Source organism: Glutamicibacter sp. 2E12 (assembly GCF_050030965.1).
GTDB lineage: Bacteria > Actinomycetota > Actinomycetes > Actinomycetales > Micrococcaceae > Glutamicibacter.
The window spans coordinates 171,304-227,273 of sequence record NZ_CP188297.1 but is presented as its reverse complement, the minus strand read 5'-3'; the positions used below and the strand labels follow the sequence as shown (position 1 = coordinate 227,273).

Below are 55,970 nucleotides of genomic sequence, written 5' to 3'. Positions count from 1 at the left end.
CGCAGCGAAAAACGGGCAAATTAGCTCAAGCTCACCCCTGAGTGCATATTGCGAATGACTCGCAACTGATACGATTGACTGCGGCACCCATTACGGGTGCCGCAGTTTTTCGTTGCCGGCCCATCCTCAGCCAGCGCAATCCAGAAAGCAGTCAATGACAGAGACCCCCATCGTCAGGTTTGAAGACGCGCGCCTTGCCTATGGCTCCCGCGTGCTCTGGGATGAACTCAACCTATCCATAGCGGCGGGGGAGTTCCTTGCAGTTCTAGGGCCCAACGGCTCGGGCAAGACCAGCTTCATCAACACGATGCTCGGCACCACCGCGCTCAATCGAGGCAGGGTCTCGATCGCCGGGGAGGCCGTGCGCCGGGGGTCGGCTGCCGTGGGGTTGATCCCGCAGCAGCGCCCCTTCGGGGACAACGTTCCCCTGCGCGCTCGCGACCTGGTCGCACTGGGACTGGATGGAACCCGGCCCGGGATTCGCGTGGCCCGCAGGGCCGTGCGCAACAAGGTCGACGAACTGCTGGAACTGGTCGGCGCTACCGCCTACGCCAACCGTGCGGTGTCCGACCTTTCCGGAGGCGAGCAGCAGCGCCTGCGCGCAGCGCAGGCTTTGGCCAGCGATCCCCGGGTCCTGCTATGCGACGAGCCGCTGCTCTCCCTGGACCTCAATCACCAGCAGGCGATCAGCGAAGTGATTCACCGCCAGGCCGCAGAGCGCGGCAGCGCGGTAGTCTTCGTGACGCACGAGATCAACCCGATCCTGCCCTATGTCGACCGCGTCTTGTACCTGGCCGAAGGTCGCTTCCATCTGGGCAGCGTGGATGAAGTCATGCAGTCTGCGGTGCTCACCGAACTTTACGGTGCTCCGGTCGAGGTGCTGCGGGTCAATGGCCGCATCGTGGTGGTCTCGGGCGATGGCAATCGGGCATTGCCGGCCGATGGGCACGACCACGTTGAAGAAATCGATCTAGAGACCGGAAAGTAGGAGCAGGACATGGACTTTTCGGATCTCATCGAGAAGGCGTTCAACTTCCAGGATTACGGACTGCTGCTTCCGCTGGTGACCAATTCCCTGATTGCCGGTGCAGTCCTGGGCGTGGTTGGCGGTCTGATCGGCATCTTCATCATGATGCGGGACATGGCTTTCGCCGTGCACGGCATCGCTGAGCTGTCCTTTGCGGGGGCGGCCTTCGCCTTGCTCATCGGCGCCGACGTGGTGACTGGCTCGGTGTTCGGGTCCATGATCGCGGCGCTGATCCTTGGCATTCTCGGAACCCGGGCGCGGGATCGAAATTCCATCACCGGCGTGCTGATGCCTTTCGGCCTTGGCCTGGGCATCTTGTTCCTGTCGCTGTATGAAGGGCGAAGCGCCAATAAGTTTGGCCTGCTGACCGGCCAGATCGTGGCCGTGGATGACGTGCAATTGACAGGAATGCTGGTCCTTTCGGCGGTGGTAGTGATCGCGCTGCTGGTTATTTGGCGTCCGCTGACCTTCGCTTCGGTGGACCCGGTGGTTGCCAATGCCCGGGGCGTGCGCACTGCTGGCCTGTCCATCGTCTTCATGATGATCCTGGCGCTGGCTGTAGCGGTGACGATTCAAGTGGTCGGTGCCTTGCTGGTGCTGGCGCTGCTGATCACGCCCGCCGCAGCCGCCATGCGCGTGAGCTCCAATCCGGTCATCACCGTCGTGCTCTCCATCGTGTTCGCGGAACTGGCTGTCGTGGGCGGCATCCTTCTTGCCCTGGCTGGTTCCTTGCCGATCAGTCCATATGTGACCACGATTTCGTTCGTGATCTATGTGGTCTGCCGCGGAATCGAAGCGGTGCGTTCCCCTCGCCGCCACCAAGTCTAGGAGCTGCATTCGGCCAGCGCGCCCCCGCTGGTTCCGGGCCCGGTTGACTAGCAAGCAGCCGAACCTCCAAGCTGGAGCATGAGCAAAATTCCAGCCAGTGAGATCTGGCCATTGGTGCATGCCGAACGCCTGGCCCTGATCGACGATCTGGGAACTTTGGATCCGGATCAGTGGGAAGTTCCCTCCCTGTGCGATGGGTGGAGCGTCCATGACGTGGCTGCTCATTTGGCAGATAACGCGCGTGCGACTTTCTTCCGCCTGCTTGCCGGGATGGCCAAGGCCGGATTCAGCTTGGACCGCCAGAACGACAATGGCGTGGCCGCCGAGAAGGCCGCGACTCCCGATGGGACATTGCGCAGGCTCGTCGAGGTCGCGGCTTTGCGGGCCACTCCACCGATTCCGCTTGCCAGCAGGTTGGTGGAGGAAATCGCCCATGGGGAAGACATCCGTCGTGCCGTGGGCCTGAAACGGGCCTATCCTGCAGAATCCCTGGAGCCAGCAATCAAATACCAGGCAGCGACCCCGCAGGGTGTCGGGGGTGCCAAGGAATTAGCGAGCAGGGTCCAGCTGTGCAGCGAAGACGAAGACTTCCGGCTGGGCATCGGCCCGCAGATCGCAGGACCGCGCCTTGAACTGCTGATGCTGGTTTCAGGCCGAGGCAAGCACGCTGTGGGCCTGACGGGTCCGGGGCTGGCCCTCGTGCGGTAAATTGCAGAATAGGGAGGGGCCGCGCGGCAGAACGCGCGCCGTTGCCTAGGTTTCAGTAGTTCCTGGTCCGTCGGGCCTGGTGAGCCGTTCCTTGAAATCAGCGAACCATTTCGAGTCGCGCATTAGTTGCGGGAATGGCTTGTGCATGAATCCAGTTGCCGGTGGCGCAGTGGATCGATAGGACATCGCCGAGCCCGGACAGATCATCATCGAGTGCCGATCGCGGAAAGCGGTGTACTCGTACCAGCCGTCGGCCTGCTTTGCCTTGTTGCAGGTCGCGCAACGGCCCGAGGCATTGGCCACGGTCGTCTTGCCGCCACGTGCATACTGGAGCACGTGGTCTGTTTCTTCGACCAGCCCGTCGCAGAAGGGCGTTCGGCAATGCCGATCGCGAATCCCGATGAACCTCTTGAGCTTATCCGGGAAGATCCGGGCTTTGGAATCCATCGCGATTAGTTCCTGGTCCCCGGGAGCGGTGTAGAGACGAGTTATCTCCGTCATCACTTCGATCCGCTCAATATTCTCGGGGGCGAGTTCGGCTTCCATTTCCGCGAAGGTCAGCTCGTTGGGAATCTGGTGGCCGCCAATGAGTTCCCGCGCAGTCTGCGCGGGGATGAAGCCGTAGCCTTCCAAGTAGGCCGGTTCGCGATCACCCATGAACAGCGCTCTATCGGTCATGACCAGTCCGAGCTGGACGTTGATCTTCTGCTCATTGTTTTCATCGAAGAACATGTAGCGGGCCAGCAGATCGGCCTGGATCTGGGTGCGGGTGCGGGCATCGCCCTTGCGCTTGATCCTGCATGACTGGTTTCGCAGCGTCATCTGCAATCCGGTTCCGCCAACGATAGGCAGACGGGCCTGGAGGAAGACGCACCCTGCTTCCCGATCGGTGCGGAAGCGAACGTAGCGTTGCTGGTTGGCTTCCTTCAGCTTCTTGTCTTCCCGGTCCGATGCGTACTTGATCGTGAAGCTGGTGACCGTTTCCTTGATGCGCTTGGGGCCCATGGATTCGAACATGTCTGGATTCTGCCCGTAGATCGCATCGAACTCGGTGCGGCGCAATGGCCGGACTTCCTGCAGCGGGGTGAGCATTGCGTTGATCTGCGCTTCGGTGAATTCACCACGGGAGAATGCGGCAGCGATATTCGGGGTGTCCTCGAAGAGGATGCGGCAATTGGCCAGGTAGTTCCTGGAACCGCGTTGAGTCTGCTTGCGGGCGATGGCAACGCGGCTGGCCGCTCCGCGGACCTGGTCATCGATGTTGGTGCCGCGCTCTTCATTCTCGCGCAGGACTTCCTTCTCCAACTGGTGAGCCAGGCCGGCTTGCTGATAGCGCAAGGATGAGACCAGTCCTTCGACGGACTCGATAACCCGGGCGCACGCGGCCTTGCCGCCGTGGTCATGGAACCATGACAGGTCGTTCTGCAGCTGGATCAGGTGGGATTCGAAATCCGGCTGATCTGCTGGGCGGGCTAGGCTGTTTCCTTGCGCCTTTGCTTCGAACATAGTACTAGTATACGCCCATTGCTCGAATATGTCTTCGAATGATTCAGCTGTGGATTACCGAATTCTTGGGGCGCCGAACAGTCCGCTGGACCCAGGTCCAGGCAGCGGAAAGGGCTACGAGGCAGCGGGGGCGCCAGCCTTGGCTTTGGCACGGCAGTCGGCGCAGAGGCCGTAGATTTCCACGGTGTGCTCGGGATCGGAGAAGTCGTGCTCCGCGGCAACCCGAGCGGCCCAGCGCTCGACGGAAGGGGCAAGTACCTCGACGGTTTTGGAGCAAACGCGGCAGACCAGATGATGGTGGTGGACCTCGGTGACGCACTGGCGGAAGCGGGCTTCTCCATCTCCGCTGCGCAGCACATCGACCAGGCCATCGTCGGCCATGGACTGCAGCAGGCGGTACACGGTGGCCAGCGAAACCTTTTTCTCCGAATCCTGCAGCCAACGATGCAGCTGCTGGGCGGTGGCGAAATCATCGACCTCGCCCAGTGCCTCGGTGACGGCCAGGCGCTGCTTGGTGACCCGGGTTTCTGGCTGGGACATCGACGTGCACCATTCCTTGAGTTTGTTGCGGACCGGCGATGAGCCAGCGAACTGGGCCAATCACCTGCGGTTTCCCTCAATTTTAGCCAACTTTGCGTTGCAATGCGTGTCTGGCTCTGGCATGGGCGGGGCGCTGAGCCTACGCTAAGGATATGCGCATCAAACTTAGGGGCCATTCCTGCTTGGAAGCGAGCACGATCGACGGCAAGGTCTTGCTGGATCCGGGCGGATTTTCGCAGCTTGACGACGCGTTCGACGGCATCAATGCCGTGCTGGTCACCCATGAGCATGCTGACCATGCCGACCAGCCGGCCATTGCCGCCGCGCTGGAGGCGAATTCCATCCTGGAGCTCTACGCGCCGGCCGCGCTGGCGCAGGCGATGCGCGACCAGCTGCCACCAGCGGCCCAATCCCAGGTGGTGACGGTGCGAGCCGGGGCCGACTTCATTGTCGGCGGCATTCGCGTACGGACTTTCGGAGGCACCCACGCCACCATCCACCATTCCATTGCAGTGGTTGCCAACGTGGGCTACCTCCTGGGGGACCGCGCGGTAGGCCAGCTGGAGGTCTTCCACCCGGGCGACAGCTACCAGGTGCCGGTGGGGGCGCAGCCGGATGTGCTGCTGCTGCCGGTGATGGCCCCGTGGGGCAAGATGGCCGAGGCTGCCGACTTCGCGGTGGCCGTGGATGCGAAGTGCTGGATGCCGATCCACGACGGGCTGCTCAACGCCGACGGACTGGGGCTTTTCGATCGCCAGCTCGGCGCGATCGCCCAGCGGGCAGGATGCAGCTATGTGCGCTTGGAACCTGGAATCGAACATCATCTCGACGAGTTGCTGGGAGGCACCAACGAATGAACCCCTTGATAAGCGCCGCGCAGCTTCGCGAAATCCTGGACGCCGGGGGCCAGCCGGTGCTGCTCGATGTGCGGTGGGTCCTGGGCCGCGACGACGGGGCGCAGAGCTACGCTGCCGGGCATATCCCCGGCGCGGTGTTCGCTGACCTGGAAAAAGAGCTTTCCGGTGCGCCGGGCGAGCATACCGGCCGCCACCCGCTGCCTTTGCCGGCGGACTTCGAGCAGGCCGCGCGCGGCTGGGGCATCAACGCCCAGAGCCACGTGGTGGCGTACGACAACTCCGGAGCCCTCGCCGCGGCCCGGGCCTGGTGGCTGCTGCGCCATGCCGGATTCGACCGCGTGCAGGTGCTCGACGGCGGGCTCGGGGCCTGGACGGACGCCGGCGGAGAGCTGGCGCTGGGCTACGAGCAGGCCGCCAAGGGCAGCGTTTCGCTGTCGTGGGGCCGGATGCCGGTGGTGGAGTACGAGGAGCTGGACACCTTGCCCGGCACCCTGATCGACTCGCGGGCCACCGCGCGCTACCTGGGCATCGAGGAACCCATCGACCCGGTGGCCGGGCATATTCCCGGTGCGCTGAACCGTCCCACCACCGACAACCTCGACGCGCAGATGCGTTTCCGGGCGCCGGAGGTGCTGCATTCCAGCTTCGTGACGCTGGGTGCCCACAGGCCGGGGTCGGCCGCCTACTGCGGTTCGGGGATCACCGCGGCGCACCAGGTATTGGCCGCGGCAAGTGCCGGGATCCCGCTGGGGCTCTTCCCCGGCAGCTGGTCCGAATACTGCTCCTACCCGGATGCGCCGGTCGCTACGAGCGACGAGAAGCACCGCCACTAGAATTCAGCCATCGAGCAAGAAAGGCAGCAATGAGTACGCTGTTCACCAAGATCATCAACGGGCAGATCCCGGGCCGCTTCGTGTGGGAGGACGAAACCTGCGTGGCGTTCTTGTCCATCGGGCCGCTCTCCGACGGGCACGCACTGGTGGTTCCGCGCGAGGAAGTCGACGAGTTCACCGATGCCTCCGACGAGCTGGTTGCGCACCTGACCCTGGTCGCGGCCAAGATCGGGCGCACCCAGAAGCGCGTGTTTTCCGCGCAGCGCGCGGGCCTGATGATCGCCGGATTCGAGGTGCCGCACCTGCATGTGCATGTCTGGCCGACCAACTCGCTGGCGGACTTCGACCTGTCCAATGCGGCCGATAACCCGGATCCGGTGGCCATGGACAAGAACGCGCAAGCGCTTCGCGCGGGCCTGCGCGAAGATGGCCACGGGGAATTCGTGCCCGAGGCCTGATATGTGCCCGTAATTGTCAAGTAGGCATGGGTTAGCACCCGCTCGGCTGGATTGCCGAGCGGGTGCTTTTCACCTCCCTGATCGACCCGGTGGTGCGGCGTGTCTTGGTGACGCGTGGTCAGTCTGACATACGCGGGTTGGTTACCGCATGACCCTGTTTCGGCGAGAGCAACCAGCTTGTCTAGGATCGAGCGTGGCACCTCTTGGGATGCTGCTCATAGGCCTTCCGCTGATGCGCTCTTCACGCTGCATGCTCCACTTGGCATGATATGAGAGGCGAGTCTTGCAGAATTATTCGTCCATCACGGCCAATGACCAGCACCAACCGGCAAGTTCACGGGCAATCGCGGTGCACGCGACGGTGTGCTTCTTCTTGTGGCTGGCCAGGGTATTCCACCGCTGGTTCAGGCGCCGATTCCCGGCATCGCCCCGTGCCGCTGCCTGGGCCGATGCCTTGGCCCACCGGTCGGTCATGGTTTTCCCCGGCTGGTACCGCGGTTTGTGATGCCATGCAGCCTCGACGAGCAGCCGGCGGGCATGGGTGTTCCCGGTCTTCGTGATCCCGCCCAAGGACCTGCTGGTCCCCGAGGAATATTCGCTGGGCACCAGGCCAAGATAGGACGCAATGGTGCGGCCGGTGAATCGATCCCAGTCACCGAGCTCGACTGCGAGAGCGAACCCGGTCAGGGTGTTGATGCCACGCAGGCAGCACAGCCTGTTGGTCACGGCAGTGAACTGGGATTCGGCAGCCATCTTGCTGATCTGCTCATCGAGCCGGTCACGCCGGGCAAGACCGAAAGTGGCCGCATCGAAGGCAGCGTCGAAGGCCGCTAACGTTCCGGTGCCAAGGCTCGCGAGCTCGTTCTTCCTGATACGCCGCAGCCATGCCTCATGCCTGGAGCCCCAGCACGTACTGCCGTCATAGATGAAGCTATGGCGCAGCAGGAGCTTCGAGAGCCGATGCCTGCACATCATCAGCTCAACTCTGGCGTCCTCGCGTGCTCGGACGAGGTCTCTGGCGGATTCCTCGGCGAGCGTCGGCACGCGCACTGCCACGAGTTCATCGACTTTGATCAGTCGTGCCAGCAGCAGGGCATCGCGGGCATCGGTTTTGACCTTGTCCCCGGAAGGGCGCAGGAGCTTCGACGGGGCCGCGACGGTCACCGGGTAGTGCATGCCCGCGAGGGTGCGTGCGAGGCTGAATCCGGTAGGACCGGCTTCGTAGGCGACCGCGACGGGTCCGTGGTCGGCAGCGATCCCGTTGATCCATGTCGTGACGGCTTCGTTCCCGCCGGGGAGTTTCGCTTCGAGGACTTCACCCGTGCGGGTGTCGAGGGCTGTTGCGCGGATGGATCGTGCGTGCACATCCAGTCCGATCGCAGTACGCTGGGTAAACATCAGGGCCTCCGCTGCATGTCGGCATCCCCGAGCCGTTCTCGGGGATGATCCACGAATCTGCACCGTGAGGCCCTGATCCGCAAGAGGCCTGGCGAAAAAACCTCTTACTCATAGGGTCTAGCCGGTGCAATTCATCCGCTACCAGGGCACCGAGCCCAATCACCGCGGCGTGCACCTGGGGATTTTCGCGCTGGCCAATTCCCTGGGCCACGGCGGGAAGCTGAGCGCCGCCGAACACGCCATCTGGCGTGCGGGCAACGACTGGTACGACGCTGCCTATCCGAACCCGAGCCGCACCCATCGGGCAATCTACGATCATGCGATCAACCCCGGGGCCGTGGCGTGGTTCAAGGGCAGCGCGCAGCACCTGCTGGAGCGCGTCGAGCCGTATTTGCGGTTGCTCGACGCGCACCGGATCGGCTGGGAGAAGCTGGAAAGCAGTGCTCCGGGCACCATCATCTACGAAGATGACGTGCAGGTGATCGCCACGCCCGCAGTGCCCTAGCCCTTCACCCGGCGCATGGTCATGTGGGAGGTGACGCGGCGGACCGCCGGCAGCGCGGTCAGCTTGGGAATCAGGTCCCGGTCGTAGGCCTCGGCATCGGCCACCTGGATGCGCAGGAAGTAGTCGGGCTGGCCGTAGAGGCGGCGTATTTCGGTAACGCCGGCAACGGTGTCCACCGCCTTCTCGAATTCGTCGAGGCTGTGCTCGTTGTTCATTTCGACGTCAATGGCCACGGTAACCTCGAAGCCCCTGCCATAGGCCTTGGGATTGACGATCGCCTTGTAGCCATGGATGATTCCCTCGGCCTCCAGGCGCTGGACGCGGCGCAGGCAGGGAGCGGGGGTCAGGCCCACCCTGCGCGAGAGCTCGAGGTTGCTGATGCGGCCGTCATTTTCCAGTTCGGCAATAATTGCGCGGTCAAGATCATCCATGCATCTATTATTGCCGATCCAACCCGTCGGTTGGCTAGAATTGGCAACCATATTTGGCTTGGAATTTCCTAATATTGCTTCATGAGCGAAAAACTGGCAATGAAAGGTTCCCGGCCTTTGTCCGACGAGGGCCGATGGCAGCAGATCAGGCTGGGCGCGAAAAATGTGCTTCCCGCCAGTCTGGCGGTCATGCCATTGGGCCTGGCCCTGGGCGTGCTGCTGGTGCGCTCGGGATTGCCCTGGTGGTCAGCTCCCTTGCTTGCCGGGCTGGTGTTCGCCGGTTCCCTGGAATTCCTCTTGATCGGGCTGCTTGCCGCCGTGGCGCCGCTGTCCCATATCGCCCTGACCACGCTGGTAGTCAATTTCCGCCACGTATTCTATGCGATCTCTTTCCCGCTGCACCGGGTCAAGGGCCAGGGGGCGAAGTTCTACAGCATGTTTGCGCTGACCGATGAGGCCTATGCGCTGACCCTGCAGGCCGAGCGGAAGGACTATTCCTCGACGCGGATCCTGGCCATCCAGAGCCTGTTCCATGCAAGCTGGACCACCAGCGTGCTGGGCGGATCGCTGCTGGGCGCAATGATCCCCGAATCCATCAGGGGTCTGGAATTTGCGGTGACCGCATTGTTTGCCGTGCTGGCGATCGAAGCGTTCAAGGCCTACCGCAGTGTGCCGCTGTCCATGCTGGCGCTGATCAGCGCCGTGGCGGCCAGCTGGATCGCACCGCAGAGCATGATGGTGGTAGCCATGGCGATTTTCCTGGCCGGACTTGCGGCGGCCTACCTGCTGCGACGGCGCACCGGCACCGCTCAGCAGGCCGGCGGGCAGCAGGCGGGAGAAGCAGCCGATGCCCGATAGCCTCTACCTCTCCTCGGCCATCGCGTTGAGCACCGCAGTGACCTTCGGGCTGCGTGCCTTGCCCTTCGCCTTCATCGCCAAATTGCGCAGCAACGCGTTCATCAACTACCTGGCGCTGCGCATGCCCTTGGGAATCATGGTGGTGCTGGTTGCTTCCACGGTGCCTGCCGGCATTGCGGATCCGGCCGTGGCGTGGCCGGTGGCCACCGCCCTGGCGGCCACCGTGGTGCTGCACCTGCTCAAGTCCAATGCGGTGCTCAGCGTGCTGGGCGGTACCGCCGTCTACGTTGGGATCCTCAGCTGGCCGCTATAGCTGCGCCAGCGAATCCTTGATCGCCTTGCGGATGCGCTTTTCGCTGACCGAATAGGCGGTGCCCAGCTCTTGGGCGAACAGCGAAATGCGCATTTCCTCCAGCATCCACTTCACCTGGGCCAAGTCCGCCGGCACCCGGGCTCCGGGCGGAACCCGATCCAGGGCGGTATCGTATTCGTCTTCCAGCTTCTGGATCACGACCAGGGCCTGGGAATCACGGGTGACCGCACCTGCGCGCAGCTTCTCCAAGCGCATCTCGATGCCCTGCACATAGCGCGGCAGGCGCATCAGGTTCGCTGCCCCGGTGGCCGCGATGAAGCCCGGATAGATCAGCTGCTCGAGCTGGGAGCGGATATCGGTGACTGCCGCGAACATCGCCAGGGAGTTGGTGCTCTTCAGATCCTTGTTGATCCGGGTCGAGGAGCCGAAGACCTTCGCCACGATCGCGGTAATCGTGAAGACCGTGTCGATCTGCTCGGCGCGCACCGTCTCGAACAGCGCCTCGAATTCGGCGCGGTTCATCGGCAGCTTCTCGGGCACCAGCTGGTCTACCGCGGCCATGGTGCAATCGGCAATCAGCTTCTCGATGGACCCGTGCGGGTTCTGCGTGAACACCAGCTTCTCAGCGTTCTTCAGGTGCGAAATCACGAACTTCCCGGCAGGCGGCAAGCGCAGCATCAGCAACCGGATGACACCGGTGCGGTGCGCCGCATCGCGCTCGGCCTGGGTGCGGAAAACACTCAGGTCGACCTTTTCGCCGGTGTCCATCAGCCCCGGATAGGCGGTGATCTGCTGGCCCATCACCGTGGTGGTGACCTTGGCAGGCAGCGTATCGCCCAGGGTTTCGCCTGATGATTCCAGCTGCGGCCAATGATCCAGCGACTTCTGGTCCCAGGCGCCGGTGGCCGCCGCTGCGGTGGCCGCGGCGCCCTTCTTCTTGGACTGCGCCTTCGACGCGGCCGCAGGCCTGCCAGGCACCCCCGGCATGCCGGTGGCGACACCGGGGGAGTTGACCCCGCTGGCCAGCGCGGCGCGGTTGGCCGCGGCGAACTTGTACTGCAAGGCGGCCAGGTCATCGCCGCTGCCCAGCGCCTTCCCCGAAGCATCGGTGACGGTGAAGCCGAAGCGCAGGTGCGCGGGCAGCGTGGAGAAATCGAACACCGAAGGCTCGACGACCATGCCGCGCAGCCGGCGCAGCACCAGCGCCAGGGAATCGGCCAGGTCATCGGCCGCCGGATCGAAGTCCGCCTCCAGCATGGCCAGCGCCTTGGCCGCCACATCCGGGGCGGGCACGAAGTTCTTGCGGATGGCCTTGGGCATCGAACGGATCAGCGCGGTGAGCAGCTCGTGGCGCAACCCCGGAATCAGCCAGGCGAAGCGCGCGGGATCCAGCTGGTTCAAGAACACCACCGGGACCGTGAGCGACACGCCATCGCCTTCTCCTGGGGCGGCCGCCGGGTTGTACTCGTAGGACAGCGGCAAGTGGATGCTGCCCAGCTGCCAGGTGGTGGGGAACGCGGCCTCGTCAACCGCATCGGACTCGGCCAGCAGCGCCTCGGGGTCGAAGTCCAGCAGCGAGGGATCGGTGGCGCGGGCCTTCTTCCACCAGCGGTCGAAGTGGCGCTCCGAGTAGACCTCGGCGCCCACCCGGGCATCGTAGAAGGCGAACAGGTCTTCATCGGAAATGCGGAGGTCATGGCGGCGCATGCGGGTTTCGAGCTCTTCGACTTCTTCGAGCAGCGCCCGGTTCTTGGCGAAGAACTTATGGTGGGTGCGCCAATCGCCCTCCACCAGCGCGTGGCGGATGAACAGCTCGCGAGCCAGGTCCTTATCCACCCGCCAGTAGTGGAACTGGCGGCGCGGGATGATCGGCAGGCCGAAAAGCGTGACCTTCTCGTAGCCCATGACCGAACCGGTGCGCTTGGACCAGTGCGGCTCGGAGTGGGTGCGCTTGAGCAGGTGCGGAGCCAGCTCTTCCACCCATTCGGGGGAGATGGCCGCGTTGGTGCGGGCCCACAGCCGCGAGGTTTCCACCAGCTCGGCGGACATCACCCAGGTCGGGGACTTCTTGAACAGGCCCGAGCCGGGGAAGATCGCAAAACGGGTGCCGCGCGCGCCCAGGTAGTCGCGCTTGCGCTCATCGTAGAGCCCGATGTGCCCCAGCAGGCCCGACAGCAGCGACTTGTGCACCTGGTCCTCATTGGCCGCCGGGTCGATCGGGGCGGCCGCCATGGTGATGCCCAGCGGCTTGGCCAGCTGGCGCAGCTGGGTGAACAGGTCCTGCCACTCGCGCACGCGCAGGTAGTTGATGAACTCGTTCTTGCACAGCCGGCGGAAAGCGGAGGAGGACAGGTCCTTCTGCTGCTCCTGCAGGTAGGCCCACAAATTCAGCAATGCAATGAAGTCGGACTTGTCATCGGCGAAGCGCTTATGCAGCTCCACCGCACGATCACGCTGCCCGGTCTCCTCGCTGGGACGCTCGCGCGGGTCCTGGATGCTCAGCCCGGCAGCCAGCACCATCACTTCCTTGGCGACCCCGCGCTGTGCGGACTCGACGATCATCCGGCCCAGGCGCACATCCAGCGGCAGCACCGCCAGCGCCCTGCCGGTTTCGGTCAGCTTCGCGGCCTTGTCCTGCTCCAGCGCACCGAGCTCGCGCAGCAGGTTCACGCCATCGGTGATGGCCTTGGCTTCGGGCGGCTGGACGAACGGGAAGCTGGCAACCTCGGCGGCCGAAGCGACCACGCCCATGGAGATCATCTGCAGGATCACGCTGGCCAGGTTGGTGCGCAGGATTTCCGGGTCGGTGAATTCGGGACGCGCCTCGTAGTCGGGCTCCGAGTACAAGCGGATGGCGATGCCCTCCGACACGCGGCCGCAACGTCCCGAACGCTGGTTGGCGCTGGCCTGGGAGACGCGCTCGATGGGCAGGCGCTGCACCTTGGTGCGGTGCGAGTAGCGCGAAATGCGGGCGGTGCCGGTATCGATCACGTACTTGATGCCCGGCACCGTCAGCGAGGTCTCGGCGACGTTGGTGGCCAGGATGATGCGCGGGGCGCCACCGGGGTGGAAGACCCGGTGCTGCTCGGCCAGCGACAGCCGGGCGAACAGCGGGAGCACCTCATAGCGCGGCAGGCGCTTATTGGCGGTGACCATGGCGCGCAAGGCTTCGGCCGCGTCGCGGATTTCGCGCTCGCCGGAGAAGAAGATCAGGATGTCCCCGGGCGCTTCGCCGCTCAGTTCCTTGACCGCGTCGGTGACCGCATCCAGTGGGTCGCGTTCTTCCTCCAGCGTGTTCTCCGCGGCCTCGTCCGCGTCGACATCGAGCTCGGCCTGCAGCGGGCGGTAGCGCAATTCGACGGGGAAGGTGCGCCCGGAAACCTCCAGGATCGGGGCAGGCTCGACGCCGCCGCCGGGCAGCGGCTTGCCGAAGTGCTCGGCGAAGCGCTGCGGGTCGATGGTGGCGGAGGTGATGATGATCTTCAGCTCGGGGCGCTTGGGCATGATCTGCTTGAGGTAGCCCAGCAGGAAATCGATGTTCAGGCTGCGCTCGTGGGCCTCGTCGATGATGATCGCCGAGTATTTCTTGAGCAGCTTGTCGCGCTTGATCTCGGCTAGCAGGATGCCGTCGGTCATCACCTTCAGCTTGGTCTTGCGCGAAACCTCGCCGGTGAAGCGCACGTGGAAGCCGACTTCCTCGCCGATTTCGGTGCCCATTTCCTCGGCGATGCGCTCGGCCACGGTGCGCGCGGCCAGGCGGCGCGGCTGGGTGTGCCCGATCATGCCCTTCTCGGCCAGGCCGAGCTCGATGAGCATCTTGGGAAGCTGGGTGGTCTTGCCCGAACCGGTTTCGCCGGCGATTACCACGACCTGGTTTTCGCGGACCGCGGCGAGGATGTCCTCGCGGCGGGCTGAAACGGGAAGGGCTTCGGGATACGTAATGCTGAGCGCCATGATGTTCCCATTCTATTCGCGCCACGCATTTTCGTGGTGGCCGCCGGGCCGAAGCCCGATTCGGGGCAGGAAATGTGCTCCCGGACGCATTGCTCCATGAGTCAAATTTTCAGATTGTCCAAGCAATTGTCGACAAGTTCGGGCCGGTAAATACAAAACTTCCAGATTCTGCTTCCCGGCGGAGCATTTGTGTCCACAAGAATCCGTATCAAGATGCAAACGTCTAGGAATCGACCTTGATTGTAGGCAAGGTGAGGTCGTTCACATGTAAGATCGGGGGTAATCATCGATGTGATGCCTGGACGGTTCCCGCATGCTGCGCACCAGTTGCGCTTCATAACCAGGCTTCCGCGCTATCGGTGGGAATCACTCGCAAGGGAACTTTGAAAGGAACTTCAATGAAGAGCTTCACCGCCATGAAATTCGCTGCCATCGCAGCAGCTGGCGCACTGGCCCTGACCGCCTGCGGCGGCAGTGGCGAGCAGGGCACCGCGGAGGGCGGCGACGAGGCCGTCAAGATCGGCATCTCCCAGTTCGTCTCGCACCCTTCGCTGGACGCAGTGGTCACCGGCTTCAAGGCAGGCATGGAAGAAGCCGGCTACACCGGCGAGAAGATCAGCTACGACGAGAACAACGCCGAAACCGATCAGGCTACCAACACCTCGATTGCCGGCAAGCTCGCCGCTGATTCGGATATCGACCTGGTGCTGGCAATTGCCACCCCATCGGCCCAGGCTGCGGCGCAGGCGATTACCAAGGTCCCGGTGCTCTTCTCCGCTGTGACCGACCCGGTTGATGCCAAGCTGGTCGCCTCCAATGAAGCTCCGGGCGCGAATGTCACCGGCACGTCGGACATGAACCCGGTCGACGAGCAGCTGCAGTTGCTCAAGGACCTGGTGCCCGATGCCAAGAAGGTCGGCATTGTCTACTCCTCGGGTGAAGCCAACTCCGCAGTCCAGGTGAAGATGGCCAAGGAAGCAGCCAAGGGCCTGGGCTTGACCATTGAAGAAGCCGCTGTCTCGGCGTCCAGCGAAGTCCAGCAGGCCGCCAGCTCGCTGGATGTCGACGCGTACTACGTTCCGACTGACAACGCTGTCGTTTCTGCCCTGGAAGGCCTGCTGCAGGTTGCCGAGAAGAACGGCGTGCCGGTCATTTCGGCTGACGGCGAGTCCGTCAAGCGCGGTGCTACCGCAACCTACGGCATCAACTACGAGAAGCTGGGCGCGCAGACCGCTGCCATGGCCGTGAAGCTGCTCAAGGGCGAGGCCGAGCCGGCAACCCTGCCGGTGGAGACCATCTCCGAGGTCGATCTCTACCTGAATGAAGATGCCGCCAAGAAGGCAGGCATCGAATTCACCGACGAGATGAAGTCCGAAGCCGTAGAGGTCTACTAAGCCCCGGCAACAACTTACCGACGCAAGGCGAGGCGCATAACCTGGTGCCTCGCCTTTCGTCGTGATTACCTGCAAAACTTACAACTCAAGGATCCACACATGATCACAGCGGTTGAACTCGGCCTGATTTACGCCATCATGGCGCTCGGGGTGTACCTGACCTTCCGTATCCTGGACTTTCCCGACCTGACTGTCGACGGCAGCTTCACCACCGGTGCCGCCGTCGCCTCGGTGGGCATCGTGAACGGGATGAATCCCTGGCTGGCCACCGTGCTGGCCTTCTTCGCCGGCATGGTTGCCGGTGTCATTACCGGCCTGCTGCATACCAAGGGCAAGATCGACGGCCTGCTCGCCGGCATCCTGACCATGATCGCGCTGTACTCGATCAACCTGCGCATCATGGGCAAGGCCAACACCCCCTTGCTGGGGGAGGAGACCCTGATCAGCCCGATGCGCGTCTCGGGCCTGCTCGGCTCCTGGGCGTCGGTGGCCATCCTCTTTGCCGTCTGCCTGGTCTTCGTGGCAGCGATCGTCTGGTTCCTGCACACCGAGCTGGGCATGGCCATGCGGGCCACCGGCGACAACCAGGAAATGATCCGTTCCTTCGGCGTGAGCACCGACAACCAGAAGATCCTGGGCCTGGCGCTGTCCAACGGCCTGGTGGCGCTGTCCGGAGCGGTCATCGCCCAGTACCAGGGCTTCGCCGATATCGGCATGGGCATCGGCCTGATCCTGATCGGCCTGGCCTCGGTCATCGTCGGCCAGGCGATCTTCACCCAGCGCTACATCTGGCTGGCCGCCATCGCGGTGGTCTTCGGTGCAGTGATCTACCGCCTGGTGATCCAGATGGCCCTGTCGGCAGGCCTGGAGGTCAACGACATGAAGCTGATCTCCGCGGTCCTCGTCGTCGTCGCCCTGCTGCTGCCGAAGTGGAAGGGCTTCCAGAAGATCATCAAGAACTTCAAGCGCACCCCAGCAGCAGTTGAAACCAAGGAAGAGGTTCGCACCAATGCTTGAAATCAAGAACCTGTCGCGCACGTTCTTCCCGGGAACTGTCAACGAGCGCAAGGCGCTGCGCAACATCAACCTGAACCTGTCGGACGGTGAATTCGTCACCGTCATCGGCTCCAACGGCGCCGGCAAGTCCACCGTGCTGAACATGGTTGCAGGCAAGCTGCAGCCCGATGCCGGTTCGGTGTCCATCGCGGGGAAGAACGTCACCAGGATGGCCGACTACACCCGCGCCAAGTACATCGGCCGGGTATTCCAGGACCCGATGGCCGGCACCGCGCCGACCATGTCCATCGAGGAGAACATGGCTCTGGCCTACGCCCGCGGCCGTTTCCGCGGCCTGGGCCTGGGCGTAGGCTCCAAGCGGCGCGAGCTGTTCGTCGAGGAGCTCAAGAGCCTGGAACTCGGTTTGGAAGGCCGCTTGAAGACCAAGGTGGGCCTGCTCTCAGGCGGCCAGCGCCAGGCGCTGAGCTTGCTGATGGCCACCTTCTCCAAGCCCAAGATCCTGCTGCTCGATGAGCACACCGCGGCCCTGGATCCGCAGCGTGCCGCGCTGGTCTCGCGCCTGACCAAGGAAATTGTCGAACGCCACCAGCTGACCACCTTGATGGTGACGCACAATATGGAACAGGCGTTGCAGCTGGGCACCCGGCTGATCATGATGCACGATGGGCAGATCATCCTGGACCTGGACCAGGAAGAGAAGTCCAAGATGACCGTCAAGGGCCTGCTGGAGGAATTCAGCAAGATCAAGGGCGCACAGCTCGATGACAAGACTATGCTGCAGTAGCCGCTGGACAGCATCCGCGCAGGCTCCGCACCCGATGGGTGCGGGGCCTGTCGGGTTTAAGGCAGCGGTTTGCGCAGGCGGTGCTCGACGCGTCCTGAGCTCCCGTCGATGACTTGCTGCCCTGTCCATTGGTACCCGCAACGGCGATAGAGCCCCTCGGCACGTGCATTGCCGGCGATCAGCAGACTGGACATGGCTGGGGCAGTGACCAGCAGGATGGATCAGTTCTACACCTGTCGGCCTGCCTGCGCTGTCAAGATCCTAGTTCACGAGGTACGGCGTGGTGGAAGACTCGATTTCTGCCGTTTCAACTGCTGGCTCATGAGAGAGCGCGACATGCGCGGCCGCAGCTCTGGCATCGTAGATGGCATTAATGGGTTTACTCACACAGCTGATCTCCGATACTCAATATGAATTTGAGAAATATTCATGCAGTTAAAGATGCATTGCTATAAACCTGCCTAGGATTAACACCTTCTGCGAAACGAATGGTGGACTATTGAGAACCCAAGCCGCGCCCATAGCTGCAGCGACAGGAATCGTCGGTTTGGCTCTCATCACTGGATTGCTGTCGGGTTGCTCTTTGACTGGGAAATACTCCGATGAAACCTGCGATGGCCGCAAACCCGTCAGCTCGTTAGAGCAGGCGGGCAAGGAATTGGTAGTTGCTGCGTATGCTGGCGATCGCACTGGAGTTTGCCGGGTTACTTCGCCATTTCCAGGAGGAAACCTGGATGACCAGATGGTCAGCCAGACTCGGCAGATTCTAGAGAACCACGGCATTACACCTGAAAATGTGTCGGTCGTGGTTGGAGAGCAGTTTGGAAGCGCAGTATCCGTTCATCTGACTGATGGTAGCCAGTATGCTCGGCACTCACTGTGGGTCGGTGGCCATAGTATCCGTGAGGAAGGATTCACTATAGGGTTACCGGAGGAACTGTATCCTGCTGCGCCCGAGCATCCGGCGTCCCAGTCATCCACGGTTGATCCCTAAGCTTTGCAACTCTAGTGATTCAGGATTCTTGGTATCCGGGTATCTCGTAAACGCGATACAAAGCGAAATTTCCCCGGCTATTGCTCTAAGTGGAGCTTTGGTTCCCCTCGGCATTGCCGGTTAGGCTTTCGCCGAATCATTAGCGCGGACAGTCAGCTGCCGCGCGATGTCTTTAGGCTTTCCGGCTACTGTCCAAAAGAAACATCGGAAACGCCCGTTTATTCTTCATTCGTGGCATAAACAGTGACCCAGACTCCCACCGGCTCTTTGAGTTCGAGCTGTACCTCATTGGTGTTGATTTGATGTGCCGGGGTAGAAAGACTCGTATATATTTCTGAATTCGAATCGCAACCACTAGCACCGGTTTTTGATCCACCTAGCAGGATAATCTCCCAAGGGGACGTTGCATCACATGAAATTATGAAGCCAACTGAATCAAACCCTCCGGGAAGATCCCCGAGGCGCAGAGTGGTCGAGCCCACGGAATGAGTTTCATTGAGAATCTGGAAGGAGTCTTCGCTCTGGGCGAGGATTTCGGCATGCTTCTTTAGGGGATCTGGCGATTCCGAGGTGCTGGCCGACGTATCTGACGAAGGAATCTCTCCAAGCGCGGTCTCAGGGGAAGCCGAAGGGCTGCATGAAGACAGTGCCAAAGCAATCACAGAAGCAAGTGAAATGATTCCAAAGAGGCGTTTCGTCATGTGTCAAGATTATCTTTTAGCAGGATAAAATCAAGGGTTCATGAGAGTACTTCGATTTCCCACGTTTTCGCTCGGGTAGTTTGCCGAGGAACTCTTGAATGGCAGCGATGCGAATTCAGTGTCGAGTGGATGGAGTATCGCTCTTTCCATCAAGCGGTGGGCAGTTAGCGGCCGCGGGCAATTTGATGCGGGTATCGCCATCTCGGATTGGTGACGAGCCCGGTCCATGCCGGCAGTAGTTCCCGAATAGGCCGGTCGGGTCGACTCCGAGATCCCCTATGTGCAGTTCTGGATTTGAAGCAAGGTCGCCGAGCGGTCCCAGAGTTGCTTCGCTAGTACCTCATCATGGATCAGCGGGTTGACCTTCGATGCGATCTTTCCCGACTCGTAGTAGGCGCCCGGTTCGAATTGCACGCCAGGCTTCGCCTCCGCAAGCCAGACGAGCTGGTCGGCACCCTTGGTCGAGTCGACCGTGAAGAAGCGCCTAAGCGGACCGTGGTAAAGGAACTTCAATAACCCCTTGGAGTCCGAGGCGAAACTGGTGCCAACGATCCCGGGGTGGAACGCCACGGCGTTAATCCCGGAACCGCCAAAGCGCCGCTGTAATTCCGAGGTGAACAGAATGTTCGCCAACTTTGCATTGCCGTAGGCGGCCCTCGGTGAGTAGCTGTTTTCGCCCTGTAGGTCCGCAATGTCGAATTTGGCCATGAGACGCGCAGCCATGCTGGCGGTCTGAATGACCGTGGCACCCGAATCGATTAGTCGTTGCAACAACAGATTCGTGAGCAGGAAGGGCGCTAGATGATTGACTTGGAAAGTCTTTTCGAATCCATCCACGGTCAGTTCGCGCTCTGCCTTGATCCCGCCGGCATTATTAGCCAGCACATCAATTCGGGGATACTTCTGGAGCAACTGCGTGGCCAGGCCGCGTACCTGTGCGAGCTGGCTGAAGTCTGCCACGAAATAGCTGGCGCCTAGCTCATGGGCGATGGCCTGGGTTTTGGTTTGCGACCGACCGACAACGACAATCTGGTGCCCCTGTCGTGACAGTTCTCGGGCCGATGCGGCCCCGATCCCGTCGCTGGCTCCGGTAATGAGAATGGTTTTTTTCATGGTGCCCTTAAGCGCTTGTTGGTTTATCCGAGTTTAGGGCCTAGCCGAAGCTAAAGGTTGTGGCGACGGGGAAGCTGCCAGAAAATGCTGACAGGAGATTGTTCGCGGCCTCGCGCGAGCTGCGGCGTGAGAAGAAGAGCGAAAAAAAGCAGGCCCTGGTAACCAGGACCTGCAATTTAGGTGGTGCCCCTGAAAGGAATCGAACCTTCGGCCTTCTGCTCCGGAGGCAGACGCTCTATCCACTGAGCTACAGAGGCGTGTTGCTGGGCAACAGGAAAAATACTATCAGGTCGTCACTTGATCTGCGCAATTCCAGCACCTTGGCACGCATGTGTTGCAAAAGTCACCGGGTTGGGCCAGTCTCACAGGCGATGCAAGTCATGAATGCTGAAGAAGCACGGCAATTGCCGGTATTCTTGAACGGTGACTCCTGAAGAACTCTCCGCAGCAATATCCGCATGCCTCACCGAAGCCGTAGCCGCCGGCGAAATCTCCGTCGAGGTGCCAGAGACCGTACGCGTGGACCGCCCGAAAAGCCGTGAACACGGCGACTGGGCGACCAACATCGCGCTGCAGCTGGGCAAGAAGGCCGGCATGGCCCCGCGCGACTTTGCCCAGATCCTGGCCACCCGACTTGCTTCGGTCCCAGGAGTCGGCGCCGTGGACATCGCAGGTCCCGGCTTCCTGAACATCACCCTCGAAGCCGGCGCTGCCGGCGAGCTGGCCCGCACCATCGTCGAGGCTGGTTCCGCCTACGGCAGCAACGAGGCCCTGGCCGGCCACGTGGTCAACATGGAATTCGTTTCCGCGAACCCCACCGGCCCGCTGCACATCGGCCACACACGCTGGGCCGCGCTGGGAGATGCCATCTCCCGCGTGCTGCGCGCTTCGGGCGCTTCGGTGACCAGCGAGTACTACATTAACGATGCCGGCAACCAGATGAACGTCTTCGCCCGTTCGGTGTACAACCGCATCCACGGCCTGCCAGTGCCAGAGGGCGGCTACCCGGGCGAATACATCAAGGAACTGGGCGACGCCGTCCTGGCCGAAGCCCCGCAGCTGCGCGAGCTGGACGAAGCAGAAGCCATTCCTGCCCTGCGCGACGCCGCCTACAAGGCGCAGCTCGAAGACATCAAGTCCACCCTGGCCGACTTCGGCGTCAGCTTCGACGTGTTCTTCTCCGAAACCACCTTGCATGAGGGCGGCGCGGTGGCTGACGCCGTGGCACGCCTGCGCGAGCAGGGCCACATCTTCGATCTGGAGGGCGCGGTTTGGCTGCGCACCACCGACTTCGGCGATGACAAGGACCGCGTGCTGATCCGCGCCAACGGCGAGCCGACCTACTTCGCCGCGGATGCGGCCTACTACCTGTCCAAGAAGGACCGCGGGTTCGAAGAGAAGATCTACCTGCTGGGCGCCGACCACCACGGCTACGTCAACCGCCTGAAGGCGATCGCCGCCTGCGCGGGAGATGACAAGGACAAGAACATCGAGGTGCTGATCGGCCAGCTGATCTCCGTCAACGGAGCCAAGCTGTCCAAGCGCGCGGGCAACATCATCGAGCTGCGCGATTTGATCAACTGGATCGGCGCCGACGCGCTGCGCTACTCGCTGGCCCGTTTCCCGGCTGATTCGCCGATCGCGCTGGACCCCGAGCAGCTGAAGAAGAACACCAATGACAACCCGGTGTTCTACGTCCAGTACGCCCACGCCCGTTCGTGCGCCGCGGCCCGCAATGCCGCAGCCAAGGGCGTGACCCGTGATGGCTTCGATGCCGCGCTGCTGACCGACCCGACCGAAAACGAGCTGCTGGCCGTGCTCGGCCAGTTCCCGTCGGTGGTTGCCGGTGCCGCAGAATTCCGCGAACCGCACCGCATTGCCCGTTACCTGGAGCAGGTCGCCGGCGCGTACCACTCGTGGTACGCCGCAACCCGCATCACCCCGGTGGGCGAAGGCGAAGCGGTCGCGCCGGTGCACGGCACCCGGCTGTGGCTGAACGACGCCGCCACCACCGTTTTGGCAAATGGATTGGAACTGCTGGGCGTTTCCGCCCCAGAGAGGATGTAAGACCTTATGGCCGTATCGCCGCTAGCCCCGCAATGGCTGCAATTCCCGGAAAACATCAACGCACTTCGACAGATCGAGTGGGCTTCGGGGGTTTCCCGCGAGGCTGGCGGCGAACTGTCCATCCAGGGCCTTCCCGTCTCCCAGCTGGCCGTCGAGTTCGGCACCCCGCTGTTCGTGCTCGATGAGAACGACTTCCGCGCCCGCGCCCGGGGTTTCAAGACCGCCTTCGACGACGCGTTCAGGCAGCTGTGCGGGGGAGTCGACGTCTACTACGCCGGCAAGGCGTTCTTGTGCACCGAGGTGGCCCGCTGGGTGACCGACGAGGGCCTGCGCCTGGATACCTGCTCGGGGGGCGAACTGGCCGTGGCCAACGCCGCCAAGGTGCCCGCTGCCAACCTCTCGCTGCACGGGAACAACAAGTCGGCAGCCGAGATCGCCCGCGCCATCGAAATGGGCGTCGGGCGCCTGGTCATCGACTCGCTGGACGAGCTGGACCGGGTGATTTCGATCGCCGACGCCATGGGCCAGAGCGCGCAGGTCATGCTGCGCATTACCCCCGGCGTGCACGCCTCCACCCATGAGGCCATCGCCACCGCGCACGAGGACCAGAAGTTCGGGCTGTCCATCCTGGACGATGCCTCCGGCACTTCGCCTGCGCTGCGTGCGGTCGCCCAGGCGATCGAGGCGCAGAACATCAACCTGCTGGGCCTGCATGCCCACATCGGTTCGCAGATCTTCGAGGCCGAAGGCTTCGCAATGGTCGCCCGCACCATGCTCGGCCTGCTGGCCAAGATCCGCTCGATCCATGGTGTGTCCCTGCCCGAGCTGGATCTGGGCGGCGGCTACGGCATTGCCTACACCTCCGAGGACCACCCCTCCACCCCGGCCAAGCTGGCCGGCCAGATGGCCGAAGTGGTCTCGGCGACCTGCGCAGAACTCGAGCTGGAATGCCCGCGCATTTCCATCGAGCCGGGCCGCGCCATCGCCGGCCCGAGCACCTTCACCCTCTACGAGGCCGGTGTGCGCAAGGACGTCCAGGTGGAAGACGAGGCCGGAGCCCTGCACCCGCGCCGCTACATTTCAGTGGACGGCGGGATGAGCGACAACCCGCGCCCGGTGCTCTACGACGCGCAATATACCGCCGTGCTGGCTAGCCGTATGACGCAAAACGACGCAATTATTTCTCGTGTAGTTGGGAAACATTGCGAGTCAGGTGACATAGTCGTGAAGGACGTTTACCTGCCCGATGACGTGGCGGCCGGCGATTTGATCGCCGTTCCGGCCACCGGCGCCTACTGCTGGGCGCTGTCGAGCAACTACAACTACCTCACCCGCCCCGCGGTGGTAGCGGTACGCGATGGCCAAGCCCGTCTGATCGTGCGCAGGGAAACGGAAACAGACTTGTTGGCCCGTGACATGGGAGTTTAATTGAGCGGCGAAAAGAACCTGAAGGTAGCCCTGCTGGGTTGCGGCACGGTCGGAGCCCAGGTGGCCCGGATCCTGCTGGAAGATGCAAATGAACTGGCTGCCCGCTCGGGCGCCGGCCTGCAGCTGATCGGCATTGCCGTGCGCAACCCGGATGCCAAGCGCGATGCACAGCTGCCCCAGGAGCTTTTCACCACCGACGCCCACGGGCTGATCGCCCAGGCCGATGTGGTCATCGAACTGCTCGGCGGCATGGAGCCGGCCGGCGAATACATCGCCGCCGCCCTTGCCAAAGGTGCCAGCGTCATCACCGGCAACAAGGCGCTGATTGCGCTCAAGGGCGCCGAACTGAACGCGATCGCTGCCGGCAACGGCGCCCAGCTGCGCTACGAGGCCGCGGTGGCCGGGGCCATCCCGATCCTGCGCCCGATTGCGGACTCGCTGGCCGGGGACCACATCACCAAGGTGATGGGCATCGTCAACGGCACCACCAACTTCATCCTCGACGCCATGGACACCACCGGTGCCGCGTTCGACGACGTGCTGGCCGAAGCCCAGGCGCTGGGCTATGCGGAAGCCGATCCAACCGCCGACGTGGGCGGGCACGATGCCGCCGCGAAGGCCGCGATCCTGGCTTCGCTGGCCTTCCACACCACCGTGTCCTCGGACCAGGTCTGGACCCAGGGCATCACCGAAGTCAGCGCCGCCGATGTCGCGGCCGCGGCCGCCGCCGGCTACGTGATCAAGCTGCTGGCCATCGCCGAGCAGGCCGAAGCCGGGATTTCGGTGCGCGTCTACCCGGCGCTGGTGCGCCGCAGCCACCCGCTGGCTACCGTGCATGGCGCGTTCAACGCCGTGTTCGTCGAAGCGCAGAACGCCGGCGACCTGATGTTCTACGGGGCTGGAGCCGGTGGCAACCCGACCGCGTCGGCGGTCATGGGCGACGTCGTTGCCGTGGCCCGCCAGATTGCTGCCGGAGCCCCGCTGCCCAACGGCTCGGTCAACCAGGCGCCACGGATGCTGGACTTCGAGGCCATCGACACCCGCTACTGGATTGGCCTGTCGGTCAAGGACCAGTCCGGCGTGCTGGCCGCCATCGCCACCGTCTTCGGCGAGCACGGGGTTTCCATCGAGTCGATGAGCCAGCAGGTGGACGCCGAAGCCGGCGCGCAGCTGCGCATCCTGACCCACCAGGGCACCGAAGCGGCCCTGGCCAGCACCGTCGAGGCGCTGACCGCGCTGGACGCGGTGCACTCTGTTCTATCCGTTATGCGAGTTGAAGGAAACTAACGTGGCTCACCAGTGGCGCGGAGTGATCCGCGAATATGCCGATCGCCTGCCAGTAGACGAAAACACCAAGGTCATCACCCTGGGCGAGGGCGGCACCCCGCTGGTCTACGCCCCGGCGCTGTCGGCGCTGACCGGCAACGAGGTGTACCTGAAGGTCGAGGGCATGAACCCGACCGGTTCCTTCAAGGACCGCGGCATGACCATGGCGATGACCGCCGCGGTGGCTGCCGGCGCCAAGGCCGTGGTGTGCGCCTCCACCGGCAACACCTCCGCTTCGGCCGCTGCCTACGCTACCCAGGCCGGGCTGAAGTGCGCGGTGCTGGTGCCGGATGGCAAGATCTCCATGGGCAAGATGTCCCAGGCGATCGCCCACGGTGCGGACATCATCCAGATCGACGGCAACTTCGACAACTGCCTGGAAGTGGCGCGCAAGCTCAGCGAGAACTACCCGGTGTTCCTGGTGAATTCGGTGAACCCGGCCCGCATCCAGGGCCAGAAGACTGGCGCCTTCGAGGTCGTCGACTTCTTGGGCGACGCCCCGGATTACCACCTGCTGCCGGTAGGCAACGCGGGCAACATCACCGCGTACTGGAAGGGCTACAAGGAGTATTCCTCCAAGTGGACCAATGAGGCGGGCAAGGAACTGCAGCCGGTCTCCACCAAGACCCCGGTCATGTGGGGCTTCCAGGCCGCCGGGGCCGCCCCGATCGTGGCCGGCCACCCGATCACCGAACCGGATACCATCGCCACCGCCATCCGCATCGGCAATCCGGCATCCTGGGAACAGGCCGAAGCCGCCCGCGACGAGTCCGGCGGGCAGATCGACTCGGTCACCGACGAGCAGATCCTCGAAGCCCACCGCTGGCTCTCCAGCCGCGAAGGCGTCTTCGTGGAGCCAGCTTCGGCAGCCGGCGTGGCCGGCCTGCTCAAGCACCACGCCGCCGGCACTGCGCCGACCGGCAAGAAGATCGTGATCACCGTGACCGGCCACGGCCTGAAGGACCCGGACTGGGCCCTGAAGCAGGCCGACGGCTCGGAAGTTGCGCCGAAGAAGGTGGCCTTCGACGTGGTCGAGGTCGCCGGCGCGCTGGGCCTGGCCTAGCAGCTTTTCGCCGGCCAGCCGCCGGCAGCACGACGGCCCGCCGCGTCATTGGCTCTCCCGGACCGGGGGAGCCAATCGCGGCGGGCCGTTGCGCACCTGATACCTATCGCACCGAATTCTTGAAGGAACCATGACGCAGCAGATCGCCCTGGGCCAGAAGTTGATCGTTTCCCCGCCGGCCACCTCAGCCAACCTCGGTCCTGGCTTCGACTCGCTGGGCCTGGCCCTGGAATACCGCGACCGCCTCGAAGTGCGCACCGCGCAGTCCAGCAGTGTCGAGATTTTCGGCGATGGGGCGCAGGAGCTGCCACGCGATGAGTCGCATCTGATCATCAAGGAAATGCACCGCTACTGGAAAGACGCCGGTTTTGAACCGGTAGGCGTCCAGCTGGTGGCGCATAACAACATCCCGCACGCGCGCGGCATGGGATCCTCGGCCGCGGCGATTGTCGCGGCCTACGCCGCCGCCGATGCGCTGCTTCCAGCCCCAGCTCGTGGCGGGACCGAGCGGATCTTCCAGTCGGCTGCAGCGTGGGAAGGGCACCCGGACAATGTGGCTCCGGCGGTCTTTGGCGGGCTGAGCATCTCTGCCACCGATGCCGCCGGCAGCTTCAGCTCGGTGCAGGTGCCCCTGCACCCGGACCTGCGCGCAGTGCTGGCGATCCCGTCCAACGGCTTGTCCACCGAGGTCGCGCGCGGCGCGCTGCCTGCACAGGTCGACCACGCGGTAGCCGCGGCGAATAGCGCGAGCGCCGCGCTGCTGATCCATGCGCTGAGCAACGATCCGCGCCAGCTGCTGGGCGGCACCAAGGACTACCTGCACCAGGACTATCGCGCCGCGGCCATGCCCGAAAGCGCGGCGCTGATTGCCAAGCTGCGCGGTGCAGGCCTGGCCGCAGTGGTTTCCGGTGCCGGACCGACTGTGTTGACTCTGGTGGCCAGCGATGAACAGGTCGCTGCCGTGCAAGCGGCCATCGATGAATTCTCTGCAGGATCTCCAGTGTCATGGCGTGCTGAAGTTCCCAAGCTGGCCGCCAACGGTGTTACAGTAGAAGTGCTGTAACACCATGGCAGGCCGGATAGCTGGGCAGTAGCCCGGTCCGAATCCTTTGTGGCCAGTGTTGATGCGGATAAATTCGGTTCTCGAACCCCATTTCATCCGTCCAGCCGTCCCGGATCTTCCTGCAGTTCGCAGCAACTTTGATATCCCGCATTCAGGTACGTCTTCGTGCCTAGGAGATGTCAGTCTCTCTAATCCACTGCAGTTTTGCCCCGAATTCTGGGCCATCTTGCGGGGAGAAAGTGAAGTAGCCACGAAATCTTCGGCTGCTGAACATCATTTACGGCATAGTGGGCCTGCCTTGAAGCGGCCCATCCTACGAGTCAGAAGGAACTTTCGTGACCGAAACCACGAGCCTCAACGAAGGCGTGGACACCAAGACTTCCGAAAACAAGAGCGCCGGACTGGCCTCTTTGAAAATGACCCAGCTCCAGCAGTTGGCTTCGCAGCTGGGTATCACCGGCGGTTCGCGGATGCGCAAGGCTGATCTGGTCAAGGCCATCGGCGACCACCAGCGCGGTGGCTCCGTTGCCGCCAAGGACGCCAAGGCCGCACAGGAAGCGAAGTCTGCCAAGACCGAAGCTCCCGCTGCGAAGGCTGAAGCTCCAGCCGAGCAGGCCAAGGAAACCAAGACCCGTGCACGTCGTGCGCCAAAGGCCGCGGCCCAGGTCGAGACCGAGAACGCACCAGAGGCCGGCGCGGCTGCTGAAGCTCCGGCTGAAAAGCCAGCTCGCGCACGCCGCACCTCGCGCCGCGTGACCGACTCGGGCAAGGTTGCGGCTCCTGCCGAAGCCAACGAAGCCGCTACCGAGGCACCAGCCGAGAACCAGGCACCAGCCGAGGAGTCCAAGGCTCCACGCCAGCGCCGCAACTCGCGGAACAACAAGCCGGTTGACCAGCCAGCAGAGCAGGTAGCCGAGCAGGCCGAGGCACCGGCGGAGAACGCCGAGAACAACGGCGAAGCACGCGAAGAGCGCCGCGAGCGCGGCAACCGCCGTGAGCGTGGCAACCGCCGCGATCGCAACACCGAGCGCACCGAGCGCACTGAGCGCACCGAAGTTGCCGAGTCGGAGAACGCTGAAGAGCGCACCGACCGCCGCGAAGAGCGCCGCGAGCGCAACAACCGCCGCAACGAGCGCAACAACGACCGCAACGAGCGCAATAACGATCGTGCTGAGCGCAACAACGATCGCAATGATCGCAACGAGCGCAACAACGACTCGAACGACTCGGAGAACATCGAGGACCGTTCCGAGCGTGGCGACCGCAATGACCGCCGCGAACGCCGCGAGCGCAACAACGACCGCAACGATCGCAATGACCGCAGCAACCGCCGCGAGCGCAACAATGATCGCAACGATCGCAACAACGACCGTAACGATCGCAACAACCGCAACCGCCGCAACCGCCGTGATGACGACGAGCCGCAGCTGAGCGAGGACGACGTCGTATTGCCGATCGCCGGCATCCTGGACGTGCTGGAGAACTACGCCTTCGTGCGCACCTCCGGCTACCTGCCCGGCCCGAACGACGTCTACGTCACCCTGGGCCAGGTCAAGAAGTACAACCTGCGCAAGGGCGACGCCATCGTTGGCGCCATCCGCCAGCCACGCGAGGGCGAGACCCCGAACCCGCGCCAGAAGTTCAACGCCCTGGTGCAGCTGACTTCGGTCAACGGCAAGAAGCCAGAGGACAACCGCGAACGCGTCGAGTTCAACAAGCTCGTCCCGCTGTACCCGACCGAGCGCCTGCGCCTGGAAACCGATCCGAAGCTGGTCGGCCCGCGCGTCATCGACCTGGTCGCGCCAATCGGCAAGGGCCAGCGCGGCCTGATCGTTTCGCCTCCGAAGGCCGGCAAGACCCTGATCCTGCAGGCCATTGCCAACGCGATCACCATCAACAACCCGGAAGTGCACCTGATGATGGTGCTCGTTGATGAGCGTCCCGAAGAAGTCACCGACATGCAGCGCACCGTGAAGGGCGAGGTCATCGCCTCGACCTTCGACCGCCCGGCCGATGACCACACCACCGTGGCCGAGCTGGCCATCGAGCGCGCCAAGCGCCTGGTGGAAATGGGCATGGATGTCGTGGTCCTGCTGGACTCGATGACCCGCCTGGGCCGTGCCTACAACCTGGCCGCTCCGGCCTCGGGCCGCATCCTCTCCGGCGGCGTCGACTCGGCAGCGCTGTACCCGCCGAAGCGCTTCTTCGGTGCAGCCCGCAACATCGAGAATGGCGGCTCGCTGACCATCCTGGCTACCGCCCTGGTGGAGACCGGTTCCAAGATGGACGAGGTCATCTTCGAGGAATTCAAGGGCACCGGCAACATGGAGCTGCGCCTTTCGCGCCAGCTGGCCGAGAAGCGCATCTTCCCGGCAGTGGATGTCAACGCTTCCTCGACCCGCCGCGAAGAGCAGCTGATGAGTGCCGAAGAGGTGCGCATCATGTGGCGCCTGCGCCGCATGCTCTCGGGCATCGATCCGCAGCAGGCACTGGAAGTGCTCACCGGGAAGATCCGCGAAACCGGATCGAACGCGGAATTCTTGATGCTGGTCAACAAGACCACTCCAAACAAGGATTAGCACCACCCACCGCCATGGCGTCCAGCCAGCTTGCCGCACCGGCAGCTGGCTGGACGCCATCGGCGCGTAGTGACACCTCGCACGCCGGCCCCGGCCGGCGCAGCGTTTAGAATTGAATTCCAGCAGTGCCCCAGCCGCAATAGCCGGCGGCACTGCGCGGAAAACGCCAACAAGGAAGCACACCCACCATGTTCGAGTCCGTCAAGTCGCTACTAGAAGAGCATGCCGCAATCCAGGCGCAGCTCTCGGATCCAGCGGTGTACGCCGACCAGGCGCTGGCCCGCAAGCTCGGCCGCCGCTCGGCACAGCTGAACGGCATCGTCGAGGCCTACAACAAGTGGCACGCCGCCACCGAGGACCTGGAAGCAGCCAAGGAAATGGCTGACGAGGATCCGGACTTCGCAGAAGAGGTGGAAACCCTCACCGCCGCCCTGCCAGAGCTCGAGGAGAAGCTGCGCCGCCTGCTGATCCCGCGCGACGAGAACGACGGCCGCGACGTGATCCTCGAAGTCAAGGGCGGCGAGGGCGGCGACGAAGCAGCGCTGTTCGCAGCCGACCTGCTGCGCATGTACACCCGTTTCGCCGAGCACAAGGGCTGGAAGGTGGAGATGATCTCCTTCAACGAGTCCGACCTCGGCGGCTACAAGGACGCCCAGGTTGCCATCAAGGGCAAATCGAACGACCCGGCCGAAGGCGTCTACGCCCAGCTGAAGTTCGAAGGCGGCGTGCACCGCGTGCAGCGCGTGCCGGTCACCGAATCCCAAGGCCGCATCCACACCTCGGCTGCCGGCGTGCTGGTCCTGCCCGAGGTGGACGAGCCCGAAGAAGTCGACATCCACCAGAACGACCTGAAGATCGACGTCTACCGTTCCTCGGGCCCCGGCGGCCAGTCGGTGAACACCACCGACTCCGCGGTGCGCATTACCCACCTGCCCACCGGCATCGTGGTGGCCATGCAGAACGAGAAGTCGCAGATCCAGAACCGCGAAGCCGCGATGCGCGTGCTGCGTTCGCGCCTGCTGGCCCACCAGCAGGAGATCATCGACAAGGAGAACTCGGCCCAGCGTGCAAGCCAGATCCGCACCATGGACCGCTCCGAGCGCATCCGCACCTACAACTACCCGGAAAACCGCATTGCCGACCACCGCACCGGCTACAAGGCCTACAACCTTGACGCCGTGATGGACGGGGACCTGCAGCCGGTGGTTGAATCCTGCATCCAGATGGACGAGGAAGAGCGCTTGGCAGCGCTGGGCGAGTAACGACGCCTTGGAAGAACTCACTGCCGTACGCCGCCAGGCGATTGCGGCGCTGGCCGACGCCGGGGTGCCAAGCCCCGGCGTCGACGTCGACCTGCTGCTGTGCCACGTGCTGGGCATTGACCGCTCGGAACTGAAGCTGCGCGAACTGCGTGGCGAGGGCCTCGACCCTGGATCCCGGGAGCAATTCACCGCCCTGGTGGCCGCCCGGCGCACCCGCATCCCGCTGCAGCACCTGACTGGCGTGGCGTACTTCCGCTACCTGGAGCTGAAGGTGGGACCGGGAGTATTCACCCCGCGCCCGGAAACCGAAACCGTGGTGCAGCTCGGCCTTGATTTCCTGGCCGGCCAAGGCATCGGCACCCCGCGGTGCATTGATTTGTGCTCAGGCTCCGGCGCCATTGCAGCGTCCGTGGCCAGCGAAGTGCCAGCAGCCAGCGTCTGGGCCGTGGAGCTCTCGGAGGATGCCATCGGCTACACCCGGGCCAACTGCGAGCCGCACCGGGTCACCGTGCTGCACCAGGATGCCACGGCGGTCCCCGGGGAACTGGAAGGCACCATGGACCTGGTGATCTCCAATCCGCCGTATATTCCGCCCAACGCGGTGCCGCGCGAAGTGGAAGTGCGCGAGCACGACCCGGAAATGGCGTTATACGGGCTCGGGGAGGACGGACTGGACATTCCGCGAGCCATTACCGCCCAAGCCATGAAGCTCTTGCGTCCCGGCGGCTACTACGTGATGGAACACGCCGAAGTGCAGCACGAAACCGCGGCAGCCATGCTGCGCGCGGCCGGATTCACGCAGGTAGCTGGCCATGAAGATTTGACCGGGCGCGCCCGCGCCACATCCGGCTACGCGCCGCAATAACCAAACCACACCCAGTGCATGAAAGAATGATCCCGTGAGCACAACATTTTCGGTAAGCAACGAGCAGGAACACGCTGAAGGCATCGCCGCAGCCAAGGCCGCGCTGGCGGACAAGCGCTGCATCGTCTTGCCTACAGATACCGTCTACGGGATCGGCGCCGATGCATTCAGCGCCCAGGGCGTGGCGATGCTGCTGGCCGCCAAAGGCCGCAACCGCACCATGCCCCCGCCAGTGCTGATCGCCCAGAGTTCCACCATGGACGGATTGGCCAGGGACATCCCCGAGGCCGCGCGCAAGCTGGCCGAAGCGTTCTGGCCAGGCGGACTGACCCTGATCCTGCAGGCCCAGCCTTCGCTGACCTGGGATCTGGGGGAGACCCGCGGCACCGTGGCGCTGCGCGTGCCCAACGACGACACCGCCCTGGAACTCCTGGGCCAGACCGGCCCGTTGGCCGTGTCCTCGGCCAACCGCACCGGCAACGCGGCGGCGCTGGATGTCGAGCAGGCTTTCGCTCAGCTCGGGGAGTCGGTGGATGTCTACCTCGACGGCGGCCCGCGCGGCGAGGCCGGGGAAGAGGTCCTGCCATCGACCATCATCGATTGCACCGGCCAGAACCTGCGGGTGGTTCGCTCGGGCGCGATTTCCATTGAGGAATTGCGCGTGGTCGTCCCTGGCATTCTCGATTTGGGACAGGACGCACCGGAAACCGGCGCATGAGAACATACGTACTGCTCATAGCATTCAGCTTTACGGTTTCGTTCCTGCTCACCCCGATCATCCGCACCCTTGGCCACCGTTTCACCGGCAACCAGTTGGTGCGCGAACGCGACCAGCACGAAAAACCGATCGTGAAGTTCGGCGGCCTGGCGATTATCGCCGCTTTCGCCGCAGGGCTATGGCTGGCCAGCAACTTCCACTTCTTCCGCGGGGTTTTCGGCAATGACGACGCCATCCGCGGAATCGCCTACGCCCTGGGCGTCATCGTGCTCATGGGCCTGGCCGATGACATGTTCGACCTGAAGTGGTGGCTGAAGCTCGCCGGCCAGATCCTGATCGGCTGGCTGGTCGCCACCAACGGAATCGTCATCCAGTCCCTGCCCGTGGGTTCGTGGCAGATCGATGAGCAATGGATGCAGATTTCGGTGACCATTTTCCTGATCGTGCTGACCATGAACGCGATCAACTTCTCCGATGGATTGGATGGCCTGGCCGCGGGCCTGGCCGCCATTGGCGCGGCGACCTTCTTCGTGTACTCCTATGTGCTGGCCACGCACGTGAGCGCCGATGACTACGCGAACATCGGGGCCTTGCTCTGCGCCTTGCTGCTCGGTGCCTGCCTGGGCTTCTTGCCGCACAACTTCAACCCGGCGAATATCTTCATGGGGGAGACCGGCGTTCTCGCCATCGGCATGATCCTCTCGGTGGCCGCGGTGGCGGTGACCGGTGATGTGCAGGGCCTGGAGGCCCGGCGCTTCCGCAACATCCCGGCCTACATGCCGATGCTGCTGCCGATGGTGATCGTCTTCCTACCAGTACTGGACCTTGTACTCTCGGTCTTCCGCCGGCTAGCCAACAAACGCTCACCCTTTTCCCCGGACGCCAAGCACATCCACCACCGGATGCTGGCCCAGGGCCACTCGGTGCGCCAATCGGTAGTTCTGCTCTACCTGTGGGCCGCCGTGATTGCCGTCTCAGTGGTTTCCATCGCCTTCATCCCGGTCATTCTGGTGGTCCCGATGGCCTTGCTGTTGTTCCTAGTGGCAGCGGTAGCAACGTGGCGTCCCCTGGTGATCAAGCGGGTCGAGGCCTTACGCAAGCGCATGGGCAAAGCCTAGCCCGATCAAATAGCAGGGTAACGCACAAGCAATCTGTTTCTATCTCGTGTAGAATTCAATCTGGATCTTCTTTCATCTGCTCTTTAGGGAATAGGTGGAAGTTTCAAGTTTCATCAGCATCGATGGGTGCACGATGGTTCCTCGGTGTTGACGAAGAAAGGTTGCGGACGTGAATTCTGGTTCTGCCCGCGTCAGTGCTTCGTCAGCCCCGAAATCCATCTGGTTGCCGATTCTTGGCTTGTCACTGGTGTATTCGCTGATCGCTACCGCCATATTTTTCCTGATTTCATGGTTGGTTGCCGATCTTCGCTACGCGCTTTCTGGCGCGCTGGCTGCCGGGATTGTGATTGGCTTTTTCGCGATTGGCATTCTCATTGCCGAAGCTGCAGGGCGAATTCGCCACTCGTGGGCCATGCCCGCGTTCTTGGGTGTCTTTGTCATCAAGGTTTTTGGCATCGCCTTCGTGTTGTTGAACCTGGGGTTGCCCGATTGGGTTAATCGCCAGGGATTCGTTCTTGCAGCAGCTATCTCCCTTGTTGCCTGGCAGGTTGGCGAGGTGCGCGCTTTCATGAAGGCGCGCCTGGCTATCTACAACGAGGAATAGAGTATTCCGCGCGACTTTGTGTCGGTGGGGTGCTGTGAGTTTGATAAGCTTACTTCGGGTCATTTTTGGCCGTCCGCTCAACTGCGGGCGGAATACGCAATATGCATCCGCGGGGTAACCCGCAGATGGACCTTCATCAGGGTTGATGCTTCTGGCATGGGCCATGATGGGATCCCCGTTTGATCTTTTCTTCACACGGTGAGAGGCAGTTACCGCCAGTCACCGCCTTTTGCCCGTGACCGTTACTGCAGAGAGGACAGCGCGTTGTTCGCGTTTGCGCTCCCAATGGCCTCAGAAGAAGGCGGCTTCGTACCGCCATCCGTTTCCGATACCCACCTCCCGGATCTTTTCCCGTGGATGGCTGAGTACGGCACGGGTTTCGGCAAGCAGATGCTCATGATCGTTTTGTCGATCGTGCTTATCTCTTGGTTCTTCACCGTGGCCATCAAGAACCCGAAGCTGGTTCCAGGCAAGATGCAGTACATCGCTGAGTCCGGTTACGCGTTTGTACGTAACGGAATTGGCCGCGACATCATCGGCGAGAAGAACTTCCGTCCTTGGATTCCTCTGCTGTTCGCGACCTTCTTCTTCGTACTGCTGAACAACCTCTTCGGCGCGATTCCGTTCCTGCAGCTTCCATCGTTCTCACACGCTGGTTCTGCATACGCGATGGCTATCATCATCTACGGCACCTGGATTGCTGTAGGCCTGAAGAACCACGGTATCCGCTACTTCAAGTTGGCCGTCGTCCCGTCCGGTGTTCCGGGCTGGATCATGCCACTGATGATTCCGTTGGAAATCATTTCTAACTTCATCGTTCGCCCGCTGACGCACTCGCTGCGTTTGATGGCAACGATGCTGGCCGGTCACATGATCGTGATGCTGGCAGCTGCCGGCGCTCGTCACCTGATCGTTGTCCAGGACTCCCTGGCCATGAACGGCCTTGGCATCCTGGTCATCGTTGGCTCGGTCGCCATGTACTTCCTGGAACTGCTGATCATGGTCCTGCAGGCGTTTGTTTTCGCCCTGCTGACCGCGATCTACCTCCAGGGTGCAATCGAAGCCGACGCCCACTAGGCCAACACTTCTTTTCTTCCAACCCATAAAGATCTTCCTTGAGTCGCTCAAGGAATACCTCACAACCTACCGGCAAAAGCTCGGTATCTTGAAAGGAACATAATCACATGTTGCACGGCTCCCTGAATATGATCGGCTACGGCCTGGCTGCTATCGGTTCGGCTATCGGCGTTGGCTTGATCTTCGCTGCCTACATCAACGGTGTTGCACGTCAGCCTGAGGCTCAGCGCATCCTGCAGCCAATCGCCATGCTTGGCTTCGCACTTGCTGAAGCACTGGCCATCCTGGGCCTGGTCTTCGCTTTCGTCATCGGCGCCTAGTCTTTTCGCAACTGTAGTGGCCTCGCCACTATCGCGAGGCGTACACACAAGCGGAAACTAGTAGATAAGGAATAGTGAGAATGAACAGCACTGATTTCATCCTCGCTGCGAGCGAATCGGTCAACCCGCTGTTGCCGAACCCGTGGGAAATTCTCGTCACGGGTGTTGGTTTCGCGGTCCTTCTGTTCATCGTCATCAAGGTAATTGCTCCAAAGTTCGAGCAGTCCTATGAAGATCGCGTCACCGCGATCGAAGGTGGCCTTGAGAAGGCTGAAGCAGCGCAGAAGGAAGCAGAGGAGACCTTGGCACAGTACAAGGCCCAGCTTCTGGAAGCACGCACCGAAGCAAACCGCATCCGTGAGGAAGCTCGTAGCGAAGGTGCTCAGATCCTTGCGGATCTGAAGACCAAGGCAACCGATGAGGCAGCTCGTATCACCGAGCAGTCGCACCGCCAGATCGAAGCTGAGCGCGTATCCGCTCTGGCTTCGCTCCGCACCGACGTGGGCGCATTGGCTACCGAGCTTGCAAGCAAGGTTGTTGACGAAGCTCTGCAGGACGATGCCCGTGCCCAGCGCGTGGTTGACAAGTTCCTGACCGATTTGGAAGCTCAGCAGAACGCAGGTGCATCGAACTAATGGCAAGTGTATCGAGCGAGTCACTGGCAAAGGCTTTGGCGTTCCTGGAACCCAAGCTGGCACTGGCATCTATTGAGCTGCCTAAGGAACTGTTCGCGGTCCTGGAAGTACTGGATGCAAATGCCGGTCTCCGCCGCGCAATGACTGACCCAGCCCGTGGAAATGCCGACAAGGCAGGCCTTTTGGCTCAGCTGCTGCACGGAAAGGTCTCGGCTGACGCCGAGGACGTCGTCGCACAGCTGGCTTCTACCCGCTGGAGCTCGGAACGCGACATTAGCGATGCGCTCGAATCGCTGGCTGTCACTGCGGTCACCGCAGTGGCAGAGCAGCAGGACGGCGCTTCGGGGCTGAACAAGCTGGAGCAGGATCTGTTCTCCTTCATCGAGGTAGTGCGTGGCAATCACGAACTGCAGCGTGCGTTGGATGATGCACAGGCCCCAGTCGAGGCTAAGCGCACTCTCGCGCTGAAGCTCGTGCCTAACGCGTCGCAGACCTCGCAGGTTTTGATCTCCCAGGCAGTTTCGAACCCCCGCGGTTTGAAGCCAGCAGCCTTGGTTGGACGTTTCGTAGAGCTCGTGGCCAAGCGCCAGCAGCGCTGGATTGCCTCGGTAACCAGCTCTGTAGAACTTTCCGAAGCCCAGCTTTCGCGCCTGGAGACCAGCCTGAACAAGCTATACGGTCGTCAGCTCAAGCTCAACGCCACTACCGACCCATCGCTGGTCGGTGGACTGGTAGTCAAGGTTGGCGACGAAGTTGTCGACGCTTCCGTGGCATCACGCGTGGCCGAGTTGCGCCGCGCCTTGGCCAGCTAGGACTCATTGGGCTAGGGAGTGATCCTTCGCCTGGTGTTCCTGGCTGCCAGGACCACAACAGACTTCATTCACATTCGATTCGGTCCAATGGACCGGATCACAATTTAGGAGAGCAGGGACTGCAGATGGCCGATTTGACCATCAATGCCAACGACGTCCGCGATGCCCTAAACGAGTTCGCATCTTCCTACGAACCGGGTAAGGCAGAGCGCACCGAGGTGGGACGCGTCGTCGCCGCGAGCGACGGCATCGCCAGAGTGGAAGGCCTTCCTTCCGTCATGGCCAACGAGTTGCTGAAGTTCGAAGATGGCACCCTGGGCCTGGCCCAGAACCTCGATACCCGCGAAATCGGTGTCGTTGTGCTTGGTGACTTCACCGGCATCGAAGCTGGCCAGAAGGTAGAGCGCACCGGCGAGATCCTTTCGGTTCCAGTCGGCGACGGCTACCTGGGCCGCGTGGTCGACCCGTTGGGCGAGCCACTGGACAACTTGGGCCCAATCGCAGCCGAGGGCCGTCGCGCCCTGGAGCTGCAGGCACCAGGCGTGACCCAGCGCAAGAGCGTGCACGAGCCAATGCAGACCGGTCTGAAGGCTATCGACGCCATGATCCCGATCGGCCGTGGCCAGCGTCAGCTGATCATTGGCGACCGCCAGACCGGCAAGACCGCTATCGCGGTTGACACCATCCTGAACCAGCGTGCTAACTGGGAATCCGGCGATCAGACCAAGCAGGTTCGCTGCGTCTACGTGGCAATTGGCCAGAAGGCATCGACCATCGCTGCCGTTCGCCAGACCCTCGAAGAGCAGGGCGCACTGGAGTACACCACCATCGTGGCGTCCCCGGCATCCGACCCAGCCGGCTTCAAGTACTTGGCTCCATACGCAGGCTCGGCCATCGGCCAGCACTGGATGTACGGCGGCAAGCACGTTCTGATCGTCTTCGATGATCTGTCGAAGCAGGCTGAAGCCTACCGTGCCGTGTCCCTGCTGCTGCGCCGTCCGCCAGGACGCGAAGCCTACCCAGGTGACGTCTTCTACCTGCACTCCCGCCTGCTTGAGCGTTGCGCCAAGCTGTCGGACGAGCTGGGTGCAGGTTCGATGACTGGCTTGCCAATCATCGAAACCAAGGCAAACGACGTGGGCGCGTTCATCCCGACCAACGTCATCTCGATCACCGACGGCCAGATCTTCTTGCAGTCGGATCTCTTCAACGCCAACCAGCGTCCAGCTGTCGACGTGGGTATCTCGGTATCCCGCGTTGGCGGTTCGGCACAGGTCAAGGCCATGAAGAAGGTCTCCGGTACCTTGAAGCTGGAATTGGCCCAGTACCGCGACATGCAGGCATTCGCAATGTTCGCCTCGGACCTGGATGCTGCTTCCAAGCAGCAGCTGACCCGTGGTGCGCGCCTGATGGAACTGCTCAAGCAGGGCCAGTACACCCCGTACCCGGTTGAGGACCAGGTCGTTTCGATCTGGGCCGGCACCAACGGCTACCTGGACGATGTCCCGGTTGAGGATGTACGCCGCTTCGAGGGCGAGTTCATCGACTACCTGCGCCACCGCACCGATGTACTGACCGTGATTGGCCAGACCGGCAAGCTGGAGAACGAGACTCTGGAAGCCATGAAGACCGCTGTTGCGGACTTCAAGGCCGGCTTCTTCGGCGAAGGCGACGACAAGCTTGTCGCCGCCGGGCACGAAGAGCACGACGCTCTCGATTCCGAGTCCGTTGACCAGGAAAAGATCGTCAAGCAGAAGCGCTGACAATTTCCTTGCCAAGGGGGAGCGGCGCCGGTAACGGCGCCGCCCTCCCGAGGTAGGGGATAAGGAAAGGACACACATGGGAGCCCAGATTCGGGTCTACCGCCAGAAGATCGGATCGACCAAGTCGATGCGCAAGATCTTCAAGGCGATGGAACTGATCGCTGCATCCCGCATTGGTAAGGCGCGTACGCGTGTCTCGGCCTCGCTGCCGTATGCCAATGCGATTACCCGTGCAGTAACCGCCGTCGCGTCCCAGGCCGATGTCGAGCATCCACTGACCACCGAGCCGGCGCAGGTACGCCGCGCCGCGGTCTTGGTGATGACTTCGGACCGAGGACTTGCCGGGTCCTACTCCGCCAGCGTTCTGAAGCAGGCAGAGCACCTCGTGGAACTCCTGCGTGAAGAAGGCAAGGAAGTCAAGACCTACTTGGTCGGCCGCAAGGCCCAGGCTTACTTTGATTTCCGTTCACGCGAGTACGCACGAGTGTGGACCGGGGAAACTGATTCCCCGCGTTTCGAAACCGCACGCGAGCTGCGCGATGTCCTCCTGGAGGACTTCGACACCGATTTCGAGCAGGGTGGCGTGGACGAGATCCACGTCGTCTACACCCAGTTCAAGTCGATGGTCACGCAGGAACCGACGGTCATCCGTCTGTTGCCGTTGGAGGTTGTCGAGGATGAATCCGAGACTCCAACCGACGAGCTGTTGCCACTGTACGAGTTTGAGCCATCGCCGGAAGAAGTGCTTGACGCACTGCTTCCGCGCTACATCGATTCTCGACTGTTCAACTGCCAGTTGCAGTCCGCTGCTTCCGAGCTCGCTGCCCGCCAGCGCGCCATGAAGGCCGCAGGCGACAACGCTGGTGAACTGATCAAGAAGTACACCCGATTGCTCAACAATGCCCGTCAGGCTGAAATCACCCAGGAGCTTTCGGAAATTATCGCCGGCGCCGACGCGCTGAACAGCTAATTACCGATACTCCGACCAGACAAGAAGTGAGAAAGATGACTGCCCAACTCAACGAGCAGGTTACCGCAGGGGCCATCGGTCGCATCGCGCGCGTGACTGGCCCGGTCGTGGACGTCGAGTTCCCAGCCGACGCACTGCCTGCTATCTACAACGCACTGACCGCTGAGCTGACCCTCAACGGCGAAACCAAGAAGATCACCTTCGAGACCAGCCAGCACCTCGGTGAGGGCCTGGTCCGCGCAGTATCGCTGCAGGCCACCGACGGCCTGGTCCGCGGTGCTTCGGTGACCGATACCGGCGCTGCTATCTCCGTCCCAGTAGGCGACGGCGTCAAGGGCCACATCTTCAACGTTCTGGGCGACGCCCTGGACGTTGACAACTCGGAGATCCAGGTCACCGAGCGTTGGCCAATCCACCGCCAGCCTCCGAAGTTCTCGGAGCTCGAGGGCTCGACCGAAATGCTGGAAACCGGCATCAAGTCGATCGACCTCCTGACCCCGTACATCAAGGGCGGCAAGATCGGCCTGTTCGGCGGCGCCGGCGTTGGCAAGACCGTGCTGATCCAGGAAATGATCACCCGTGTTGCACGTAACTTCGGTGGTACCTCGGTATTCGCCGGTGTTGGCGAGCGCACCCGTGAAGGCAACGACCTCTGGGTCGAAATGGACGAGGCAAACGTCCTGAAGGACACCGCACTGGTGTTCGGCCAGATGGATGAGCCACCTGGAACCCGTTTGCGCGTGGCACTGTCGGCTCTGACCATGGCGGAATACTTCCGCGATGTCCAGAACCAGGACGTGCTGCTGTTCATCGACAACATCTTCCGCTTCACCCAGGCCGGTTCCGAGGTGTCGACCCTGCTGGGCCGCATGCCTTCCGCCGTGGGCTACCAGCCGAACTTGGCCGATGAAATGGGTCTGCTGCAGGAACGCATCACCTCGACGAAGGGCCGCTCGATCACCTCGATGCAGGCTGTCTACGTCCCGGCCGATGACTACACCGACCCGGCTCCAGCAGCAACCTTCGCCCACTTGGATGCAACCACCGAGCTGTCGCGTGAAATCGCGTCGCGCGGCCTGTACCCGGCGATCGACCCGCTGACCTCGACCTCGCGAATCCTGGATCCGCAGTACATTGGCCAGGATCACTACGATGTAGCCATCCGCGTGAAGGCCATTCTGCAGAAGAACAAGGAACTGCAGGACATCATCGCGATCCTCGGTATCGACGAGCTGGGCGAAGAGGACAAGATCGTCGTTGCCCGTGCACGCCGTATCCAGCAGTTCCTCTCGCAGAACACCTACACCGCAAAGCAGTTCACCGGTGTCGAGGGCTCGACCGTATCGATCAAGGACACCATCGAAGGCTTCAAGGCCATTTGCGATGGCGAATTGGACCACATTGCAGAGCAGGCGTTCTTCAACATCGGCGGTCTTGACGACGTCGAGCGCCAGTGGGCCGAAATCCAGAAGGCCAGCTAATTATGGCTGAGCTTCAGGTCGAAATCGTCGCGGCTGACCACTTCGTGTGGTCGGGCGCTGCGAAGCTGGTCAAGGCTCGTTCGGTGGACGGCGAGATCGGTGTTCTGCCCGGTCACGTTCCGATGCTGTCCGTGCTTGCCGCTGGGGACCTGGAAATCGAACCGGTTTCCGAGTCCCGCTTCTCGGTCCAGATCGACGGAGGCTTCTTCTCTGTTGATTCGGATCGCGTAGTGATCGTTGCTGACAACGCTGTGCTTGGTACCGCAGCGTAGGCGATGAATTGTTTGAGATAACCGCACCAGTTCTGATCGCGTTGCTGATCCTGATCGGCATCGCCATGTTCTTCGGGGCCATGGCAGTGCGCCGCATCCAATTGCGGCGCACGCTGGGCACCTTCGATGCATCCATCCTGGCGCCTTCGGGCAAATGGATGATGGTCATCGGCCGCTACGGCGGAGCGCATGTGGACCTGTTGCGGTTTTTCTCTGTCTCCCCGGTCCCGAGTTTCGTGATCGAGCGCCGTGGCCTGGATATCACCGGGACACGCCAGCCCACCGATGAGGAAACCTCGCGGATCCCGCCAGGATTCATCATCGTGATGCTGGTGCGCAGCGGTGATGAGCTGCTGCTGGCCATGGACTACCGCGACTACACCGGCTTCTCGGCCTGGCTCGAAGCCGGGCCGATCGCCGGGAGCTGGCAGATCTAGAACTTGATAAAGCAAAACCGCCGTTGCAGATGCAGCGGCGGTTTTCGCGTTCCCTGGCTAGGCATGCTGGCAGGCAGCGTTGTCAGGCTGGGGAGGCCGCTGCGTACTCGGCGCACTGCTCGGCTGCGCGTGGCGGCTCGGGGGAGTACCTCCGGATCCAGGACACTGCAGCCGCCGATCCGAAAAGAGTGGGCAGGCACTGCGCTGAGTGCGGAATGCCTGGGCGCGTGGCGCAGGACGTAGTTGACTGTTCCCATGAAACGGACCTTGATCCTTGGCGGCACCGCGTGGCTCGGCCGCGAGCTGGCGCGGCAGCTGATCCGCAGTGGCCACGAAGTCACCTGCTTGGCGCGCGGCAATTCCGGCGAGGTTGCCCAGGGCGCGCAGCTGGTGCGTGCCGACCGGAGCCAGCCCGGGGCATATGACGCCGTGCAGGGCATCGAATTCGACTCGGTCATCGAGCTGTCCTATGAGCCGCAATGGGTGCAGGAGGCGCTGGCGGCCCTGGCCGCGACTGCGCGGCACTGGTCCCTGGTTTCCTCCATCTCGGTGTATGCCAGCGCGCAGCTGCCCGGTGCCGGCGAAGACGCGCAACTGCATGAACCCTCCGATCCCGGCGACTACGGGCATGCAAAGGTCCTTGCCGAACGGGCCAGCACAGCGATGGTTGCCGACCGGCTGCTCATTGCCCGTCCGGGGCTGCTTGCCGGACCTGGCGATCCCAGCGACCGCTTTTCCTACTGGGTTTCGCGCTTGGCCTTGGCCGGTGCCGGCCAGGTCCTCATCCCGCCAACCGCTGGCCGCCATGTGCAGGTGATCGACGTGCGCGATGCCGCCGCGTGGATCATCGATGCCGCAGCGCGTTCGCTGACGGGAACCTTCAACGTGGCCGGAACATCACATGGCTTCGCCCAATTCCTCAGCACGGCCGCGCGGATCGCGGGATTCAGCGGGGAACTGGCCACCGCCCAGGACGCATGGCTGCGCGAACGCCAGGTCAATTACTGGGCCGGGGCGCGTTCGCTGCCGCTGTGGCTTGCGCTGGAGGACCACGGCTTCGCCCAGCGCAGCAAGCAGCGGTACGCCTTGGCCGGTGGCCCGGAACGGGACCTGGAGGACTTGCTCGGCGACGTGCTGGCCGATGAACGGGCGCGCGGACTGGACCGGCCCCGGCGTGCTGGCCTGGGCCGGGCCGAGGAGCTTGAGCTGCTCGGCCAGCTCGCGCGGAACCGGCAGGGCTAGCGCAGTCCGGGATTTTCGGTGGGCTAGAGGTATTCCCCGTTGCGGATCGTCTGGACCAGCTGCAGATTGGCATCCAGGATCAGTGCATCGGCGGCGAAGCCATAGTGCAGGGAACCGACCTCGTCGGCCAGGCCGATCAGCGAGGCGGGGATGGACGTAGCCGAGTTGACCGCCTGGACCAGTGAGACCCCGGCCTGCACGGCGCGCTGCACGATTTCCAGCAGCGTGCAGGTGCCGCCGGCCAGGGAATTGTCGCTGGCCAGCCGCGCCTGGCCCAGGGCCACATTCACATCCTGCGGGCCGAGGGTGTACTGCCCATCGGCCAAGCCGGTGGCCGCCATGGAATCGCTGACCAGCAAGATGTTCTCCGCACCGACCAAGCGGAAGACCAGGCGCACGGTATCGGGGGACAGGTGCACCCCGTCGGCGATCAGCTCCACGAACGCATTGCGGTTCACCGCCTCTTCCAGGCAGGCGGCCACCGGACCGGGTTCGCGGTGGTGCAGCGAAGGCATGCCGTTGAACAGGTGGGTGACCGTAGGGCGTTCGGTGAAGCCGTCCACCCCGGCGCTGCGCAGCTGTTCGCGGGCAAAGCGCAGGGAATCCGCGGTGATCTGGGCGCTGGCATCGGTGTGTCCCAGCGACGGGACCACGCCGTGGGAGACCAGCTGCTCAACGAGTTCCTCGCTGCCGGCCAATTCCGGAGCGTAGGTCATGGTGCGCAGCTGGCCGCGGCTGGCAGCCACCAGCTCGCTGACGAATTCCGGATCCGGATCCTGCAGGAAGCGCGGGTCCTGTGCGCCGCAGCGGGCTACGGAGAGGAACGGGCCTTCGGCATGGATGCCGGCAATCTGGCCGGCCTCCGCCAGCTCGGCGAGCAGCTCGGCGGCCTCGATCATGGAAGAGGGCTCTGCGGTGACCAGCGACGCGAGCAGGGTAGTGGTGCCCGAGCGGTGCAGGTATTCCACCGCTTCGGTGACGCTCGAATGATCCGGTGCCGAGAAGTCCGCGCCGAGGGCGCCATGGCAATGCAGGTCGATCAGGCCCGGGATGATGATGGAGCCGGGGGCTACCTCGCGTACCGGGTAGTCGGCAGCATCGGCCAGTGCGTCGAAGTCATCGCGGTTGCCGGCAAAGCGGATGCGGTCGCCATCCACGGCGAGCACGCCATCGGTGACCTTGAGGCCATCGGAAATCAGGGTGGCATGAAGGGCGTAGCGCGTCGTAGTCATATTCCCAGCTTAGAAGAGAGAACGCGTCCAGTCACCGACTCGACGGATTATTTTCTCAGCGGACTTGGCATTTAGCGATTCGGGAACGCAACGGCCCCAGTGCGCCGGGCACCTGGCCAAGTCAAGGAGCTAGCTGCCCTTGCCCGCAGGATCTTCGGAAGCCGGCGCGTTGCCGGTGGCCAGGGCCTGCAGCGCCTGCAGCGTGCTGGTCTTCGTGCCGGAGGCCAGCTGCGCTTCGCGCGCGGAGTGCGCGGCGGCCCGGTTCTGCCTGATGCTGCCGGCCCGGTTCTTCATTGACCGGTAGACCCTGCGGAACATGCGGTAGAGGAAGAAGCCGATGGCGATGGCAACGAGTCCGAGCACGGCAGCCAGTACCGGAACCAGCACAGCTGCGAAGACGAGAACCAGCGCGCCAAGATCTTCTGCCAGGCTGCGCACCCATTGGGTGATGGGTTCGGGCACGGCATTGGTCGCCGCGGTCATCGACGATTTGCCCAGGCTCACCGACAGCGCGGAGCCCGCACCGAGCAGTCCGGTGAGGACGGCAACCTCGACTCCCGAATTGGCGCCAAGGCCGATGCCAACCAGGGCGCCGAAAACAGGCCGCAGCCACACCGAGATGGTTTCCATGGACAAATTCAGGAAGGGGATCTTATCCAGGCCGGCCTCGCCGATGGCAAGTACGGCACAGATCGCCAGGACCCACGGATTGGTGATGCTTTGAGGAATCTGCCTTGCCGCAGAAGCGATCATGTCAGGTGCGGTATCGGGGATCACGAGTCCCGCGATGCCCAGGGCCAATACCGTGAAATACGGCCGCAGACCCGCAGCGGAACCGCTGCCAATGGCCATGAGCGAAGCTGTCAGCGGATCCAATGGACCTCCCGAGCCTGGCGGCCCGGCCGTGCGGCATCGAGCGCTTTTGGTAGAGGAGATCAGACTAGCAGTCGGGATGCAGTTTTCTGCAGGGCCAAGCTAAGGCTGCCAGGCAGCAGCATCCGGCCGGAGGCGGATGCGCCAGGGCCAGGCAGCTCGGGGAGGACCCGCAACCCTAGAAGAGGCGTCCTGCCGAGTCGTCGACTCCGCGCATTGCGTCGTAATCCAAGGTGAGGCAGCGGATGCCGCGGTCTTCGGCCAAGGTGCGGGCCTGAGGCTTGATCTGCTGGGCGGCGAAGATGCCGGTAACCGGCTTGAGCAGCGGATCGCGGTTCAGCAGCTCCAGATACCGGGTCAGCTGTTCCACTCCGTCGATATCGCCACGGCGCTTGAGCTCTACGGCAACCGTGGCGCCCTTGGCATCACGGGCCAGGATATCCACCGGGCCGATGGCGGTCATGTATTCACGGCGGATCAGCTGGTGGCCAGCGCCGAGCAACTCGATCTGCTCGGCCAGCAGGCGCTGCAGGTCGGCTTCGACGCCATCCTTGATCAGCCCCGGATCGGTGCCCAGGATGTGGGCCGAGTCGTGCTCGAAGCTATGGAAGTGGATGGTCAGCTTGTCATCGGTCTTCGCGCTGGACACGGTCCAGGTAGCGGTGGCACCCAATGCCGCGGCGTCCTCATCGGGATCTGCCTCGCGCAGGATCAACGGCGGATTCATCCAGTTCAGCGGCTTGTAGCTGCCGCCGTCCGAGTGGATGAGTACCGAGCCGTCGGCCTTGACCATGATCAAGCGGGTCGCCAACGGAAGGTGGGCTCGAAGACGGCCCTCGTAATCAACTGAACACTTCGCTACCACTAAACGCACCCCACACACTTTACTAGCTGGTTGCGACTTGTGCCGGGAGATACGGCATGATTAAAGACATGCCACGTTCCAACCGCCCGCGCCGCTCCAAGAATTCCCGACCCGCCCAAGGCCGGAACTCCGGCTCCGGCTACGGATCCGGGGATGAAGAGCAGGGCTACGGTTCGGGCCAGGAAGAGTGGATGCAGCGTGCCCGTTTCGGCGTGGTGCTGCGCCAGGATGCCCCCGACGGCCAATGGCATGTGCGCAAGATTGCGCCGATGAACGCCAATAAGCCCTATTCCTGCCCGGGGTGCCACCGTTCCATCGGAGTTGGAGTTGCCCATGTGGTCGCCTGGCGCGCGGACCACTGGTCGGGCGATGACGCCGCGGCCAACGCGCGTCGCCACTGGCATCCGCACTGCTGGGAAACCCGTTCCTACCGCTACTAGGCCAGCTGCCTGGAGGCAGGTGCTAGCGGCGGTCCTGCCGCGCGATGAAGACTTCGCGCAGCAGGATCATGGCGCTGGCTGCCACCGGGATGGCCATGAGCGCACCGGTGACCCCGGCCAGGGTGCCGCCGGCAATCACCGAGATCACCGCGACTGCGCCGGGCACTGCCACCGCACGGCGCATGATGCGCGGCGAAACGAAATACGCCTCGACCTGCAGGTAGCCGAAGTAGCACACCGCGTAGATCAGGGCGGTCTGCCAGCCCAGTGACAATGTCACCAAGGTGACCAGCACGCCGGCAATCACCCCGCCGACCAATGGGATGAAGGCCAGCATCGCCACCAGCAAGGTGAGCAGCGCGGTGAATGGAACACCCAGGATGCTCATCAGCACCAGCGCCACCAGGCAGTTCAGTATGGCCACGGTGGCTTGGCCCATCACGTAATTGCCCACGGAGCGGGTAATGCGCACGGTCAATTCGGCCACGCGGTCTCGTTTGGAGCGCGGGGCCAGGCGCAGCGAGAAGCCCATCATCCCTGGCAGCGAAGCCAGGAAGTAGATGGCCAGCACCAGCACGATCAGCACGCCGAACATGGACTGGGCGACGGTCTGCGATACGCCCAGGACGCCGCCGAACACATTGGTCACCGCGCCCGAATCGCCAAAGAAACGGTCGACCTCGGTAGTGATGCGCTGGGATACCGCGTATTGCCGGTCGATTTCCCGCACCCAATCGCTATTGAGGAAATCATCCACGATTTCAGGAGCCCGCGTGATGAAGGCGGTGATCTGGTTGACCAGGGTAGGGATGATCAAGGCCATGAAGCCGCCGAAGATCGCCAGCAAGCTGACCATGGTCGCGGCCACGGCCAGCGGACGGGTCAATCCCTTGCGCATCATGAAGCGCACAATCGGATCAAGGCCCAGCGCGATGAACAGCGCAATGGCAATCCAGGTCATCAGCGAACCGACGTTGGTCAGCAGGTAGTAGCCGCCCAGGGCGATGCCCACGCCGATGGTGCCCAAGAAGCCCATGGAAATAGGGTGCAGCGCCGGAATCGGTTCCGGCGAGCCATCCAGCGGATGCTCCGGTTCCTCGCCCAGGGCCGCACTGCGCTGCGGGGTGTTGAGCATCTTGCCCACGCGTTCGGCGATCTTCTTGGTCCAGCCCTCGCGGGACGCATTAGCGCCCGTCGGCGCAGCGCCCGGATAACGGGCCTGCGCGCTGGCGGCCGCAGGTGATTCCGGTTGGGAATTGCCCTCATGAGGCTGGGAATGCGCTGTGGATTCCGGGCCGGAGGTTGCAGGCCCGGAAGAGCGATCCGACGCGTCGGAACGCTGCTCGGGTACGTGCTTATCGCGATGCGGGTGCGGCTGATCAGGCTCCATGGGTCAGAGCATATCGCGCATCGGCCACTGTTAAGTGGTTCAAGACACCGTGCTGTTGCGTTGTTGAGCCAGTTCACAGGCGCGGATCGGAACCATGATCGGCCGCAACTCGTTAGACTTGTCAAAGAACAGCTGTGAGACGTAGGCGAATAGGTGAACTTGTGCGAAAAGTAATCTCCGTGATCGCGATGCTGCTGGGGGCCGCGGCCCTGGTAGTCGGCATCGGACAGAAGACCTTTTGGGCCCCGCCCGAAACGGTGACCGCGAGCATGCCGCAACTAGCTAATGAGGCACCGCTGACCCTGATTGAATCCTCGGTCAACGACCCCAAGCTGGACCCGGTGGAACTGGTGATCAAGTCGAAGGGTGAATTCACTGCTTCCTTGGGCCGGGACTATGACGTCGAGGCGTGGATCGGCGATGCATCGCATGTATCGGTCACCGGCATCGACACCGAAAACCACAAGATGATCGCCGAGCACGCCAAGGGCAAGGCCGATGCGCCTAATCCCGCCGGTGATGACATCTTCTTCGACTCGCAGACCGCGGATCAGACCATGACCTACCGCTGGACCGCTCCGGATTCCGGCGACTGGTCCTTGCTGCTGGCCGCAGGCGGAAAGGATGCCGCTCCGGTGGATATCTCGGTAACCTACGCGAACGACGACGCCATGCCATTTGCCCTGCCGCTGATCATTGCCGGCTCGCTGCTGCTGGTCTTCGGACTGGCCCTGCTGGTCATGCGCCCGGGCAAGCCGAAGAGCGGGTCGAACACCCAGCACTCGGTCGCCGCCGTGGCCGTGGTCGCCCTGGCGATCTCCGGTGTTTCGCTGCCCATGGCGCCAAGCGACGAGTCCAGCGCCAAGCCTTCGGAATCCGAGCAGAAGTCGGAGGACGCCAAGGCGTCCGATGATGCCAAGGGCTCCGAGTCCGCCTCGTCCTCGGTTGAAGAAGTATCCAGCTTCCCGGTCATCACCGAAGAGCAGCTCAAGCGCGTTCTGGCTGATGCCCAGAAGCAGATAGCCAAGGCCGATGAGAAGAGCGACGCCAAGGCCCTGGAGCCACGCAGCGCCGGTGCGTTCAAGTATTTGCGCGATAAGCGCTACGACATGCTCAAGGAGAAGTTCGAGGTAGACAAGCCGCTGGCGCTCAATACCCAGGTCATCCGCTCGGCCGCTGTGCCGAATGCGAATGAAGCCAAGTTCCCCCGCGTGATCTCGGTGGTGACCGCGAAGAACAATGATGCCGACACCCTGCCGCAGGCGCTGACCCTGGTGCAGGCCAATGCCCGCGATAACTTCAAGGTGGTCTTCGCCGGCCAGATGCTGCCGAACTCCACCTTCCCGGGCATCGCCGTTGGCGACCCGTCGACCAAGCAGCTGGCTGCCAACGCCGAGGGCCTGCAGATGACCCCGGAAAAGGCCCTGGAAGCATTGGGCAACGTGCTGACCGATGGCAAAGCCAAGGACAAGGACAAGTTTGCCGAATCGGACTTCATCAAGGCGGTGCACGCAGCACAGAAGGATGAGTCCAAGGAAGCCAACGAGGCGGACGTCAAGTACAAGCGCACGGTCACCAAGGGCGACACCAAGGTGGTTTCCACCCCGGATGGCGGAGCGATTGTTACCGGCAAGCTGAACAACAAGGCGCTCTTCGTGCGCACCGAAGACGCTGACCCGCTCAAGAGCACCGACAAGCTGACCGAACAGCTGCTGGGATCCAGCTCCTCGAACGGCGACGTGGAAAGCACCTACGCCGAACCGGTGATGTTCTACCTGCCAGCCGACGGTTCCAAGGACAAGATCCAGCTGATCTCTGCAAGCCAGATCCTGCTCGATGTGAAGGAAGTTGACTAACCCCCATGACTGATCAGAACATTCCCTCAACCCGCGGTGCGGTAGATCTCTCCGCCCTGGCCAGCCAAGGCCCGGAAGCTACCGGCAGCATGCCGGCTGGTCCGGCAAGCTGGACCACCAATCTGGATGAGGCTGCGTTCCAGCAGTTCGTCGGCATGTCCCAGCAGGTACCTGCCATCGTTTCCCTCGGCTCGCCTCGCGTGCAGGTCTCGGCAGACCTGGATGCGACGCTGCGCAAGCTGGTGGATGCCAAGGGCGGCAAATTCATCCTCGGCCTGGTGGATGCGGAAACCTACCCGCAGATCGCCCAGGCCTTCCAGGCCCAGCAGATCCCGATGGTGGTGGCGCTGATCAAGGGCCAGCCGGTGCCGCTGTTCCAGGGTCCTGCCGAGGAACAGCAGATTGTCCAGGTTTTCGCACAGCTTGAACAGCTCGCAGTCCAGCAGGGCATGAGCGGTACCGCCCCGGCATTCTCCGGGCAGGCCGGCGAACCTGAACCAGAGCTGCCGCCGCTGCACCAGAAGGCCGTGGACGCCATCGATGCCGGGGACTACGCCGCCGCCGAGGCCGCCTACCTGGAAGCGTTGAACGAGAAGCCGAACGACAAGGACGCGCAGATCGGCGTGTACCAGGTTCGACTGCTCTCGCGTACGCACAACCTGGATCTGAACAAGTCCCGCGAGCAAGCCGCGCAGAACCCTGAAGACATCGCAGCCCAGCTGGATGTAGCAGATCTGGACGTGGTGGGCGGGCATGTCGAAGATGCCTTCGCCCGACTGGTTTCGCTGATCTCCCGCCTGGCTGATGAAGACCGCGAGCGGGTCCGCCGTCGCCTGATTGAGCTCTATGCGGTAATCGGCAACAGCGATCCACGCGTGGCTGCCTCGCGGCAGAAACTGGCACGCGTACTCTTCTAGGCTGACGTCCAGGGACTGGACCAAGCAGTTCAACCGCCGTGGCCCAGGGTTTTTCCCTGGGTCGCGGCGGTTGTCTTAGACCTGGGTTTAACTCCAAAGGATGATGCGTTCTGACTAGGGGCATTGCTAGCCTTAAGCTATGAATCAGATCGCACTGGACATTCGGGGTCTTGCCAAGCAATTCGGCGCCAAGATTGCCGTGAACAACGTCAGCCTGCAAGTTCCTGCGGGTTCCTTCTACGGTCTTGTCGGACCCAATGGTGCCGGCAAGACCACCATGCTTTCCATGGCCACTGGATTGCTGCGCCCGGATTCAGGCCAAGCGCTGGTCAACGGCGTGGATATCTGGGCTGATCCGCAAGCGGCCAAGGCCACGTTGGGAGTCCTGGCTGATGGCGTGCGCCAGTTTGACCGGCTGACCGGCCGCCAGCTGGTGACCTACTCGGGATTGCTGCGCGGCATGGAACGCGCAGAAGTTGCCCAGCGTACCGAAGACCTGCTGCGCGTGATGGATTTGCTCGATGACGGCGACAAGCTGGTGGTGGACTACTCGGCCGGCATGACCAAGAAGATTTCCTTGGCTACCGCGATGATCCACTCGCCAAAGCTGCTGGTTCTGGACGAGCCGTTCGAGGCGGTGGACCCGGTATCTGCGGCGAATATCCGCGACATCCTGAATAACTACGTTGAATTCGGCGGCACCGTCATCGTTTCCTCGCATGTGATGGACCTCGTCCAGCGCATGTGCACGCATGTCGCGGTCATTTCCGATGGCATGCTCAAGGCGCAGGGCACCGTGGATGAAGTCCGCGGCGGCATGAGCCTGGAAGATCGCTTCGTCGATCTGGTGGGCGGCCGCGCCAATAATGAAGGGCTGTCATGGTTGCGCACGTCCTAAGCCTGAAACTGCGCTTGCTCGCCAACGGCTTCAAGCGCTCCGTCGGCCAGCTCATCGGCGTCATTATCGGTGGCCTGTACGCACTGGGCATGATCACCATGCTGACCTTGGCCATGTGGTTTACCGCCGGCGATATTCCTTTCCAGAGCGAAATCTTCACCCTGATCGGCTCGGCCGTGGTGCTGGGCTGGGCCATCATCCCGCCGCTGCTGACCGGTGTTGACCTCACCCTGGAACCTTCACGCTTTGTCCACTTCGGGATTCCGGAAAAGACCTTGGGGCCAGCGCTGGTGCTGGCTGGCTTCATCTCGATTCCCGCGGTGCTGACCATTGCGGGCCTGCTCGGCGCCTCGCTGATGTGGCGCTTCGATGCGGGCGCGCTCATGCTGGCCCTGCTGGCAGCGGTGGCGACCGCGGTGATGGCGATTCTTCTTTGCCAGTATCTGGTGATCATGGCGACCGCACTGCGGGCCAAGCGCCGATTCCGTGAATTGACCTTCGTGCTGCTGTTCGTGGTGCTCATCGCCTTGGGGCCGATCGTGACCTCGGCATTGGCTGCCGCGCAGAGCATGAGCGACTGGATCCAGCCGATTGCCTCGGTCTTGGGCTACACCCCGTTGGGTGCCTTTGCCGCGATTCCCGGGGCTTTTGCCTCGGCGCACTACGGCCAGATGGCGATCCATCTGGCGCTGGGCTTGCTCTACCTTGGCGGACTGTACCTCCTGCTGGCTCGAGCTACCGCCAAAGCCACGGTGACCCCGCCGCCAGAGCAGCGCGCTGCCACGGCCAAGGGGCTGGGCTTCTTCAAGTTGATGCCGGCCACGCCAACGGGCGCCGTGGCTGCCCGCGCACTGACCTACTGGTTCAAGGATCCGCGCTATGCCATTGGCGTGCTCATTGTGCCGATGCTGCCGTTGCTCTTCTGGTTCACCGGCAACCAGACCGGCAGCTACGTGATGATGTTCCTGCTGGGCCCGTTGATCGGCATCTTGATGGGCTTCTCCATCTCGGCCGACATTTCCTATGACAACACCGCCTTTGCGCTGCACGCGCTGACCGGCATTTCCGGACGTGCTGATCGGGCAGGGCGAGTGCTGTCCTGTTTCCTGATTGCCATCGTTCCGGTCCTGGCGGCAGCCATTTTGCCGGGCCTCATCTCCGGTGCGCTGTGGCGCATCCCGGGAGACCTGGGCCTGTCACTGGCGGGGCTGCTCATCGCGTTGGGCGTCGCGTCGGTGTCCTCGGCCCGCTACACCTATTCGGTGCCGCTGCCGGGTGATAACCCGATGAAGACCCCTCCGGGCAATGGCATGCGCATTGCGCTGACCCAGCTGGGAATCATGCTTGCCATGGGCCTCCTGCTGATCCCGGTACTCATTCCCTACATCATCGGCTGGGTGAAGCAGTCGCAGTCCTTCGGCTTCATCACCTTGGGCGCGGGCCTGGCCGTGGGTATCGGACTGATGCTCGGCGGCATTGCCCTCGGTGGCAAATGGTACGAAAAGCGCACTCCTGAGCTGATGCAGTCGGTCATCCTCAATAAGTAGGCGCAGCAGCCGAATTGCTGCCTCCGGCCGTCTAGCGGGACGCTGTTTTCCGCTAGGCGGCCGTTTGCCTGCCTTGGGTGCAAGGAGGTTCACAGGATATTGATCGGGTCGCGCCCAATTGGCGCAATATCGACTTCCAACGGCACCGCAACGCATCGCAAGAACATTGAAAAATGGTTGTTGACTTGCAGCGAGGAAGAAATCGATGGGGCGGCCTAGTGCAGCGCGGCAAAGTCAATGTGGACAAGCTCCCATGCTTGCCACGCGGACAGCAGTGGCAATCCGTATTAGACTTGGAGGCATGGTGGAACAGTCTGAAGAAACCCGCGGTGGCACTGCCACGATTGAACGTACCGAGACAACCCAGAGTGTCGAGGCCGGAGATCATGAGCGTTTTGCTCACTACGTGCAGAAGGAAAAGATCATGGAGTCGGCAATGACCGGCGACCCAGTGATCGCTCTGTGCGGCAAGGTCTGGACGCCAGGCCGAGATCCGCAGAAGTTCCCGGTATGCCCCGAGTGCAAGGAAGTCTACGACTCCATGATGGGGTAGTGCTGCGAATGAACTAGCACTACTTCACACAATGCACGCGGCCGGGAAAAGGTAAATGACCGAGACACTCTTTGATTTTGGCGACAAGCTTCCACTAGAAGACAAGCTGCCGGTAGCGTATCCGGAACGTGCGGCTTGGGGAACTGGGCCGAAGCTGCGTGCCTGGCAGGCCGAGGCCTTGGCTCTGTACTTCGATACGGAGCCCAAGGACTTCATGGCGGTGGCGACCCCTGGCGCAGGTAAGACCACCTTCGCGCTGCGCTTGGCCAAAGTGCTGATCGACTCGGGCAAGATCAACCGCATGATCGTTGTCGCGCCCACCGAACACCTGAAAAAGCAGTGGGCGGATGCGGCGGCGCGTGTGGGCATCTCACTGGACCCGAACTACAAGAACTCCGACGGCCGGCACGGCTCGCACTACATGGGCGTGGTGGTGACCTATGCCCAGGTCTCGCTGAAGCCCGCGGTGCACCGCGCGAAAACTGAAGATGCCCGCACCCTGGTGATCATGGATGAGGTCCACCACGCCGGCGATGCCCTGTCCTGGGGCGATGGCATTCGTGAAGCATTCGAACCGGCTACCCGGCGGCTTGCCCTGACCGGTACCCCATTCCGTTCCGATGCGGCCCCGATTCCTTTCGTGCAGTATGTGGACGAGGGCGATGGCATTCGCCGTTCCAAGGCGGACTACACCTACGGCTACGGCAGCGCCCTGGCCGACCACGTGGTCCGTCCGGTGCTGTTCATGGCCTATTCGGGCAATATGCGCTGGCGTACCTCCGGCGGCGAGGAGATGGAAGCAAACCTCGGCGAAGGCTTCACCAAGGATGTCACCGCCCATGCCTGGCGTACCGCGCTGGATCCGCACGGCGACTGGATCCCGTCGGTGCTGCAGGCCGCTGACCGGCGGCTCTCGGAGGTCCGCCGCACCGTGAAGGACGCCGGCGGCCTGATCATCGCCACGGACCACGAGGACGCGCGCGGCTACGCGGCCCAGCTCGAAGCGATCTGTGGCGAGAAGGTCACCACCATTCTTTCCGATGACCCCAAGGCATCGCAGAAGATCGACGATTTCTCCGAATCCGACGCGCGCTGGATGGTTGCGGTGCGCATGGTGTCCGAAGGCGTGGACGTTCCGCGTCTCTGCGTGGGCGTTTATGCGACGTCCACCTCCACTCCGTTGTTCTTCGCCCAGGCGGTCGGCCGCTTCGTGCGTAGCCGCAAGCGCGGCGAGGTGGCTTCGGTCTTCCTGCCCTCGGTGCCGATCCTGATGGCCTTGGCCAACGAGATGGAAGTCGAACGCGACCACGCCTTGGACCGTGAAGGTTCCAAGGACGAAGACGGGCTGGACGATTCGCTGCTGGAAGCGGCGAACAAGGAAGACAAGGCCAGCGACGAGCTGACGCGCAACAAGTTCGAGGCGCTGAACTCGCAGGCCTCCTTTGACCGCGTGCTCTTCGACGGCGGCGAATTCGGTACCGGCGCCGACATCGGCAGTGAAGAAGAACTCGGCTTCCTGGGGATCCCGGGCCTGCTGGATACCGAACAGGTTTCCGAGCTGCTGCGCAAGCAGCAGAACAAGCAGATTTCCAAGGGCGGCACCAAGCCCGAGCCGGTCTCGGACCACCGCCGCATGATGGAGCTGCGCACCAAGCTGTCGAAGAACGTCTCGGCATGGGCCGCCCGCACCGGCACCCCGCACGGGCAGATCCACAACAAGCTGCGCAGCGTCTGCGGCGGGCCTGCGGTGTCGCAGGCTACTGCTGACCAGCTGCAGGCGCGCATTGACAAGCTGCAGGACTGGTTCGTCGGGCGAAAATAGGCTCCACGAGAGAACGGATTTGCCCCTGACCGGAAAATTCGGTCAGGAGCAAACCCGTTTCCGCTTTCCGGGGGATCATCAACCCAGCGAAATCACCGTTACCCCGGCTGCCCGCAGTTCCTCGCGTATCGCCGGCAGATTCTCCGGCGAGACTGCTGCGGTCAGCGGAGAAATGATGGTCGTAGTGAATCCTGCTTCAGCTGCATCGAAGGCGGTCGCCTTTACGCAATGATCCGCGGCGAGCCCTACGACATCT

Annotated in this window: 56 protein-coding genes and 1 tRNA gene (2 of these 57 only partly in view); 42 read left to right on the top strand and 15 right to left on the bottom strand. The window is 62.9% G+C overall.

The features are described 5' to 3' along the window. The 4 genes from ACP3TE_RS01000 to ACP3TE_RS00985 form a co-directional block, all read left to right on the top strand. Positions 1–24, top strand: the final stretch of a protein-coding gene (locus ACP3TE_RS01000) for a hemolysin family protein (RefSeq protein ID WP_166650811.1). The gene continues 1,050 nt to the left of window position 1, outside the view; only the last 24 of its 1,074 coding nucleotides appear in the window; the start codon falls outside the window, past its left edge; its stop codon occupies positions 22–24. A 130-nt stretch (positions 25–154) separates the two neighbouring features. Next, positions 155–988 carry a metal ABC transporter ATP-binding protein gene (locus ACP3TE_RS00995; protein WP_105662569.1) on the top strand — a complete coding sequence of 278 codons (834 nt, stop codon included), beginning with the start codon at positions 155–157 and terminating at the stop codon, positions 986–988. A gap of 9 nt (positions 989–997) precedes the next feature. Next, positions 998–1,855, top strand: a complete 858-nt coding sequence (locus ACP3TE_RS00990) for a metal ABC transporter permease (RefSeq protein WP_105658383.1) — start codon at positions 998–1,000, stop codon at positions 1,853–1,855. A 78-nt stretch (positions 1,856–1,933) separates the two neighbouring features. After that, positions 1,934–2,563, top strand: coding sequence for a maleylpyruvate isomerase family mycothiol-dependent enzyme (locus ACP3TE_RS00985; RefSeq protein WP_426734891.1), 630 nt, complete (start codon positions 1,934–1,936; stop codon positions 2,561–2,563). A 45-nt stretch (positions 2,564–2,608) separates the two neighbouring features. Here ACP3TE_RS00985 and ACP3TE_RS00980 read toward each other — a convergent pair whose 3' ends face one another. Continuing rightward, positions 2,609–4,069 carry an HNH endonuclease gene (locus ACP3TE_RS00980; protein ID WP_133834479.1) on the bottom strand — a complete coding sequence of 487 codons (1,461 nt, stop codon included), beginning with the start codon at positions 4,067–4,069 and terminating at the stop codon, positions 2,609–2,611. Positions 4,070–4,183: 114 nt separating this feature from the next. Then, positions 4,184–4,609: a Fur family transcriptional regulator gene (locus ACP3TE_RS00975; RefSeq protein WP_105658386.1), complete on the bottom strand. Its 426-nt coding sequence runs from the start codon at positions 4,607–4,609 to the stop codon at positions 4,184–4,186. Positions 4,610–4,761: 152 nt separating this feature from the next. Between ACP3TE_RS00975 and ACP3TE_RS00970 the strand changes: the two genes are divergently transcribed. The 3 genes from ACP3TE_RS00970 to ACP3TE_RS00960 are packed head-to-tail and all read left to right on the top strand — an operon-like array spanning position 4,762 to position 6,757. Beyond that, complete coding sequence (locus tag ACP3TE_RS00970; protein WP_133834478.1) at positions 4,762–5,466, top strand: MBL fold metallo-hydrolase; 705 nt, start codon at positions 4,762–4,764, stop codon at positions 5,464–5,466. Then, positions 5,463–6,299 carry a sulfurtransferase gene (locus ACP3TE_RS00965; RefSeq protein WP_105658388.1) on the top strand — a complete coding sequence of 279 codons (837 nt, stop codon included), beginning with the start codon at positions 5,463–5,465 and terminating at the stop codon, positions 6,297–6,299. Before ACP3TE_RS00970 ends, ACP3TE_RS00965 begins: the two co-directional genes overlap by 4 nt. A 29-nt stretch (positions 6,300–6,328) precedes the next feature. Next, positions 6,329–6,757, top strand: a complete 429-nt coding sequence (locus ACP3TE_RS00960) for an HIT family protein (protein WP_426734887.1) — start codon at positions 6,329–6,331, stop codon at positions 6,755–6,757. A gap of 291 nt (positions 6,758–7,048) precedes the next feature. Here the strand turns inward: ACP3TE_RS00960 and ACP3TE_RS00955 are convergent, their stop codons facing one another. Beyond that, positions 7,049–8,155 carry an IS110 family transposase gene (locus tag ACP3TE_RS00955; RefSeq protein WP_426734885.1) on the bottom strand — a complete coding sequence of 369 codons (1,107 nt, stop codon included), beginning with the start codon at positions 8,153–8,155 and terminating at the stop codon, positions 7,049–7,051. Between the two features lie 124 nt (positions 8,156–8,279). On the opposite strand from ACP3TE_RS00955, the gene ACP3TE_RS00950 reads away from it, so the two are divergent. Then, positions 8,280–8,660: a hypothetical protein gene (locus tag ACP3TE_RS00950; protein WP_105662574.1), complete on the top strand. Its 381-nt coding sequence runs from the start codon at positions 8,280–8,282 to the stop codon at positions 8,658–8,660. Here the strand turns inward: ACP3TE_RS00950 and ACP3TE_RS00945 are convergent. Beyond that, positions 8,657–9,091: an Lrp/AsnC family transcriptional regulator gene (locus ACP3TE_RS00945; RefSeq protein WP_105658391.1), complete on the bottom strand. Its 435-nt coding sequence runs from the start codon at positions 9,089–9,091 to the stop codon at positions 8,657–8,659. The genes ACP3TE_RS00950 and ACP3TE_RS00945 overlap by 4 nt on opposite strands. A gap of 81 nt (positions 9,092–9,172) precedes the next feature. Between ACP3TE_RS00945 and ACP3TE_RS00940 the strand changes: the two genes are divergently transcribed. Then, complete coding sequence (locus ACP3TE_RS00940) at positions 9,173–9,949, top strand: AzlC family ABC transporter permease (protein WP_426734883.1); 777 nt, start codon at positions 9,173–9,175, stop codon at positions 9,947–9,949. After that, complete coding sequence (locus ACP3TE_RS00935) at positions 9,939–10,262, top strand: branched-chain amino acid transporter permease (protein ID WP_426734881.1); 324 nt, start codon at positions 9,939–9,941, stop codon at positions 10,260–10,262. Before ACP3TE_RS00940 ends, ACP3TE_RS00935 begins: the two co-directional genes overlap by 11 nt. Here ACP3TE_RS00935 and hrpA read toward each other — a convergent pair. Beyond that, positions 10,257–14,216 carry an ATP-dependent RNA helicase HrpA gene (gene hrpA / locus ACP3TE_RS00930; RefSeq protein ID WP_426734879.1) on the bottom strand — a complete coding sequence of 1,320 codons (3,960 nt, stop codon included), beginning with the start codon at positions 14,214–14,216 and terminating at the stop codon, positions 10,257–10,259. The genes ACP3TE_RS00935 and hrpA overlap by 6 nt on opposite strands. Before the next feature lie 398 nt (positions 14,217–14,614). Between hrpA and ACP3TE_RS00925 the strand changes: the two genes are divergently transcribed. From ACP3TE_RS00925 to ACP3TE_RS00915, 3 genes are all read left to right on the top strand, one after another. Continuing rightward, positions 14,615–15,610 carry an ABC transporter substrate-binding protein gene (locus ACP3TE_RS00925; protein ID WP_105658395.1) on the top strand — a complete coding sequence of 332 codons (996 nt, stop codon included), beginning with the start codon at positions 14,615–14,617 and terminating at the stop codon, positions 15,608–15,610. 99 nt (positions 15,611–15,709) lie between these two features. Then, complete coding sequence (locus ACP3TE_RS00920; RefSeq protein ID WP_105658396.1) at positions 15,710–16,627, top strand: ABC transporter permease; 918 nt, start codon at positions 15,710–15,712, stop codon at positions 16,625–16,627. Next, the gene (locus ACP3TE_RS00915; protein ID WP_133834474.1) at positions 16,620–17,411 is read left to right on the top strand and encodes an ABC transporter ATP-binding protein; all 792 of its coding nucleotides are present in this window, start codon (positions 16,620–16,622) and stop codon (positions 17,409–17,411) included. The genes ACP3TE_RS00920 and ACP3TE_RS00915 overlap by 8 nt, the downstream gene beginning before the upstream one ends. Before the next feature lie 56 nt (positions 17,412–17,467). Here ACP3TE_RS00915 and ACP3TE_RS00910 read toward each other — a convergent pair whose 3' ends face one another. Continuing rightward, positions 17,468–17,605: a hypothetical protein gene (locus ACP3TE_RS00910; protein WP_426734876.1), complete on the bottom strand. Its 138-nt coding sequence runs from the start codon at positions 17,603–17,605 to the stop codon at positions 17,468–17,470. 67 nt (positions 17,606–17,672) lie between these two features. Further along, the gene (locus ACP3TE_RS00905; RefSeq protein ID WP_426734875.1) at positions 17,673–17,798 is read right to left on the bottom strand and encodes a hypothetical protein; all 126 of its coding nucleotides are present in this window, start codon (positions 17,796–17,798) and stop codon (positions 17,673–17,675) included. Between the two features lie 112 nt (positions 17,799–17,910). Here ACP3TE_RS00905 and ACP3TE_RS00900 point away from each other — a divergent pair, with 112 nt between their 5' ends. After that, positions 17,911–18,405, top strand: coding sequence for a hypothetical protein (locus ACP3TE_RS00900; protein ID WP_426734873.1), 495 nt, complete (start codon positions 17,911–17,913; stop codon positions 18,403–18,405). A gap of 218 nt (positions 18,406–18,623) precedes the next feature. Here ACP3TE_RS00900 and ACP3TE_RS00895 read toward each other — a convergent pair whose 3' ends face one another. The 3 genes from ACP3TE_RS00895 to ACP3TE_RS00885 all read right to left on the bottom strand — a co-directional run bounded on the left by ACP3TE_RS00895 (position 18,624) and on the right by ACP3TE_RS00885 (position 20,476). Next, positions 18,624–19,106 (bottom strand): hypothetical protein, encoded by a 483-nt coding sequence (locus ACP3TE_RS00895; RefSeq protein WP_426734871.1) that lies wholly within the window; start codon positions 19,104–19,106, stop codon positions 18,624–18,626. Positions 19,107–19,382: 276 nt separating this feature from the next. Next, positions 19,383–20,219: an SDR family NAD(P)-dependent oxidoreductase gene (locus ACP3TE_RS00890; protein ID WP_332487232.1), complete on the bottom strand. Its 837-nt coding sequence runs from the start codon at positions 20,217–20,219 to the stop codon at positions 19,383–19,385. A gap of 181 nt (positions 20,220–20,400) precedes the next feature. Then, positions 20,401–20,476: transfer RNA gene (locus tag ACP3TE_RS00885), tRNA-Arg, on the bottom strand. Between the two features lie 166 nt (positions 20,477–20,642). Here ACP3TE_RS00885 and argS point away from each other — a divergent pair. The 21 genes from argS to ACP3TE_RS00780 all read left to right on the top strand — a co-directional run bounded on the left by argS (position 20,643) and on the right by ACP3TE_RS00780 (position 43,321). Next, on the top strand, positions 20,643–22,286 hold the full coding sequence (gene argS, locus ACP3TE_RS00880; RefSeq protein ID WP_105662579.1) for an arginine--tRNA ligase: 1,644 nt from the start codon (positions 20,643–20,645) through the stop codon (positions 22,284–22,286). Positions 22,287–22,292: 6 nt separating this feature from the next. Then, positions 22,293–23,714, top strand: a complete 1,422-nt coding sequence (gene lysA, locus ACP3TE_RS00875; RefSeq protein ID WP_426734869.1) for a diaminopimelate decarboxylase — start codon at positions 22,293–22,295, stop codon at positions 23,712–23,714. Next, complete coding sequence (locus ACP3TE_RS00870) at positions 23,715–25,001, top strand: homoserine dehydrogenase (RefSeq protein WP_426734867.1); 1,287 nt, start codon at positions 23,715–23,717, stop codon at positions 24,999–25,001. It abuts the gene before it with no gap. Between the two features lies 1 nt (position 25,002). Beyond that, entirely contained in the window at positions 25,003–26,103 is a 1,101-nt protein-coding gene (thrC, locus tag ACP3TE_RS00865; RefSeq protein ID WP_426734865.1) for a threonine synthase, read from the top strand. A 130-nt stretch (positions 26,104–26,233) separates the two neighbouring features. Beyond that, entirely contained in the window at positions 26,234–27,166 is a 933-nt protein-coding gene (gene thrB, locus ACP3TE_RS00860) for a homoserine kinase (protein ID WP_426734863.1), read from the top strand. Positions 27,167–27,501: 335 nt separating this feature from the next. Next, positions 27,502–29,745 (top strand): transcription termination factor Rho, encoded by a 2,244-nt coding sequence (gene rho, locus ACP3TE_RS00855; RefSeq protein WP_426734861.1) that lies wholly within the window; start codon positions 27,502–27,504, stop codon positions 29,743–29,745. 188 nt (positions 29,746–29,933) lie between these two features. Further along, a complete protein-coding gene (gene prfA / locus ACP3TE_RS00850; protein ID WP_105658405.1) occupies positions 29,934–31,007 on the top strand; it encodes a peptide chain release factor 1 in 1,074 nt (357 codons plus the stop codon). Positions 31,008–31,014: 7 nt separating this feature from the next. After that, positions 31,015–31,872, top strand: a complete 858-nt coding sequence (gene prmC / locus ACP3TE_RS00845; RefSeq protein ID WP_332731250.1) for a peptide chain release factor N(5)-glutamine methyltransferase — start codon at positions 31,015–31,017, stop codon at positions 31,870–31,872. Positions 31,873–31,906: 34 nt separating this feature from the next. Beyond that, positions 31,907–32,590 (top strand): L-threonylcarbamoyladenylate synthase, encoded by a 684-nt coding sequence (locus ACP3TE_RS00840; protein ID WP_332731251.1) that lies wholly within the window; start codon positions 31,907–31,909, stop codon positions 32,588–32,590. Then, a complete protein-coding gene (locus ACP3TE_RS00835; protein WP_332488148.1) occupies positions 32,587–33,708 on the top strand; it encodes an MraY family glycosyltransferase in 1,122 nt (373 codons plus the stop codon). Before ACP3TE_RS00840 ends, ACP3TE_RS00835 begins: the two co-directional genes overlap by 4 nt. A 247-nt stretch (positions 33,709–33,955) precedes the next feature. Beyond that, positions 33,956–34,312, top strand: a complete 357-nt coding sequence (locus ACP3TE_RS00830) for a hypothetical protein (protein WP_146112315.1) — start codon at positions 33,956–33,958, stop codon at positions 34,310–34,312. Between the two features lie 285 nt (positions 34,313–34,597). Next, positions 34,598–35,389, top strand: coding sequence for a F0F1 ATP synthase subunit A (atpB, locus tag ACP3TE_RS00825; protein WP_105658410.1), 792 nt, complete (start codon positions 34,598–34,600; stop codon positions 35,387–35,389). A 107-nt stretch (positions 35,390–35,496) separates the two neighbouring features. Then, entirely contained in the window at positions 35,497–35,709 is a 213-nt protein-coding gene (locus ACP3TE_RS00820; protein ID WP_013348621.1) for an ATP synthase subunit C, read from the top strand. Positions 35,710–35,789: 80 nt separating this feature from the next. Next, the gene (locus tag ACP3TE_RS00815) at positions 35,790–36,344 is read left to right on the top strand and encodes a F0F1 ATP synthase subunit B (protein WP_013348622.1); all 555 of its coding nucleotides are present in this window, start codon (positions 35,790–35,792) and stop codon (positions 36,342–36,344) included. Then, positions 36,344–37,156: a F0F1 ATP synthase subunit delta gene (locus ACP3TE_RS00810; RefSeq protein WP_332488160.1), complete on the top strand. Its 813-nt coding sequence runs from the start codon at positions 36,344–36,346 to the stop codon at positions 37,154–37,156. Before ACP3TE_RS00815 ends, ACP3TE_RS00810 begins: the two co-directional genes overlap by 1 nt. 125 nt (positions 37,157–37,281) lie before the next feature. After that, positions 37,282–38,919, top strand: a complete 1,638-nt coding sequence (gene atpA, locus ACP3TE_RS00805; protein WP_133834461.1) for a F0F1 ATP synthase subunit alpha — start codon at positions 37,282–37,284, stop codon at positions 38,917–38,919. Between the two features lie 76 nt (positions 38,920–38,995). Further along, positions 38,996–39,889, top strand: coding sequence for a F0F1 ATP synthase subunit gamma (locus ACP3TE_RS00800; protein ID WP_133834460.1), 894 nt, complete (start codon positions 38,996–38,998; stop codon positions 39,887–39,889). 35 nt (positions 39,890–39,924) lie between these two features. After that, the gene (atpD, locus tag ACP3TE_RS00795) at positions 39,925–41,370 is read left to right on the top strand and encodes a F0F1 ATP synthase subunit beta (RefSeq protein ID WP_133834459.1); all 1,446 of its coding nucleotides are present in this window, start codon (positions 39,925–39,927) and stop codon (positions 41,368–41,370) included. A 2-nt stretch (positions 41,371–41,372) separates the two neighbouring features. Next, on the top strand, positions 41,373–41,642 hold the full coding sequence (locus ACP3TE_RS00790; protein WP_038990466.1) for a F0F1 ATP synthase subunit epsilon: 270 nt from the start codon (positions 41,373–41,375) through the stop codon (positions 41,640–41,642). Between the two features lie 8 nt (positions 41,643–41,650). Continuing rightward, the gene (locus ACP3TE_RS00785) at positions 41,651–42,079 is read left to right on the top strand and encodes a DUF2550 domain-containing protein (protein WP_105658413.1); all 429 of its coding nucleotides are present in this window, start codon (positions 41,651–41,653) and stop codon (positions 42,077–42,079) included. 255 nt (positions 42,080–42,334) lie between these two features. Further along, positions 42,335–43,321: an NAD-dependent epimerase/dehydratase family protein gene (locus ACP3TE_RS00780; protein WP_426734854.1), complete on the top strand. Its 987-nt coding sequence runs from the start codon at positions 42,335–42,337 to the stop codon at positions 43,319–43,321. Between the two features lie 23 nt (positions 43,322–43,344). On the opposite strand, the gene nagA is transcribed toward ACP3TE_RS00780, so the two are convergent. The 3 genes from nagA to nucS all read right to left on the bottom strand — a co-directional run bounded on the left by nagA (position 43,345) and on the right by nucS (position 46,300). Further along, positions 43,345–44,553 carry an N-acetylglucosamine-6-phosphate deacetylase gene (gene nagA / locus ACP3TE_RS00775; protein WP_426734853.1) on the bottom strand — a complete coding sequence of 403 codons (1,209 nt, stop codon included), beginning with the start codon at positions 44,551–44,553 and terminating at the stop codon, positions 43,345–43,347. Between the two features lie 129 nt (positions 44,554–44,682). Further along, the gene (locus ACP3TE_RS00770; protein WP_426734851.1) at positions 44,683–45,429 is read right to left on the bottom strand and encodes a DUF4126 domain-containing protein; all 747 of its coding nucleotides are present in this window, start codon (positions 45,427–45,429) and stop codon (positions 44,683–44,685) included. A 175-nt stretch (positions 45,430–45,604) separates the two neighbouring features. Continuing rightward, the gene (gene nucS, locus ACP3TE_RS00765; protein WP_426734849.1) at positions 45,605–46,300 is read right to left on the bottom strand and encodes an endonuclease NucS; all 696 of its coding nucleotides are present in this window, start codon (positions 46,298–46,300) and stop codon (positions 45,605–45,607) included. Between the two features lie 59 nt (positions 46,301–46,359). On the opposite strand from nucS, the gene ACP3TE_RS00760 reads away from it, so the two are divergent. Beyond that, on the top strand, positions 46,360–46,731 hold the full coding sequence (locus tag ACP3TE_RS00760; RefSeq protein WP_105658418.1) for a hypothetical protein: 372 nt from the start codon (positions 46,360–46,362) through the stop codon (positions 46,729–46,731). Between the two features lie 22 nt (positions 46,732–46,753). On the opposite strand, the gene ACP3TE_RS00755 is transcribed toward ACP3TE_RS00760, so the two are convergent. Beyond that, the gene (locus ACP3TE_RS00755; protein ID WP_426734847.1) at positions 46,754–48,121 is read right to left on the bottom strand and encodes an AI-2E family transporter; all 1,368 of its coding nucleotides are present in this window, start codon (positions 48,119–48,121) and stop codon (positions 46,754–46,756) included. A 161-nt stretch (positions 48,122–48,282) separates the two neighbouring features. Here ACP3TE_RS00755 and ACP3TE_RS00750 point away from each other — a divergent pair, with 161 nt between their 5' ends. The 6 genes from ACP3TE_RS00750 (at position 48,283) to ACP3TE_RS00725 (ending at position 55,714) form a co-directional block, all read left to right on the top strand. Next, positions 48,283–49,977 (top strand): hypothetical protein, encoded by a 1,695-nt coding sequence (locus tag ACP3TE_RS00750; protein WP_426734845.1) that lies wholly within the window; start codon positions 48,283–48,285, stop codon positions 49,975–49,977. Positions 49,978–49,982: 5 nt separating this feature from the next. Further along, the gene (locus ACP3TE_RS00745) at positions 49,983–50,894 is read left to right on the top strand and encodes a co-chaperone YbbN (RefSeq protein ID WP_105662593.1); all 912 of its coding nucleotides are present in this window, start codon (positions 49,983–49,985) and stop codon (positions 50,892–50,894) included. Positions 50,895–51,033: 139 nt separating this feature from the next. Continuing rightward, complete coding sequence (locus ACP3TE_RS00740; protein ID WP_105658422.1) at positions 51,034–51,792, top strand: ABC transporter ATP-binding protein; 759 nt, start codon at positions 51,034–51,036, stop codon at positions 51,790–51,792. After that, entirely contained in the window at positions 51,774–53,339 is a 1,566-nt protein-coding gene (locus ACP3TE_RS00735; RefSeq protein WP_105658423.1) for a transporter, read from the top strand. Before ACP3TE_RS00740 ends, ACP3TE_RS00735 begins: the two co-directional genes overlap by 19 nt. A gap of 301 nt (positions 53,340–53,640) precedes the next feature. After that, positions 53,641–53,892: a DUF3039 domain-containing protein gene (locus tag ACP3TE_RS00730; RefSeq protein WP_105658424.1), complete on the top strand. Its 252-nt coding sequence runs from the start codon at positions 53,641–53,643 to the stop codon at positions 53,890–53,892. 55 nt (positions 53,893–53,947) lie between these two features. Next, positions 53,948–55,714, top strand: a complete 1,767-nt coding sequence (locus tag ACP3TE_RS00725; protein ID WP_426734842.1) for a DEAD/DEAH box helicase — start codon at positions 53,948–53,950, stop codon at positions 55,712–55,714. A 78-nt stretch (positions 55,715–55,792) separates the two neighbouring features. On the opposite strand, the gene ACP3TE_RS00720 is transcribed toward ACP3TE_RS00725, so the two are convergent. Further along, a protein-coding gene (locus ACP3TE_RS00720; protein ID WP_105658426.1) for an isochorismatase family protein crosses the window boundary here: on the bottom strand, positions 55,793–55,970 show its end. The gene runs 416 nt beyond the window's last position; only the last 178 of its 594 coding nucleotides appear in the window; its start codon lies beyond the right edge, outside the window — the gene reads right to left on this strand; the stop codon is at positions 55,793–55,795.

Excerpts from the sequence above, each read along its gene's own strand:
- ACP3TE_RS00915 (WP_133834474.1), top strand. The coding sequence starts at position 16,620 with ATGCTTGAAATCAAGAACCTGTCGCGCACGTTCTTCCCGGGAACTGTC.
- atpB (WP_105658410.1), top strand. The coding sequence starts at position 34,598 with ATGGCCTCAGAAGAAGGCGGCTTCGTACCGCCATCCGTTTCCGATACC.
- ACP3TE_RS00925 (WP_105658395.1), top strand. The coding sequence starts at position 14,615 with ATGAAGAGCTTCACCGCCATGAAATTCGCTGCCATCGCAGCAGCTGGC.
- ACP3TE_RS00965 (WP_105658388.1), top strand. The coding sequence starts at position 5,463 with ATGAACCCCTTGATAAGCGCCGCGCAGCTTCGCGAAATCCTGGACGCC.
- ACP3TE_RS00820 (WP_013348621.1), top strand. The coding sequence starts at position 35,497 with ATGTTGCACGGCTCCCTGAATATGATCGGCTACGGCCTGGCTGCTATC.
- ACP3TE_RS00740 (WP_105658422.1), top strand. The coding sequence starts at position 51,034 with ATGAATCAGATCGCACTGGACATTCGGGGTCTTGCCAAGCAATTCGGC.
- ACP3TE_RS00810 (WP_332488160.1), top strand. The coding sequence starts at position 36,344 with ATGGCAAGTGTATCGAGCGAGTCACTGGCAAAGGCTTTGGCGTTCCTG.
- ACP3TE_RS00780 (WP_426734854.1), top strand. The coding sequence starts at position 42,335 with ATGAAACGGACCTTGATCCTTGGCGGCACCGCGTGGCTCGGCCGCGAG.
- hrpA (WP_426734879.1), bottom strand. The coding sequence starts at position 14,216 with ATGGCGCTCAGCATTACGTATCCCGAAGCCCTTCCCGTTTCAGCCCGC.
- nagA (WP_426734853.1), bottom strand. The coding sequence starts at position 44,553 with ATGACTACGACGCGCTACGCCCTTCATGCCACCCTGATTTCCGATGGC.
- atpD (WP_133834459.1), top strand. The coding sequence starts at position 39,925 with ATGACTGCCCAACTCAACGAGCAGGTTACCGCAGGGGCCATCGGTCGC.
- ACP3TE_RS00935 (WP_426734881.1), top strand. The coding sequence starts at position 9,939 with ATGCCCGATAGCCTCTACCTCTCCTCGGCCATCGCGTTGAGCACCGCA.
- ACP3TE_RS00760 (WP_105658418.1), top strand. The coding sequence starts at position 46,360 with ATGCCACGTTCCAACCGCCCGCGCCGCTCCAAGAATTCCCGACCCGCC.
- ACP3TE_RS00940 (WP_426734883.1), top strand. The coding sequence starts at position 9,173 with ATGAGCGAAAAACTGGCAATGAAAGGTTCCCGGCCTTTGTCCGACGAG.
- ACP3TE_RS00985 (WP_426734891.1), top strand. The coding sequence starts at position 1,934 with ATGAGCAAAATTCCAGCCAGTGAGATCTGGCCATTGGTGCATGCCGAA.
- ACP3TE_RS00970 (WP_133834478.1), top strand. The coding sequence starts at position 4,762 with ATGCGCATCAAACTTAGGGGCCATTCCTGCTTGGAAGCGAGCACGATC.
- ACP3TE_RS00815 (WP_013348622.1), top strand. The coding sequence starts at position 35,790 with ATGAACAGCACTGATTTCATCCTCGCTGCGAGCGAATCGGTCAACCCG.
- ACP3TE_RS00755 (WP_426734847.1), bottom strand. The coding sequence starts at position 48,121 with ATGGAGCCTGATCAGCCGCACCCGCATCGCGATAAGCACGTACCCGAG.
- ACP3TE_RS00990 (WP_105658383.1), top strand. The coding sequence starts at position 998 with ATGGACTTTTCGGATCTCATCGAGAAGGCGTTCAACTTCCAGGATTAC.
- ACP3TE_RS00910 (WP_426734876.1), bottom strand. The coding sequence starts at position 17,605 with ATGTCCAGTCTGCTGATCGCCGGCAATGCACGTGCCGAGGGGCTCTAT.
- thrB (WP_426734863.1), top strand. The coding sequence starts at position 26,234 with ATGACGCAGCAGATCGCCCTGGGCCAGAAGTTGATCGTTTCCCCGCCG.
- lysA (WP_426734869.1), top strand. The coding sequence starts at position 22,293 with ATGGCCGTATCGCCGCTAGCCCCGCAATGGCTGCAATTCCCGGAAAAC.
- ACP3TE_RS00790 (WP_038990466.1), top strand. The coding sequence starts at position 41,373 with ATGGCTGAGCTTCAGGTCGAAATCGTCGCGGCTGACCACTTCGTGTGG.
- prfA (WP_105658405.1), top strand. The coding sequence starts at position 29,934 with ATGTTCGAGTCCGTCAAGTCGCTACTAGAAGAGCATGCCGCAATCCAG.
- ACP3TE_RS00980 (WP_133834479.1), bottom strand. The coding sequence starts at position 4,069 with ATGTTCGAAGCAAAGGCGCAAGGAAACAGCCTAGCCCGCCCAGCAGAT.
- ACP3TE_RS00745 (WP_105662593.1), top strand. The coding sequence starts at position 49,983 with ATGACTGATCAGAACATTCCCTCAACCCGCGGTGCGGTAGATCTCTCC.
- ACP3TE_RS00890 (WP_332487232.1), bottom strand. The coding sequence starts at position 20,219 with ATGAAAAAAACCATTCTCATTACCGGAGCCAGCGACGGGATCGGGGCC.
- ACP3TE_RS00730 (WP_105658424.1), top strand. The coding sequence starts at position 53,641 with ATGGTGGAACAGTCTGAAGAAACCCGCGGTGGCACTGCCACGATTGAA.
- ACP3TE_RS00955 (WP_426734885.1), bottom strand. The coding sequence starts at position 8,155 with ATGTTTACCCAGCGTACTGCGATCGGACTGGATGTGCACGCACGATCC.
- ACP3TE_RS00975 (WP_105658386.1), bottom strand. The coding sequence starts at position 4,609 with ATGTCCCAGCCAGAAACCCGGGTCACCAAGCAGCGCCTGGCCGTCACC.
- atpA (WP_133834461.1), top strand. The coding sequence starts at position 37,282 with ATGGCCGATTTGACCATCAATGCCAACGACGTCCGCGATGCCCTAAAC.
- ACP3TE_RS00960 (WP_426734887.1), top strand. The coding sequence starts at position 6,329 with ATGAGTACGCTGTTCACCAAGATCATCAACGGGCAGATCCCGGGCCGC.
- ACP3TE_RS00895 (WP_426734871.1), bottom strand. The coding sequence starts at position 19,106 with ATGACGAAACGCCTCTTTGGAATCATTTCACTTGCTTCTGTGATTGCT.
- ACP3TE_RS00835 (WP_332488148.1), top strand. The coding sequence starts at position 32,587 with ATGAGAACATACGTACTGCTCATAGCATTCAGCTTTACGGTTTCGTTC.
- ACP3TE_RS00735 (WP_105658423.1), top strand. The coding sequence starts at position 51,774 with ATGGTTGCGCACGTCCTAAGCCTGAAACTGCGCTTGCTCGCCAACGGC.
- ACP3TE_RS00995 (WP_105662569.1), top strand. The coding sequence starts at position 155 with ATGACAGAGACCCCCATCGTCAGGTTTGAAGACGCGCGCCTTGCCTAT.
- ACP3TE_RS00920 (WP_105658396.1), top strand. The coding sequence starts at position 15,710 with ATGATCACAGCGGTTGAACTCGGCCTGATTTACGCCATCATGGCGCTC.
- ACP3TE_RS00800 (WP_133834460.1), top strand. The coding sequence starts at position 38,996 with ATGGGAGCCCAGATTCGGGTCTACCGCCAGAAGATCGGATCGACCAAG.
- ACP3TE_RS00945 (WP_105658391.1), bottom strand. The coding sequence starts at position 9,091 with ATGGATGATCTTGACCGCGCAATTATTGCCGAACTGGAAAATGACGGC.
- ACP3TE_RS00725 (WP_426734842.1), top strand. The coding sequence starts at position 53,948 with ATGACCGAGACACTCTTTGATTTTGGCGACAAGCTTCCACTAGAAGAC.